The following is a 55,128-nucleotide window of genomic DNA, read 5'->3' as shown; positions in this document are numbered from 1 at the left end:
GATCGAGAAGGCTGCCGCCCTCGCCGAAGCCCATGCCGAACGCATTGAAGCCATGGCGGAAGCACAGGCCGAGCGGGCTGAAAAGATCGCTCTGGTGATCGAGACCCGCATGGAAGACAAGGCCGAGCGTATGGAAGAACTGGCCGAACGGATGGAAGCGCGCGTTGCCATGGCCTTCGAGGACGGCCTCGAGGACGACCTGGAAGCGGCCGGCGAGGTCGTGGAAGATCTGGCCGACCAGTGCGAAGACCGGGACAGTGACGAAACTTCACCGGTTATCGTCAGCACCCGCGGCGAGGATGGGCAGATGTACCGCGCGCTCTGCGTCGGCGGCGACCGCTCGCGGCTCGAGGACGAAGACGTGAAGGGCTTTGTTGCCAATCACCCGGCCCTTACCGACGCCGAGAAGGAACGCTTCACCCAGCAGCGCTCCTATTCCTTCGAATTCTCCTGGACAGACGACTGATCCCTTCGAACCGGATTTGATCACCAGGACCCCTCTGGCCCCCGCCCTCTGGCGGGGGTCTTTTTTATCTGAGCAGCCGGCCTGCCATGGCGCGATGGACGAGCAACCCGATGCCGAACAGCACGGTAGTCAGACCGAGAAAGGCGAAGAGCTTCAACCACCAGGAATCGAACCGGTCGTCGCCCGTCACATCCATGATGTGAAAGCGCCACAACACATCGAAGAGGCGCCACTTTCCGGTTCGCACGGCCTTGACCTCGCGCGTGTCTGGATCAACCCAGAACGTCGCCCGGTCGGCCCCATCGAAATCGACCCGCCAGAGCGGTTTGCCGGAAAATGCCTCGCGCGGTGGGCGCTCGACAAGCTCGACACTGGTCACCGCGCCATCGCCCGCCCAGGCCGCTTCAGCGATGGCGCGCACGGCGTCAGCGTCGGGCGCCGGCAGCAGCGAACCTGACCGGGCGTCGAATAGCTGGCTACCGCTTTCGGAGGCGGCTTCCCAGACCGGTTGCCCGAGGATCACCCGCAGCTCCAGCTGCTCGACCGGACCCGAGAGCGGCGGCGGCACAATGCCCGCAAGGTCAGCCGCGTCCATTGACGCGGACTCTTTACGCAAGTGTTCGCCGCGGATCTGTTCGATCGGAAAGAGCGTGAAGAACAGTCCACTCGCGGTCCAGAACAAGAGCTGGAGGCCAACAACGAGACCGACAAGCTTGTGCGCCCTGGCCAAACGCCGCGCATTCCTGGACATCACAACACTCCCGGCTCGGCTACATTGAAGGGCTTCTGCAGAAGACACACCGGACCTGTCGAGGTGAAGCGAGCATGCACCGGGTCAGACCAGCAATCGCGACACATCGGCAGGCAATCGGCCTTCGCGGGCCTGCGCAAGCGCTGTCAGCACCATGAGATGGGTGAACGCATCCGTCACCTCGCCTGCCAGGCACATGGCAACGAGCGTCTTCATCGAGACCCGGCGCAGGGCAAGTTCCTCGCTCGCTTCGGGTTGCGCATCGCCCTCGGACAGTCCCCAGGCAAGGTAACCGATCGCCCGCTCATCACTGACCGAATTCGACAAGTGCCAGTGCCCGATCTCATGCCAGTGCGCCGCCGACAGGCCGGTCTCCTCACGCAACTCACGCCGGGCTGTTCCAAGCGGCGGCTCGGATTTGCCGCCGCCGCCCTCAGGCAGCTCCCAGCTATACTCATCGAAGGGAAACCGATGCTGGCCGACAAGCCAGGTATGGCCATGCTCGTCGACCGGCAGGACGCCAATCGCGAGATTGGCATACCGGACGACACCATAGGTTCCGGGGTCCCCGTTCGGATGGGTGACATGGCTGGACTCCACCCGGACCCAGGGGTTTTCGAACGACACTTCCGTGCGATGGACCTTCCACGGGCCAACTCTTCGTACATCATCCGACATGCGAGCGAGCCTATGGCCGGAATTCGGATCCGAAAAGCCCGGAGCTGAGCGATGCTGGCGAATCGCGCGGCGATGGCCTATCGCCTGAGCCATGACATGGATCAGTGCCCTTATCATTCTCATTGCGACACTGATCACAGCGTTTATTTCGGGCATCTTCGGCATGGCAGGCGGGCTCATCCTGATGGGCGTGCTGACGGCGATCCTGCCCGTCGCGACAGCCATGATCGTGCATGGCGCGATCCAGATGGTGTCGAATGGCTGGCGCGCTTTCCTGCTGCGCAAGCATATCAACTGGCGGATTTTCGCGCGTTACACGGTCGGTTCGCTGGCGGCCGTCCTGCTTCTGATCCTGCTCGCCTGGCGCCCCGACAAGACCATTGTCTATCTCCTGCTCGGCCTGACACCGCTGATGGTGTGGGTGCCCAAGGCCATCATCGATCTTGATATCCAGAAGCGCGGTCAGGCCGAGGCGGCCGGTTTTGTCGTGCAGGCGCTGAATACGCTGGCCGGCGTGGCTGGCCCGCTGCTCGACCTTTTCTTCGTGCGCACGGACATGACCCGACAGGCCATCGTGGCCACCAAATCGGCCACGCAGGTCCTCGCGCATCTCGTCAAGATCGCCTTCTGGAGCGCGCCTGTCGTGGCCTCGGCAGGCCTCGCTGCCATGCCGCCGCTGTGGCTGTTTGCGCTTGCCATCCCGCTCTCGATGACTGGCACATGGCTGGGCGGGCTGGTACTGGAGCGGATGAACGACGTGAACTTCAAGCGCTGGATGCGCTGGCTGGTGACGGCAATTGGCGTCGTCTATCTCGCGCGGGCCGCCGGTTGGCTGTAGAGCAAAAAAACGCCGGCCTCTCATTCTGAGAGACCGGCGCCGTGCGATATCGCAAGGTGGTCGAGTGCTAGAACTTGTAGCCAGCACTGATCATGGCGGCATGGGTATCGGTGTCGCCGAAACCATACCATGTGTAGTCGCCACGCAGGACCCAGCTTTCTGTCAGGTCGAACTCGGCACCGGCACCAAGCGCGGCGCCGTCTTCTGAGTCCTCGACGGTGGTGAGATCCGTCCCACCGGGTGTGGTGACTGTCGCGTCGAGATCGACAAAGGCATAACCGGCGCGCGCAAACACATCGAGCTTGTCGCTGACCGGCATGGATGCCTTGCCGTAGACGCCGACCAGATAGTTCAGGCCGATGTCGCCGGACGCGTTGATCAGGTCGTTGAAGTCACCATCATTGTTGTCGTCGAGATTGAAGTCATCTTCATCGACATTGTAGTCGAACTCGCCATCGTCGATGCCCGTCGTGATATCACCTTCAAGGCTGAAATACGGGCTGAACTGATAGCCGGCGCGGGCCGTAATGGCATCGGTATCGACACCGGATTCGGCGCCGTCCGGCTGGATGTCGAGATAGCTGTAGCCGCCTTGCAGATAGAAGCCGGTGTCTTCTGACCCGGCTGCATATCCCTGCGCCTGTGCGGCACCAGCAGCAATCGTCATCGCGCCTGCTGCGCTGGCTCCGATGAGAAGATGTTTAAGCATGGGAGGTTTCCTCGTTCTGAGTTGCTTATTTGCCCCGGCCCGGAGACCGGAACTGGAACCCAAACGAGGCTGAAACAAGGCACGTTCCAACGTGTGCGAACACGCAGCTGCACATGTGGCAGTTGAGCATCACTTTCTGTATTTTAATTTAAAAAATACAAAGCGTTAATACACCTTGCGAGGCTCTGGAATGACGATCGATTCAGGGCCGCATATTGCTGGCACAGGCAGTGGGCGCAAGTCATCCATGCCTCTGTGCCGGAAAGACTCTCAGAGACCGCCCGGCTGTGCCTTCCTGCATTCCACGCAGGACAGCTTGCCGATTTCCAGACGCAACGGTCCGGGAGAAACCCAGCTGAGCATGGCCGGCTCAGGCGCATCGACGACGGCGACAACCAAGGAGCAGCCGCCCGCCGTAATCGTATAGGTATCGTCCCCGATCGTGCTGATGCTGTCGATCGGGCGGCTGCCAAGCGCCGCCTCGACTTCTGCGCTCGAAATGATCAGCTGAAGCTCTCGCTGCCTTTCGGACTGCGGCGGCAAGGCCGCCTGGACGGCGAGTGGCACAGCCAGGAAGCCGGCAACAACAAGGCTCATTCTCATGATTTCACCCCCACATCGTTCAGCCAGACGCGGAGGGTGTTCGAGAAACGCACTTTTATCAAGTCAAACGACGGGCGCGGAAGAATTCGCGAAGCAGAGTGGCCGCCTCCGGGGCACTTGTTTCGTCCTGAACGATTTCGGGGCGCCAGTGACAGGTCGGCTGTTCGAAAAATCGTGGCCCGTTCAGCACTGCCCCGCCCTTTTCGTCAGCCGCAGCAAAGACCAGCCTCCCGATCCGCGCGAAGCTGATCGCGCCGGCGCACATCGCACACGGCTCGAGCGTGACGTAGAGGGTCGCGCCAGTCAGTCGGTAATTTCCCGCGGCCTCACATGCCGCACGAATGGCGGCGATCTCTGCATGAGCGGTCGGGTCATGCGTCGCGATGGGTTGGTTACGTCCCTCACCCAGCACAGTGCCGGTTTCGGAATCGCAGACAACCGCCCCGACCGGGACTTCTCCTGCCTCAGCAGCGAGGCGCGCCAGATCCAGCGCGCGTTGCATCATGTCATGATCCCTGCTCATCAGCATCGCCATACACCGAAGCGTGCTTTCCTGCACAGGGGCCCGGTGCTATGGCCGCTTCCCATGCGCATCATATCCGGACGCTTCAAAGGCCAGCCGCTGGCCGCCCCGAAAGGCCGAAACACGCGCCCGACATCCGATCGGGCACGCGAAAGCCTGTTCAACGTGCTCACCCATGCGAGCTGGGCACCGCCGCTGGAAGGCGCGCGCGTGATTGACCTGTTTGCCGGGTCCGGCGCGCTTGGCTTCGAAGCAATGTCGCGCGGGGCGGCCTTCTGTCTTTTTGTGGAAACAGATAGCGCGGCGCGCGGAACGATCCGTGACAATGTCGAAGCCTTCCAGCTGTTCGGAAACACCCGCATCCACCGGCGTAGCGCGACGGACCTGGGGCCGAAGCCAGCCGGCGTCGGTTCGCCCTTCACCATTGCCTTCCTCGACCCGCCCTACCACCAGGGCCTGGTGACGCCATGCCTGGATAACCTGCTTGCAGGCCAGTGGCTGGCCACTGACGCCATCGCCGTCGTGGAGACCGATGCGAAGGAAACCTTCGACCACGACGGCTGGGAGGTCCTCGACGAGCGCGAAGCTGGCAAAGCAAAACTGACCGTCCTGAAACCGGCCTGAGCCCGGTTCAGTCGTTCAGAAAGTCCTGATGGATATCCAGGCTCGACTGCTTGCCGACCTTCGGTTCGCAGGTTTCCAGCCATTCCTCGGCATAGGCGCGGCCCTTGTCGCGAAGGCCCGTGAGGAAAGACCAGCTCGTATCGTACTTGGACTCAAGGCGCAGGGTGCGCAGGCTCTCACCGCCCCGGATCGCATGGATGTTCACCTTGCGATAATTGCTGCGAACCGTCTTCGCGAGGAGGTTCTGGTTCAGCAGCTTCTGGACGAAGGCAATCGCTCGCAATTCTCCCAGCAGGGACGCGTTGAAGGTGATCTCATTCAGCCTGTCCTGGATCTCACCGGCCGTTCGCGGTGTACCCGGCCGCTCGATCGGGTTCAGCGTGATCAGCACGACATCGCGCGGCGCATCCGAATAGAAGAGCGGGAACAGAGAAGGGTTGCCGAGATACCCGCCATCCCAATAGGGCACGCCGTCGATCTCAACTGCCTTGAAGGTGTGCGGCAGGCAGGCTGAGGCCAGCACAGCGTCAAGCGACACCTCACCATCCTCGAAAATTCGGACCTTGCCGGTTTCAACATTTGTCGCGGCGACGAACAGGCGGAGGCTTGATGCATGGACAGCGTCGAAATCGATCTGCGACTCGACCGTTTCGCGAAGCGGATTGATGTCGAATGGATTGAGATCGTAAGGGCTGAGGAAGGAGGTCATCGCCGCCGCGAAATTGTGCGGCGTCCAGGCCTTGAACGGGTGGTTCTGGAACATGCTGGACGCCGCGCTCGTCGGCATCAGGGCATCCAGCGGCGCCCCCCGGCGGGAAATCTCGCGCCAGAAGGATTCCAGCGCCTCGCGCGCCCCGGCAGGTCCGCCGCGCTCAAGCCCCGTGATGTAGGCCACTGCGTTCATGGCGCCCGCCGAGGTTGCCGTCATGGCCCTTATGTCCAGGGTCTCGCATTCGCTGAGCCGGTCCAGAACGCCCCAAGTGAAGGCGCCATGGGCCCCACCACCCTGCAGGGCGAGACTGACAGGCTTGGGTTTGGGGACAGACCGCGCCATAAGGCCTCCTTCCAGATTGCCCATAGGAAGTGCTGCGAGGACACTCAATGACAAATACCCGAAACCGGCCGCAACCTGTCGACGGCCTACGTCCGCAAGCGGCCGTGGGGGTTGTATGCATAAGGGACGGGCAGGTCCTCCTCATCCGGCGCGGAACCCCGCCGCTGACCGGCGAATGGTCACTGCCCGGCGGACGGATCGAGCCGGGCGAGCCTGTACGCGACGCTGCCCTGCGCGAGCTGATGGAAGAGACTGGCATAAAGGCGGAGATTGCCGGGCTCATCGATGTCGTCGATGCGATCGTCGAGAACCGGGAAAGGACGCTGGTTACCCGTCACTATGTGCTGACCGACTTTGCCGCGCGCTGGCTCGAAGGGGAGCCTGTCGCTGGTGACGATGCAGCAGATGCGCGCTTTTTCCCGCTAGCTGAACTCCACTCGCTCGGCCTCTGGGATGAGACCGAACGGGTTGTCCGGGCAGGCGCGCGCCTGGTCGCCCAGCTTCCGCATGACTGAAAAACGTGCTAGTCTACGGATGTAGCGCAAACATAACAAAACAAGCGCACAAGGGAGGATCGGCGTGCCGTGACACGTATCCTGTTCAGTCTCGCCATATTGGCCGTGACGCTATGCGCCACTGCACAGGCGAACACGAACGAGGAAATGAACATCCCCATCGAGGTTACCTCCACCGGTCATCTCGTCGTCGACCTGACACTGCATGATGGAGAGCCCGTATCGGCCATTTTCGATACCGGGGCGACCTTCGCCATGGTGGGTGGCCGGACGGCTGCGCGGATCGGTCTGATCGAAGACGAGAATGGCCGGCTGATCGATATTGTCGGCCTCGGCGTCAAGGGCACCTATCCGGTGGTTGACCTCGGCCCCGTCCGTTTCGGCGGTGCCGACAGCGGTCCCTTGACGGCAGCGCTCAACAGGGACTTCAGCCTGAAGCCGACCGATACCGTGTTGCCTGCCAGGTTCCTGCCGCACCGGACCCTGGATTTCGACTTCGAGAAGGAAAGCCTGTCGGCCTACGATTCCCGGCCAAGGCGCGTCTACCATTCCACCACCAGCCGATTGCCCGTGACCTGGATTCACGGCCTGCCCTTCATCAAGGTCGAAGTGAACGGGAAGTCTGGCCTTGCCCTGGTCGACACCGGCGCCAGCAATACCTTCATCAACAGCGCATTTGCCGACAAGGCCGCGCGGGCCGACAAGGATTTCGGGCTGATCGAAGTGACCAGTTCCACAGGCGTGGTGAAGCCCCTTCGCATCCTGTCGAGCCGCAGGTTCACATTCGGTGATTTCAAGATGCGCCACTTCGAGGTGATCGTGATCGATCCCGCCTTTCTTGAGACTGTCGGTCTTCAGGACCAGCCGATCATGGTCATGGGGCTCGACATCCTGCAACATTTCCGCCTGCAGCTCGACAGGGACGGTAATCGTCTCCACCTCAGCAAGCGCGACCGCCGCGTCGCCAAGATGCCGAGCCTGTTCTTCGACTACAACTGACCCCTGAGGACTGCCCGGGACCGTCTTCCGCGGATCGGCGCTTTCCGTTCCGTCAATATTGTAAAGACGAGGCGCTTCTTCCTTTATGCCGTCCGAAAGACAGGGAGTTTCCAGATGGCATTCGCACCATTCGATCTGACGGGCAAAACCGCACTCGTCACCGGCGGCAACAAGGGCATTGGCCTTGGCATGGCTGAAGGACTGGCCGCGGCCGGCGCAAACCTCGCCATCTGGGGGCGCAAGGAGGCCGACAACAAGGCGGCGGCCGAAAAGCTCTCTGGCATTGGTGCGGGTGAAGCAAAGGCATGGACCGTCGACGTCGCAGACGAGCAGGCCGTCATCGAAGCCACGCAGGATGTGGTAAAAACCTTTGGACGCATCGACACCTGCATCGCCAATGCCGGCGTCGGTTTCTCGGCGCCCTCTTTCCATGAAATGACCACCGAGATCTGGCGCAAGAACATGTCCGTCAATCTGGACGGCGCCTTCTGGACGCTTCGCGAGAGCGCGAAACACATGGTCGCCCGGTCGAAGGAAGGGGATACAGGCGGGTCGCTGATGGGAACGGCGTCCCTCGGCGCGCTCATGGGCGCCCCGAAGAACGAAGCTTACACCGCCACCAAGGGCGCGCTGATCACTCTGATCAAGGGGCTTGCAGTCGAATATGCGCGCTATGGCATTCGCGCCAATACGATCCTGCCGGGCTGGATCGCGACCGACATGACGGCCGGTGCCCAGTCGAACGACAAGTTCGAGACACATGTGATCAGCCGTGTACCGATGAAACGCTGGGGCGAACCGGAAGATTTCGCCGGGGCAGCCGTCTACCTCGCTTCAGATGCGTCGCGGTTCCACACCGGCGACACGCTGCTGATCGATGGCGGATACGTGCTCTTCTAGAGCCGGGACGCCTTATTGCGGCTGGGTTTCGGTTTCCGGCTCCGGCATGCCGTCTTCCGGCACTGACTGGGGCTCGGTACCGGTATCCGGCGTGATCGGTGCGTCGATTTCAGGTTCGAGGTCCGTCTGCGTGTCGGGGCTCGGGATGAGTTCCTCCTCAGCGTCACGGCTCGGATCCGGTTCGCGTGTCAGCACTTGTTCGGTGTCGCTCTCATCCCCGGGCATCACGTATTGCGGGTTGTTCTGAGTATCGCCCACCTCTTGCGAGATTTCTTCGTCATTGCCGCCACACGCGCCGACAAGGACGAGCGAAGCCCCGGCGAGAATGAAACGTAGTGAGGTCATGATAGCGATCTCCTGTTCTGGCAACGCGACTGCGCTGTTGTGAATTCCTGCCAGGATAGCGTCGCACAGGCCTAAATGTTCCTCTCCTGCAGTGTCCTGCCGCTGCGGGACGGCTTGGCAAACGGGCATCCAGCGGCAATGCAGGTATCAAAACTCCTGGAGGATTCCTGATGACCATCCGCACACCGCTCTGTGACTTTCTTGGTGTCAAATACCCGATCATGCTCGCTGGCATGGGCGGGGTATCCTACGCCGAACTTGCCGCCGCCATGTCCAATGCGGGCGGCTACGGCGTACTTGGCATGGCGGGCACCACGCCGGACTTCATCGAAGGGCAGATGAAGCGCGTGCGCGAACTGACCGACAAGCCATTTGGCGTGGACCTTCTGGCCGCCTCGCCGGAAAGCCTGGAAGCCTCTGTAGACGTGATCATCAACAATGGCGCCGACAGCTTTGTTGCCGGCCTCGGCGTGCCAATGCCGATCATGGAAAAACTCAAGAAGGCCGGCGTGAAGGTCATGGTCGTGGGCGGCGCTGTGAAGCATGCCATCAAGGCAGAGCAGGCCGGCTGTGACGCGGTGATCCTGCAGGGCGGTGAAGGCGGCGGGCATACCGGCCTTGTCGGCACGATGCCGCTCGTCGCACAGGCCGTCGAGGCGGTGAACATTCCTGTGGTTGCGGCAGGTGGCATTTATGACGGCCGGGGGCTTGCAGCCTCACTCGCGCTTGGCGCCGTCGGCGTCTGGATGGGCACACGTTTCATCGCATCGGAAGAGGCACACGCCGCCAATCTATACAAGCAGACCATCGTCTCGGCAGGCGATACCGACACGACCCGCACGCGCTGCTATTCCGGCAAGCCGATGCGTTGCCGGACCAATGAGTACATTCTCGATTGGGAGAGCCGCCCGGACGACATCCAGCCTTTCCCGATGCAGGCGATCCACTCCACGCAGACCGGCGTCATTGGCGGCATTGGCGGGATCACGGACGAAGCCAAGCTCGACCCGGACAGCTCCTGCTTCGCGATGGGCCAATCGGCCGGTGGCGTGAAGGATGTGCTCCCGGTAAAGGATATTGTCGAGCGCATCATGGCCGAGGCAGACGACGCCATGAACCGCATGGCGGGCTACAGGAGCCGGGAAAGCGTCTGATCCTCAGACGGGGACCTGCACAAGGTTCTTCACCCGCCTGGCATAGAAATCGGCAAGCTGTTCATGCGTGTCAGCCGATAGCGGCGGCAGGTTCGCCGCCGCGATATTGGCGTGGACCTGTGACGGCTTTGACGCCCCTGCAATCACGGTGGAAACGGCATCGAAATCGAGAATCCAGCGCAGCGCAAACTGCGCCATGCTCCAGCCCTCGGGCTTCAGCGCCGACATCTCCTCCACAAGACCGATGCCCGCCTCGAAGGGGATGCCGGCAAAGGTCTCACCGACGGAGAAGGCCGATCCATCGCGGTTGAAGTGCCGATGGTCGGTTTCGGCAAACTCGGTCTCGCGGGCAAACTTGCCGCTCAGCAGCCCACTGGCGAGCGGGACGCGCACAATGACCCCGACATCCGCTTCGCTTGCAGCATCCAGCAGCTGCGTAGCGGCCTCCTGCCGGAAAACGTTGAAGATGATCTGGAGAGAGGCGATGCCGGGCTGTTTGAGGCAGGTGTGGGCTTCTTCCATTGTCTCGACGCTGGCGCCCCAGGCACGGCAAAGCCCCTCCTGCTGAAGCGACCGCATCCAGTCGAATATCTCCCCGCGAGCGAGCATTTCCGGCGGCACGCAGTGAAGCTGGATCAGGTCAAGCTGCTCACCGCCAAGCCGTTCGATCGACGACAGCACATGGTCGCGAACCCGAGCCTGCGTATAACCATCAGGATAGAGGTCGGGCGAGCGGCCAACTTTGGTGGCCACCAGTTCGCCCGGTTTCAGATGCGCACCGACGAACCGCTCGCTGCGACCGTCGCCATATACGTCTGCGGTATCGTAGAAATTGATGCCGCCCTCGCGCGCCGCCTGCAGCACAGCTTGCGCCCTTTCATCCTCGATCGGGCCAAAATCGCCCCCGAGCTGCCAGCAGCCGAGGCCGATTTCCGTGACCTTCAATCCGGATTTACCGAGCCGTCTCGTTTTCATGCCTGCTCCTTTGCGACGAATTTGTTAGCGCTAACGTAGTTGATCAGGCGTGCCGGGACAATGGCGGGCATTGAGCTGCGAACGGTCGCCGCACTTGCCTTTCGCGCGCCGACGGTGTTGGACAGCGCACAACTGGAATAATCGTAACGCACTAGGAGGAAGTCATGGGCGTATTGGATGGCAAGGTAGTTCTCGTCACTGGCGGTGGTAATGGCATTGGCAAGGAATGCGCGCTGATCGCCGCAAAGGCAGGGGCAAAAGTCGTCGTGAACGATCTTGGCGGCAGCCTTACGGGCGCCGACGAGGGCGATGCAGGGCCCGCCGAGAAGGTCGCGCAGGAAATTCGCGCGGCGGGCGGTGAAGCAGTTTCCAACTCCGACAGCGTGACCGACTACAAAGCCGTTGAAGGCATGATCGAACAGGCCAAGGACGAGTTTGGCGGCCTGCACGCCATCATGAACCCGGCCGGCATCCTGCGCGACGGCATGTTCCACAAGATGTCCGAGGACGACTGGAAAGCCGTCATCGACGTGCACCTCAATGGCTCGTTCAATGTCACCCGCGCCTCAATCAATCATTTCCGTGACCAGGAGGACGGCGCTTATGTCCTGTTCACCTCCACCACCGGCCTGATCGGCAATATCGGCCAGGCGAACTATGGCGCAGCGAAGCTCGGCATCGCCAGCCTCTCGCACATCATCGCCATGGAAGGCGAACGCAAGAATGTCCGCTCCAACGTGATTGCGCCCTTTGCCTGGACCCGGATGATCGCCTCTATCCCCGTCAAGGACGAAGCCGGCGCCCAGCGTGTCGAGCGGATGAAGAACGGCATGCGCGCCGACCAAGTTGCCCAGTTTGCCGTCGCACTTTGCGCCGATGGCGCAAAAGACGTGTCCGGTCAGATCTTCTCCGTGCGCGGCAATGAGGTCATCCTGTTCAACCAGCCGCGGCCGGTGAAGTCCGTCGCCCGTCTGGAAGGCTGGACCCCCGAAACGCTGATCGAACAGGGCCTGCCATCCATGAAAGGCAGCTTCACGGATCTCGGCGCAACGACTACAGTCTTTCCCTACGAACCGATCTAGGGACAGGAAAACAGGGACATGCAGGGTGAGGCGGCCCCGTCTGACGGCGAAACCGTCCTGAAGGAATGCGTCCTTCGGGATGGGATCGAATACTGCCGGACCGTCTCTCCCGATCCTGCTGCATCGGACGGCGGCACCGCACAGACGGACTATTTTGCCTGGGCCCGCCCTGTCCTCGATGATCCGGTCGGATGGGCGCAGCAAAATATCCTCAACCTCGATGTCCTGCTGCCCGTCCTCTACCAGATCGGCGCGGTGCTGGCTGCGGTCCTGCTTGGCGCCCTCCTCGCGCCGCCTATCCGGCGGCAGGCAAGCGGGTTGGTCGGGCGCCTGCCGAAGAGTATCGCCCGCAATGTGAACGATACTGTCCCGCGGCTCGTTCGCCCGGCCCTATGGGCGCTTTTTCTCTATCTGGCGACCGTCCTTTTCGTCAGCCTGGGCTTGGATGGAACGCTCGTGCGGATCGCGTCCTCTCTGGCGCTGGCCTGGCTGCTGATCCGGCTGGTGACGACCTTCCTGCCGGATGCCGTCCGCAAGCCGCTCGCCTGGACAATCTGGGGCTTTGCCATCCTGTACGCCTTCGGCGTGCTGGATGAGACCATCGCCTGGCTGTCGAATATCGGCCCGCCCTATGCCGGCGGACGGATCAGCCCGATCTTCATCGTTCAGGCCATCGCAACAGCAGCCTTCTTCCTGTTCATCGCGCACTGGCTGGCAACGCGACTGAAAACCCGCGTTCACGCCCTTCCCCGTGTTGAGCCATCGCTGCGTATCCTGATGTCGAATGCGCTGCAGATCGGCCTGTTCTTCGGCGCGGCCCTGCTGACGCTGGCTGGTCTTGGCATACCGCTGTCCGGTCTCGCCGTGCTCGGCGGTGCCATCGGTGTCGGCCTCGGCTTCGGCATGCAGCAGATCGTCGCGAATTTCATTTCCGGTGTGATCCTGCTGACCGACCGCTCCATCAAGCCAAATGACGTCATCGAGGTGGACGAGACCTACGGCGTCGTGAAATCGCTCGGCCTGCGCTACGCGTCTGTCATCACGCGCGACGGCAAGGAGCATCTGATCCCGAACGAGATGCTGATCACGGACAAGGTCGTGAACTGGTCCTATTCAAACAAGGATGTCCGCGTGAAGCGGCGCTTGCGGGTCGAATATGAAACAGACCTGCGCCTGGCGGTGGACCTGGTTTGCGAAGGCGCGGCAAACACATCGCGCGTCTTGCAGTCGCCGGCACCGAAATGCCTTGTCATGGAGTTCGGGGACGAGGCGATCGAGCTGGAAGTGCGTTTCTGGATCAATGACCCGGAAAATGGTGTTTCCAATGTCTCCTCCGAAGTGCTGCTCAATGTCTGGGACAGGTTCAAGGAGCATGGGATCGACATCCCGCTGCGCCACGAGGACGTGCTGATCACACCCGGATCGACGATCAAGGTCGAGCTCGCCAGGTCCAGCGAAGAGTGAATTCATTCGTTATCGGCATAAGTCCTGTCCGGTGCAGCTTCTGGACGCGGCGCGCCTCATGCCCAATCTCTCGGTCAACGAAACCCCTCAACAGGAGGCAGACATGATCGACATCAGACGTTTCGACAAGCTGGGCACCTTCCAGAACGAGTGGCTGGACGCCCACTACCATTTTTCCTTCTCGCACTATTACGATCCGGCCCGCATGGGACACGGCAAACTGCGCGTCTGGAATGACGACAGGATCCGCCCGCAGACCGGCTTTCCCCCGCACGGGCACCGCGACATGGAAATCATCACCTATGTCCGCAAAGGTGCGATCACCCACCAGGACTCGATGGGCAACAAGGGCCGCACAGAAGCTGGCGACGTCCAGGTGATGAGCGCCGGGCGCGGCGTCCAGCATTCGGAATGGAATGCCGAGACGGAAGAAACCACCCTCTTCCAGATCTGGATCGAACCGGAAAGCTATGGCGGATCTCCGGGCTGGGGCGCTCGCAAGTTTCCCAAGGCCGACCGGTCCGGGCAATGGGCGGTTCTTGCCAGTGGCAATGAAGCCGACAAGGCGCTCCCGATCCGCCAGAACGCCAAGGTACTTGGCGCGACCCTGAAGGCTGGCGAAACCCTCGACTATCAGGTCAGCGAAGGCCGCTTTGGCTATTTCGTGCTGGCCGCCGGCGAAGTGGAACTGAACGGCGAGGTGCTGAAGGCTCGCGATGGCGCAGCAGTCACCGGCCCGGAATCGCTTCAGTTCAAGAGCCTGAAGGATGCAGAGATCGTATTTGTCGATACGGTCTAGGGCCTGTTATTGCCTGATTAACCGGGCCGTGCCAGCTTCGCGCGCATGGCCCGGTTAAAAGCACTCCCGCTCCTCGTCGCAGCCCCGCTCCTCCTGAGTGGCTGTCTTGTCAGAACTGCTGTCGGCGTCGCCGGCGATGTTGCCGAAGGCGCGGTCAACGTGACCGGCGCTGCTGTCGGTGCCGTCGTGCCGGACGGCAAGAAGGACAAGAAGAAGAAAGACGACAAGGACGACGACTAGGCGCGTCCCCGCAAGGCACCCATAGCAGGCAACCTGCTTGGCGCGCGAGCGTTAACGGTGGTATGCTCAAGCCTTCAGGAGGTGCCCATGAAAACGCTACTTGTCTCTCTCGCGGCCGCTGTAATCGTTCCCGCAGCTGCAGCCTCGGAAATCAGCATTACCTATTCGGCCGAGTTCCAGGAGAAACTGGAATCCGACTATGGTGCCAAGGAAGGCGAGCGCCTGTCCAAGGAAATCCGGTCCGACCTTGAGCGCGAATTGCGCAAGGCGAATGTCGACCCGGCCCGTATCAGCGTGATCATCGTGGATGCGAAGCCCAATCGCCCGACCATGCAGCAGATGAGCGACGAGCCCGGCCTTGACATGCTGCGCTCGAAATCAATCGGCGGCATGGATCTGGAAGGCACTGCCTACAATGCCAGTGGCGAGGCCGTCGCTGAACTTCAGTATGACTGGTACGAAACCAACATCCAGATGGTTGGGGCATCCGGCGTCTGGGGCGATGCGAAGCGCGCCTCCAGCCGGTTCGCCCGGAAATTTGCAGAGAAGCTGAGCGAGTAGGCGCGGCCGCTATCCGGCCGGATCACTGCGCGTTCGACTGGCCAGCCAGGTCGAGCGTGCAGGTCTCGTTGAGGGATGGGCGCGATAGTGTCACGCGCGTCAGGCCCGGCAAAGTGGGCCTCAGCGCTTTTGCGACCCACAGGCAGATCCGCTCAAGGGTCGGCACCGAAAGCCCCTCGATCTCGTTCAGCAGCGTATGATCGAGCTGCTGGGCGACATCCTGCAGGGCCGCTGTCAGCTTGCTGAAGTCCTCGACCCATTCCTCGCCCGGTTTGACCTTGCCGCGCACACTTGCTTCCAGCCGGAAGGAGTGGCCGTGAAGGTTGCGATAGGGATGGCCCTCGGGCTTTCCGCCCATGAAATGGGCTGCCTCGAAGGTCACCGCCTTCGAGATTTCGAACACTTCGCCTGACGGGTTCAGGGCAGCCCGATCAGTTTGTGGGTTTGTAAGCTCAGTCGCCATTTCGGATGCTTCATGCAGTAGGCTGCCGCGGCAGCGATATTCTCGGCCTGCCTGTTATCATCTTTGGGCTGAAGGAAGAAGTGCTGGAACTGCAGCATCTCGAAGCGCTCCGGCTGGGCTTCGGGCTCATCCTGGGGATAGACGAGTTTCAGCTCATCTCCCCGGCTTTGCACAAGCGCCGCATTGGCTTTGGGCGAAATGCAGATCCAGTCCAGCCCGGCAGGGGCGGCAACTGTCCCGTTTGTCTCGACACCAACCTCGAACCCGCGCGCGTGAAGCGCCTCGATCAGAGGGCTATCGAGCTGCAATAGCGGCTCGCCGCCCGTGCACACAACATAAGCTTCGTCAGCGTGCGCACCGGCCGCAGCAGCCCAGAGGCTGGCGACATGGTCTGCCAGCGCGTCGGCGCCTTCAAACTTGCCGCCATTCTCGCCATTCGTTCCGACAAAGTCGGTATCGCAGAACTGGCACACCGCCTTGTGCCGGTCACGCTCCAGGCCCGACCACAGGTTGCAACCGGCAAAGCGCAGGAAGACGGCGGCGCGCCCGGTCTGTGCGCCTTCGCCCTGAAGCGTCACATAGGCTTCCTTGACGGAGTAGATTTTCACGCAACCGCGCCCTGTTTCCACTTTTCGAAACCGGCCTTGCGCAATTGGCAGGCCGGGCACTCGCCGCAGCCATATCCCCAGGCATGGCGGCGAAGACGCTCGCCCTTGTAGCAGGTATGGGTCTCATCAACGATCAGATCGACCAGCGCCTGACCGCCAAGATCGGCCGCAAGCTGCCAGGTTTCGGCCTTGTCGAGCCACATCAGCGGCGTCTCGATGATGATCGACCGGTCCATGCCGAGCCCGATCGCCTTCTGCTGCGCGTCGATCGTGTCGCGCCGGCAGTCCGGATAGCCGGAATAGTCCGTCTCGCACATGCCACCGACCAGTACGGAGATCCCCCGGCGCCAGGCCAGCGCGGCCGATAGCGTGAGAAAAATCAGGTTTCGCCCGGGCACGAAGGTGGACGGCAAGCCGTTCTCGCCTTCCCCGATATCGGTATCGCGCGTCAGTGCTGTGTCACTGATCTCACCCAGTGCGGCGAGGTCAATCATGTGATCCTCGCCCAGCCGGTCGGCCCACTGCGGAAACTTGCTGCGGATCGCGTTGAGCACGTTCTTGCGACAGCGCAATTCGACCTTGTGACGCTGACCATAGTCGAAGCCAACCGTCTCGACATGAGCGAACCGTTTGAGCGCCGAAGCCAGGCACGTTGTCGAGTCCTGTCCGCCGGAGAAAAGTACCAGTGCCGAAGTGGGTTTTACCATGAGCGCGCAGTTAGCAGAGCCAACCCCTCCAACCAAGCAAAACCTTCCGTAGCGTCATGTATGCGTCACCCAAAAAGCACGGTTTTAAAGCATCGTGGACAATACAAGAGAAGCAGTTGACAAATTGTCGCCACTGTCGCTGTCATAACAGTTGAGGCACTTCCGGACAAAAAAGGAAGGCCCGTGAGGAAACGCAAAAAATCGAGCGCAAACAGAATAACAGCGCTCGACGGGAGGAGAGTTAGATGAGTCACAAGACACCCGAAAAGTATCTGATGCTGGCGGGCGCATCGCTGGTCGCCATGAGCTGGGCTGTCCCGGCTGCAGTGGCGCAGGAAGACACAGAAGCGCAGCGCACGCTGGGTACGGTTCTGGTCACAACCCAGAAAACCGAGGAATCGATCCAGGATGTTCCGATCGCGGTTTCGGCCTTTGACGAGGAAGCGCTCGACAAGCTGCAGTTGAGCGGTGGCCCGGACCTGGTCAAATCCATCCCGAACGTGAACTTCACCAAGGGCAACTTCACCAGCTACAACTTCCGTATCCGCGGTATCGGCGTCGATGCCGTTTCGACCTCCGCTGACGCAGGTGTCGGTGTTCACCAGAACGATGTGCCGCTGACCTCGAACAGCCTGTTCGAAGCCGAATTCTACGATGTCGAGCGGATCGAGGTTCTGCGCGGCCCGCAAGGCACGCTCTACGGCCGGAACGCGACCGGTGGCGTGTTCAACCTGATCACAGCGAAACCCGTCCTTGAGGAGTTTCAGGCCGACGCCAAGTTGACCTATGGCAACTACAACACGGTGAAAGCCAAGGGTATGGTGAACGTGCCGCTCGGTGACTCGGCGGCCCTTCGCTTTGCAGGATCAATGCTGCAGCGGGATGGCTATGTCGACAACGTTACCACTGGCAACGACGTGGACGATCGCGACCTGTATTCGATCCGCGCCTCGTTCGCCTGGGAACCGACCGACCGTCTGCGCACCTTCCTGTCCTACGAGCATTTCGAGGAAGACGACAGCCGCATCCGGTCCGGCAAGCAATACTGCGCCAAGGATCCGAACAAGACGTCATATGCTGGCATACCGATCACCGCCATTGATCAGCTGATCACCTCTCAGGGCTGCGTCGAAGCCAAGCTTGATGACCCGGCATCGCTGGGCGGCGTGAATACCGCCGGTACGCTGGCAGGCCTTTATGGCTTCCTGTCCGGCACCGTTGGTGGCATCGACCCGCTCACCGGCAATGCGATTAACATCGATGCAAATACGAGCGGCATCATTCCGGACCTCAGGAAAATCGAAAGCTATTTCGACCCGACCTATGAAGGCCAACAGGATCTGTTCACCTGGAAAGCGGAGTTCGATCTCACCGACAGCCTGGTGATGACCTATCTCGGCAGCTACAATGAAAATGAGGTCATCTCGCAGGAAGACTACAACGAATATGCTGCAGATGTACCGTTCAACACATCGGCCAGCCCGTTCGTTGCGCTTGCGGCTTCGATCGACCCTGCCCTGCCCGCCGGTTTCACGGCGCTCTATCCATTGCTCTTCCCGGGCGGAAATATCGCTGACCCGCAGCTGGGTCTCTTCAACGCGCCGGTCGCGGCAGACATTTCTGGCGGCTATTCGGAGCAGACGACCCACGAGCTTCGCCTGCAATCTGATTTCGACGGCCCGTTCAACTTCAATCTCGGCGCTATTTCCGTCGACTTTGAAACCAACCAGGATCCGAAGCTCCAGGAAAGTTACTATGTGTTCTTCAACACATCGACGGCCTTCAACCAGCTGTTGAACGCAGCTCTTGGCGCGCCTCTCTTCCCATTGGAAGATCCGGCGAATGCCGGCAACACCCCGATCGAAAATCTTGACGGTGTGTCCCGGCAATATTTCCGGTCGATCACGCCTTACAAGCTCAAAAGTTTCGCGGTCTTCGGCGAAGGCTATTATGACATGACCGACGATCTGCAATTGACCGTCGGCCTGCGTTACACGAGCGACGACAAGGAAGCCGGCCGCATTCCGACCTTTCTCAGCGAGTCGATCGTCGATATCCCGGACCCGCTGGCCTATGCGCCCGTTCCTGGCGCTTCCAACGATGAAGGCGGCGACGGCACATACAATGCGACGTTCGAGGAAGTCACCGGCCGGATCGGCTTCGACTGGTCACCGGACCTCAACTGGTCTGATGATTCGCTCTTCTACGCCTTCTATTCGCGGGGCTACAAGGGCGGCGGCATCAACCCGCCCCAGCCGGCCGGCTCGCCCGATTCCTTCCCGCAATTCTTCGATCCGGAGTTCATCAACTCCTATGAAATCGGTACGAAGAACACCTTTGCGAACGGCGGTCTGCAGCTCAACGCCACGGCTTTCATGTATGATTATGAAGGCTACCAGATCACGCAGATCATCAACCGGACGTCCGCCAACTTCAACGTTGATGCCGAAATCAACGGATTTGAGATCGAAGGCATCTGGAACCCGACCTCGACACTGGTCCTGAATGCCAATCTCGGCCTGCTGGACGCACAGGTTAAGGACACTTATGGCATTGACGTGCTCGACCGGACAAATGGCCGCGCCGATCTCATCGTCCTGAAAAGTGCCGCAAACGCATCGAACTGCGTTGTCTCGGCACAAGGCTACGCGACGGTTCTGGGTGCGATCCAGGCGGGAGCCCTTGATCCGGGAAGCACGCTGGGCCTTTGCACGGGTGACCTCGAAGGTGCCGAAGCCCTGTTCGGGCTGGGCGGCGTGACCGTGTCCTACACTGACAGCGACGGTGTCGCACAAACGGCAACGGCGTTCGAACCCTTCGAAGGCGATGCAAAGAACCTGGACGGCAATAACCTGCCAGGCACGCCGGACACCACGCTCAGTTTCGGTGCCGAATATACGTGGGAGTCGCTTGGCGACTCGGCCTGGAACATGCGCCTTCGCGGCGACTATTACTACCAGGCCGACGCCTTCTCGCGCGTCTGGAACACCGGGCGCGACGAACTCGACAGCTGGGACAACATCAATCTGTCCATCCTGTTCGACAATCCGGAATCAGGTCTGCAGTTTGAAATCTTCGGCAAGAATATTGCCGATGATGATGTCATCACCGGCGCGTACCTCACCGATGACTCTTCAGGCCTGTTCTCGAACGTCTTCCTGAACGAACCGGCGCTTTACGGTGTGTCCGTGAGCAAGAGCTGGTAACGCTTTACTTGCCCCCTGACAGGGCTGGGCGGCCTGCAAGGGCCGCCCTTTTTTTATGCCACCGAGAACGGCGCGTCTCATTTGCCTGCCGGTCGGACTGGTCTACAATCTCGCTGAAGCGTTTCGAGGTGACCGACATGACTTTTTCCAGAGCGACCGCCGCTGTCCTGCTGCTTCTCGGGGCGTGCAGCGGCGGCGAAGCCGGGCCAGGCCCGGGCACTGAAAATTCGACGGCCGGGGAAGCCGGCGCCGTTGCAGGAACCATGACATCCAGGGACGGCTATACGCTGACGCCTGTCGTGGACGGTCTGACCTTTCCCTGGGACATGATGTTTCTGCCGTCCGGCGAGATGCTCGTCTCCGAGCGTGACGGTCATATTCGCGTTGTTCGGGATGGCTCACTGCTCGACGCGCCGGTCGCCGGCACGCCGGAGGCACTCGTCGAAGGACAGGGCGGGTACTTTGCCATGGCGCTCGACCCGGACTTTGCGTCCAATCGAACGCTCTATCTCGCCTATGCCAAGGGAACCACGAGCGAAAACACGACGACCGTCATCAAAGGTGTGCTCTCTGAGGACGCGTCCGAACTGTCCGATGTCCAGGAAATCTTTGCCGGCACAATCCGCGGGACGGCCTACCATTTCGGCGGGCGCCTCGCCTTCCTGCCGGATGGCACGCTGATCGTGACCATGGGCGAGGGTTTCCGCTACATGGACGAAGCGCAGAACCCGATGAATTATCACGGCACGATCGCCCGGATAAATCCCGATGGCTCGATCCCGGAGGACAATCCCTTCGCGAGCGGCGAAGAGGGCGCTCCGGCTGTCTGGTCGTACGGTCACCGCAATGTGCAGGGCCTCACCTATGACGAGGGCCGCGGCATTCTCTGGGCCCATGAGCACGGGCCGAAGGGCGGCGACGAGCTCAACATCATCGCGCCGGGCAACAATTATGGCTGGCCGGAAATCACCTATGGCGTGAACTATGACGGGACGGTCATCACCGAGGAAACCGAAGCACCGGGCATGGAACAGCCCGTCGTGAAATGGGTCCCCTCCATCGCGCCTTCGGGCATGGTTCTGGTTAAGGGCGATGCCTGGGCGGACTGGCAGGGAGACCTGATCGTCGGCGCCATGAACGGGCCCAAGGGGCAGAAGCTCGTCCATGTCGACCTCGATGAGGAGGGCAATGTTCTGGGCACGCAAGACATGCTCTCCGGCCTCGATATCCCGTTTCGTGACGTGACCATCGGCCCAGATGGTACGCTCTATGCTGCAACCGCTGACATGGAAGGCGTGATCTATGCGGTCACGAAAACCGAATGATTACACTCCATCACCTGCGCATCGGCCGTTCGATCTTTACGGTCTGGCTGCTTGAAGAACTTGGCCTCGACTATGAGCTGAAAGTCTATCACCGCAATCCGCAGACCTTCCGCTCGCAGGACGACATCAAGAGCGCGACACCGCTCGGCAAGTCGCCGACAATCGAGGATGGCGACATCCTGCTGACCGAGTCCGGGGCCATCGCGTCCTATCTCGTCGATCGCTACGATACCGGCAACACGCTTGCCCCGCCGCGCTCGGACTGGAAGGCTTGGGCGGAATACCAGCGCTGGCTGCACTATCCTGAAGGCTCGGCTTTTCTGCCGCTTTTCCTGCGAATGTTGCAGGCGCGCGAGGGCGACAATCCGTCTCCAGTCTTCAAGGGGTTTGCCGATGGCGAGGTGCCGCTGCATCTCGGCCTGCTCGACAAGCGCCTTGCCGAGATGCCGTACATTCTCGGCGACAAGTTCCAGGCGCCGGACATCGGCACCACCTATATCGCCAGCATGGCCGAGCGTCTGGGAGAGCTTGAGCCCTACAGGCACCTCAAGGCCTATTACGACCGCAACATGCAGCGCGATGCCTGGAAGCGGGCCAAGGAACGCGCGGTGGAGTAAGCCTAGCGCCGCGAGCGCATGGCCGCAGCCAGGGTGCCCTCGTCGAGGTGGTCGAGTTCGCCACCATGCGGGACGCCCTGGGCAAGCCTGGTCGTCTGGACCTCCAGCCCCTGATCCTCGATCTGGTCCTTCACATAATCGACCGTTATCTGGCCATCGAGCGTGGCCGAGAGCGCGAAGATCACTTCACGCACCTCGCCGCCCTTGAGGCGGTCGATCAGCATGCCGATGGTCAGGTCTTCCGGCTCCACGCCGTCCAGCGGCGACAGCACGCCGCCAAGCACATGGTAGCGGCCGCGAAAGGCGCTCGCGCGCTCCAGCGCCCAGAGGTCGGGCACATCCTCGACAACACAGATCACACTATTGTCCCGGCCATCGGACTGGCAGACCGCGCAGGGCTGCAGCGTATCGAAATTCCCGCAGGTCCGGCAGCGCTCGATCCGGCTACCGGCCTCGGCCAGCGCATCGGCAAGCGGCAGGAGGAGCTGGTCCTTGCGCTTGAGCAGGTGCAGGGCCGCCCGGCGTGCGGACCTTGGCCCGAGCCCTGGCAGCTTGGCGATCAGCTCGATCATCTTCAGGATTTCAGGACCGGCGCTCTTCTGGCTCATACTGTGACTGCTCGAATGCCTAGAACGGCATCTTGAAGCCCGGCAGCATGCCGCCGAAGCCCGAGGTGGCTTCCTTCATCGCCTTTTCCATTTCCTCATCGAGGCGCTTTTTCGCATCCGAATGCGCCGCCTTGATGAGATCTTCGACGATTTCAGCCTCATCGCCCATCAGGGACGGATCGATGGTCACTCCGACCATGTCGCCCTTGCCCTTCAGGCGAACCTTTACGAGACCGGCGCCGGCGACACCTTCGGCCTCGATATTCTCGATCTTTTCCTGGGCTTCCTGCATCTTGGCCTGCATCTGCTGGGCCTGCTGCATGATCTTTCCGAGGTCTTTCATGGCGACCGCCTACCCTTTCTTGTGACTCGCTACGCGCAAGGGGACGACATTGTCCTCCGTGCCCGTCGCTTCAAGTGGTTGAGGGTCGCTGACCTCAACGATTTCAGCGCCGGGAATGGCCGCCAGCGCCGCGCGGACATCCGGGTCCGACCTGACCGCCTCGATCCGCTCATTCTTCAGCCGCTCCTCGCGCTCCTTGACGGTTTCGCGATTGGTCTTGGCCTTTTGTACATCCCAGACGCGGCCCGTGGAAACTTCAAGGAAATCGGTCAGGCGGCGAAGCAGGTCGACGGGCGCGCCGTCCTTCAGGTCGCAACTGATCGTGCCATCGGCGAAAACGGCCGGACGGATATAGGCCTTGGCCTGGCCCCAGAGGGTCGGCTGGCGTTCCTTTTCCAGGAGGTCGAGGACATCCTCGAACTTCGACAGCTGGCCGGTTCCGCCGCCGCCGACGGGGACGACATTGGGATCTTCCTTGCCGCCCTTGCCGCGGGCGGAGCTTGCACTGCCCCCGCCCTCAGCGATCATCCGTGCCGCATCCTCCGGCGAGGGCAGGTCTGCTGCAGAGACTAGCCGCAGAATCACCATGCGCAGCGCAACGTCGGTCTCCGGCGCACTCTGGGTATCGCGATAGCCCGACAGCAGGATTTGCCAGTTGCGCTGGGCCTGGGCGGGCGTGACGCTATCGGCGATCTGCTTGGTCCGGTTGGTCCAGTCGGCCGGACCGGGCAGCGTGTAATTGTCACCCATGGCCTGGACGGTGGCGACATCGGCAGCAATCTCCAGGAGGTCCTTCATCAGGACCAGCGGGTCGGCGCCAATCTGGATCTGGTCGGTAATTTCGCTGACCGCTTCCTGCGCCTTGCCGGTCACCGCATACTCAAACACATCGAGCAGTCGTAGCCGGTCGCCCAGGCCAAGCATGTCGCGCACAGCTTCGCCACTGATCTCGCCGCCATCGAGCCCCTGCACGATCGCCTGGTCGAGGATGGAGAGTCCGTCCCGGACGGACCCTTCAGCCGCCCGCGCAATCAGCGTGATGCCCTCCTCGGAAATCTTCGCGCCTTCGCGCGCGGCGATCTTCGCAAGGTGCGCGGCGAGTTCGGCCGTCTCCAGCCGTTTCAGGTCGAAGCGCTGGCAGCGCGACAGGACCGTGACCGGCACCTTCCGGATTTCGGTCGTGGCGAAGATGAACTTCACATGCGGCGGCGGCTCTTCCAGCGTCTTCAGCAGCGCATTGAAAGACGCCGTCGAGAGCATGTGAACTTCGTCGATGATGTAGACCTTGTAGCGCGCGGCCTGAGGCGAATAGCGCACGCCATCGAGCAGGTCGCGCATATCGGCGACGCCGGTCCGCGAGGCCGCATCGAGCTCCAGCACATCCGGGTGGCGGCTTTCCATGATCGCCTTGCAGTGCTCGCCCGGCGGGTCGAGCTTCAGGCTGGGACCGTCATGATCGGCGCCCTCATAGTTGAACGCGCGCGCGAGAAGCCGGGCCGTCGTCGTCTTGCCGACCCCGCGGACGCCGGTCAGCATGAAGGCATGCGCGATCCGGCCCGTCTCGAAGGCGTTACGCAGCGTTCGCACCATGGCTTCCTGGCCGATCAGGTCGGAGAAGAGCTTCGGGCGGTACTTCCGCGCGAGCACCTGATAGGGCGCCTTGGCCTCGGCCGAGCCCATTTCCTCCTCTCCAAACATGGAGAAGGTCGCATCATCGCGCTCGCCTTCGGGCTCGTTCAGGGACTCATCACTCATCGCGCGCGATAATGGCAGGGACTCGGGGACCTCCGCAATGGCAGCGAAGCGGTTTTGCAGCCTTTGCCTGTGGGCGCTGCGGACTAGCTATGTCGTGGCATGACAAAAGCCCTGCTCATCTTCCCGCATCACCTGTTCGATCACCATCCCGGCCTGGACAGGCGCCCGGACAGGATCGTCCTGATCGAGGACAGCCTCTTCTTCGGGGACCGCCAGTATCAATTACAGTTCCACAAGCAGAAGCTCTGGCTGCACCGGGCCTCCATGGCGCGCTACATGAACCGGCTGGACACGCTCAAACCGCCGGCTGAGCTCGTCGGCTACAAGGCTGGCGAGTCTGTCCTCAAGCCCACCATTAAACGGCTGGCCAAAGAGGGCGTCACGGAGATTATCGCCTGCGACCCGACGGATTTCATTCTCGAAAAGCGCCTCAAATCCCATTGCGAGGCCGAAAACATCGACCTCACCCTGCTCAATACCCCGCTATTCCTGAACACGCCGGGCGAGAACCGGGCCTGGCGGGAGGATCACAAATCCTGGTTCCAGGCCGAGTTCTACAAGGCCCAGCGGCGCAAGCTCGGCGTGCTGATGGACGGGGACAAACCGGCCGGCGGGCAATGGAGCTTTGACGAGGACAACCGCAGGAAAGTACCGAAATCATTACAGGGCGAGGTGCCGCGCCTGCGCTGGCTCACCCCAGACGATATCGAGGAAGAGGCCCGCCGCTCTGTGCTGGAGGACTTCCCCGACAATCCCGGGTCGCTGGACCAGCTCTACTGGCCCACCTCCCATGAAGCGGCCGAAAGCTGGCTCGGCGCCTTCCTCAATGAGCGGTTCGAGCGCTTCGGGCCCTATGAGGATGCGATCCTCGAAGGCGAGAGCCTGCTCTGGCATTCGGCCATCACGCCGATGCTGAATATCGGCCTGCTGACCCCGAAACTCGTCCTCGATGCGGCAATTTCCTTTATTGAAAACAAGAACATCCCGATGAACTCCGCCGAGGGCTTCATTCGCCAGGTGATTGGCTGGCGGGAGTTCATGCGCGCCACCTATGAAGACCTCGGTGTTCCCATGCGCACCACCAATCACTGGGGCCATTCCCGCGCCCTGCCCCGATCGTTCTGGACCGGCGAGACGGGTATTCCGCCCATCGACGACACGATCAAAAGAGTCCTGAAAACAGGGTATTGCCACCATATCGAGCGGCTGATGGTGCTCGGCGGCTTCATGTTCATCTGCGAGACCGACCCGGACGACATCTATCGCTGGTTCATGGAGATGTTCGCCGACTCCTATGACTGGGTGATGGTGCCGAATGCCTATGCGATGAGCCAGAATGCCGATGGCGGGCGGATCACGACAAAGCCATATTTTTCAGGGTCTTCCTACGTCCGGAAGATGAGCAATTGGGGCACAGGCGACTGGTGCGATGTGTGGGACGGGCTCTACTGGCGCTGGATCTGGAAGAACCGCGCGCCGCTTTCCGGCAATCCGCGCTGGGCGATGATGGTCTCCATGGCCGAGAAGATGGACGCGGCCAAACGCGACAAACACCTTGAAAACGCAGCAAATTTCCTGCGCGGGTTTCATTAGCCCCACCCCGACCCTCCCCGCATGCGGGGAGGGGGCGAATGCGGCCTGGCTCAGTGTGCTGCTTCACGGCCGGGCCGGCCCTGATACCCTCCCCTCAGGGGAGGGTCAGGGTGGGGCCAGCACCAGCGCCCGCGAACCCGGCGGGCTGCGGCTTTCTGGTTTTTGATCCCCGCTTCGCGATGGATCGGGCTCAGGGAGTCTTTGGTTTTGATCCCCGCTCCACTTCGTGCCGCGATGGATCGGGCTCAGGGCTGTCTTTTCTTTTGATCCCCGCTTCGCGATGGATCGGGCTCAGGGCTGTTTGAAACATCAGTCCGCATGGTGAGCGAAGTCGAACCACGCGGACGGAAGGTCAGCTCGAATCCAGAAAGGCCGGTCCGGCGGCGGTACAATTCGGGTCCGATTCCGGTACGAGAACAGTCCAATTCCGGTATGATTCCAGTCCGGCGCCCAAAGCTGCGAGAAACCCACCCGGCGCGAGCCGCACCCAGGGCGTGCGCGGCGCAAAATTCGTCCAGTCGTCCGGGTCCGGCCGGTCGCCGGCCACTTGGAATGTGATCACCAGCCGCCCATCGGGTCGCACGGCGACGCCGAGCATGCCGACCGGGTTCGCGGCCCGGTAGGCGCGGTAATACCGCTCGAACCGCCAGACTTCGAGGAAGAAGACCGGCCAAGTGTAGAGCGGCAGCAAGGCCAGCGTTTCAAGGATCCAGGCGCGGGTCAGCATGCCTGAGATTGGAGCACGGGTTTCAGAGGGGTGGGATGAATTTTGGCCGTTCTGCTTAAAAGGCCGAGATAAGACGGTTGTCTTTCGTCACAAAAGCGGAAAAAACCTCGCTCAAAATCTCTAAGGGTCTTGCCGCCTGAACTTGATGGCCTTGTCGAGCATAATCTTTTTTGCTCGCAACGCTTCAACCGATCCAGTTGTATCTAGAAACTCTACCCACTCATCCTTGGAAGAAAATTCTAATCCATTAGAAACGATCAACCAAAGGGCCTGAGTGACGTACCGATTGAGCTGAAATAGAATTCGCTCAGACGTATCAGATTTCTCTTCATATCCTTTATGAATTATATTGTTTCGCCGCACGCGAAGGTGGTCGAGCATCAGTTTTGTATGCGCTTTGTCTTCGTAAAGAGTGCTTACTCTTTCCACTATTTTCTTGTGATCTTGGCCCGACTGAATACAGCAAATCTGCTCCAGTACGGACCACAACTCAGTGAATGAATAAAGCCAGTTTGGCGTGTCGGTCGCTCGAACGTACTTCACGAGCATACTTCTGGAAAACTCTGATAATGCATGCCGCCTAGAAATTAGTTCGACATAGCGTTCAATATCAGTTTGAAGTCGTTCTCGAGCTTCTTTCCTCAACGAATGATTTCTTGGCGGTCGCCACTGCGTATAAAAAAACAATCCACTGCGGACGAATTCGCCGTGGCTATCAATAACAGAAGAAAATTTGGAATTAACGAAGTTATTCAACGGAACTTCGTCCGTGCCAAACGATCTGCGTCCATGCTTTACAATATTCGACGCTAAATTCACTGCGCCACGCCACACGTCAATTTCGTATCTAGCTCGCTCGAATCCTTCTATTCCTGTTGCGGCCTTAAAAGTAGCAATGTACGGGACTCGGCGGTATTTTGTAGAAACTTGGTAGGCGTCAGGAAAGTGCTTCTTAGCCTGTTCGATATGTGACGACCACAAATTTTCAGGCACATCAAATTCCAAATGGACGTCACTTGAAATAAACTTGGAAAACTCTATTCCCGAATAGCTGGTAATAGCAGAAACAATCTTGAACTCAGAGCGACGTTGTTTTGATTTTTTTGCACGAATCTTCTCGCACGCATCCACCAATTCACTAGCACTGAATTCTTGCTTAAGGTATTCACCCGAAAACAATGCTGACCGAAGTAGCGCTTCCATTTGCTGCATGTCGGCGCCGCAATCCAAACTAAAATAGGAAGCGATTAACGTTGGAGCGTCTTCCCAATCGTGACCTTTGAGTTTGACTTCTCCATCTGCAGAGACCGTTCGCTCCGCCGATATTTGCCGCAAGAAAGCATCTAGTTCCGATCGAGGCTTAAGCTTGAGTGGTTTTGGCAATCAAAAGCCTCCAAGGCTTATCGCAATTTAAGCCGACGAAATCTTGCCGATCGCACAAGAAGCGCAACACCCAGTTTATTTGGATACATCTTATAATTGTTTCAATGGAAAAGCGGAGACTGGACAGTGACCCGAAGCGAAACTCGTTAGGGCTGCTTCGTTCCCGACCTGACCCGGTTGGCGAGGGCCTCGTCCACCGCCAGCCTCCTGACCCCCATATCGCGTCTTGAAAGCGGGGTGACAAGGGGCGGAATGCTGATAGGTGAAGGGGCATGCCTAGTCAGACGAACAATTCCGACCTCATCCCGCTCGGCTCGCGCCCCATCGACCGGGCCGGCCATCACCGCTCCGATCCGGCCTGGCTGGCCGAAGCCTTCGCGCGCGACGACGCGCTGGTGCTGATCCTGCAGGGCGGCCTGCCGCTGACCTCCGGCGATGGCGGGCTGGTCTGGCTGGGGCCGGAAGCGGCAAAACTCGCGCCCAAGGCCGAGCCGCTCTTCCTCGGCCTCGACAAGGCCGGCGCGCCGGTCTTCGCGCTGGAAATGCCGGGCGATTTCGATGTGAACACCTCGCTCATCGCCGGCACGGGCGAATTTGGCGACCTGCGCATGAGCCTGCAGCGCATGCCGGAAATGGACGCCAACCTCGCCTCGACGGCGCGCAGCCTCTTCGAATGGCACCGCTCGCACCGCTTCTGCGCCAGGTGCGGGGCCGAGAGTGAGCGCGCCGAGGCGGGCTGGAAACGGGTCTGCCCGGACTGCAAGGCCGAGCATTTCCCGCGCACCGACCCGGTGGCGATCATGCTGGCGACCTATGGCGACAAGTGCCTGGTCGGGCGCCAGTCCATGTGGCCCAAGGGCATGTGGAGCTGCCTTGCCGGCTTCATCGAGCCGGGCGAGACGCTGGAACAGGGCGCCGCGCGGGAGCTGCATGAGGAAGCCGGCATCCGCTGCGACCCGGGCCAGGCGGAGTATCTCTTCTGCCAGCCCTGGCCCTTCCCCTCCTCGCTGATGATCGGCCTCATCCTGCCGGCCGAGAATGACGACATTACGGTCGACAAGAGCGAGCTGGAATCGGCGCGCTGGATCACGCGGGCCGAAGCGCGCGAGGTGATCGCCGGGACGCACCCGGAGATCAGCGCACCGATGCGTTTTGCGGTCGCCCACCACATCATGAAGGAATGGGCCGAGCGGCCAGACGGCTCCAGCTGAGGGCGGCCTCCCGCCAAAAGAAAAGGCCCGGACGGCGTTTCTGCCGACCGGGCCCCAGTTCCTCTCGCAAGAGAGGACAGGCTCTGTTCTAGAACCGGAAGACGGCCGCCACGGTGAAGGCGTCTGCTTCGGTGTCGTCGATGTCGTAGCGGGTATAGTCGCCGCGGATGCCGAGCGCCGGGGTCAGCATGAACTCGCCGCCAGCGCCGTAGCCGACGCCGCTTTCGGTTGCGCTGTCGGAGCCGCTGAAGCCGCCGCCGGAGACTTCCGCCTCGATCTCGGCCTGGACCAGGCCTGCGCGGGCGTAGAGATTGACGCGCTCACCGAGCGGGACCTGGCCCTTGGCATAGGCGCCGACGAGGTAGTTCAGGCCAACCGAGGCGTTGATGCCGCCGAAGGACGCATCCTCGTCCTGCACGCCGATGAGGGCTTCGCCTTCAAGGGCGAACCACTCGGAGAAGTTGTAGCCGACATGGCCGGCCAGCGCGCCGAGGTCGACGTCGCCGGACACGCCCGGCTCATCCACGTCGATATTGATGAAGGTGTAGCCGGCATCGGCATAGAGCCCCTGGGCAAAGGCCGGGGCGGAGATCGTCGCAAGGGCTGCGAGGGCGATCAGGGATCTGGACATGTAATCCTCCTGTACAAACGCACCTGTCCGGGGTGCGCGGCAGGAGAAGAGCGCTCCGATTGGGGCCGAAAGTGGGCAGCATTTCAGCCAATTGATGAAGAGACAGGCGCGCGGCTTTCAGGCCACAGGGCCGCGCGATCTAACGCAAACGTTAAAGGCCCTGCACGGAGGGGACGTGCAGGGCCTTAGAAGCCGTCAGAGGCGGGGCTGGGTGAGGGGAGGAGGGAGATCGCCCCGCTATTTGAGCACTGCCGGCCAGTTCGTTTCAGCTTGTTCAATGAACGCCGCCTCATTTTGTTCCCAGCGTTCCTGAATTTTTTTATTATAGTTTAGGTAGAGCTTCCCGTCGACTATTTTCCAATAGTCCGGATCGCCCTTGGCCGTGTCGCCCTGGGCGACGGCCCAGGCGCAGTAACCGCCGAATTGCGGGGCGTATTTTTCAGGGTCAGCCTCGAACAAGGCGAGGTTCTCGGCGCTGGCAAAACGGAATTCGGCGCCCTGGTATTCGGTGGAGAATTCCTTCTTGCCTTCAACCGGCTTGCCCTCGGTGAAATAGGCGACCGGGTCGTGGCCGCCAACCGCGGTGTTGGAGAAGATGCCGGTATAGACCGGCTTCTTGTCGGCATGGGCCGGGGCGGCGAGGCCAAGCGACAGGACACTCAGGGCGAGTGTTGCGAGCAGTATACGGAACATGGGGGAGTCTTCTTTCTTGTCAGGGTTGGACTGTGTCAGTTGGAATTGGCAGGGACAGCGCCAGGCGATGCGCTCGCGCCGGCATCCGCGCCGCGGCCCGGCAGGAAGGTCGCAGCCAGCCCCTGCCCGATCGCGGCGAGTTCCCTGCGGCGGATCACGATGAGAACGATCGACGTCACCCAGACAGTGCAGGCCATGAAGAACAGCCCGCCGCCATCATTGTTCGGATCGATACCGAGCGGCGTCCAAAGGTGGAAGTTCACCGCCCCGCTCATCACCGCGAAGGCGACCAGCGCACCCACCGCCTGGAAGCGCCGCAGGGCCGGATGGATGCCGACCAGCAGCAGCGCCGAGGCGACGAGTTCGGCGGAACCGATCACATACTGGCTGAACAGCCCTGTCGGCGCAAAAAGCCCCGGCGCGCCGAGGCTCGAGGCCCAGGCGTTGAGCTTGCCGAAGATCACCTGCGTCTCCACCGCATTGGTGAACTTGAAGCGCAGGCTATCGAGAAAGACGAGCGATGCGACAAGCGCGATCGCGTGCGGTAAATAGGTCCGGATCCGGTTCATGGGTGCATCCCCTCTCATCTGATGGCGTGGAGATAGACCCTGTTGCCGTCACGTGCGACGCACGCCTGCGTGAGCGTGCTCACAATCAGGTGATAGACGTTGCGCCGCACGCACCCTCGCGCCCGGGCGTTTCGATCCCTATATTGCGCGGGACGAAATGAGCGGGAGATGGGCATGGACCGGCTGGACGCGATGCGGCTCTTCATACGGGTCGCCGATACGGGAAGTTTTTCCAAGGCAGCCGCCGACCTCGATGTCGGCCAGCCGACGGTGTCGCGGCGCATCCAGGACCTGGAAGCGCAGCTCGGCGCCGACCTCTTCCTGCGCACCACGCGCGCCCTCAGCCTGACCCAGGCCGGCGAGAAGTTCTACACCCGCGCCCGCGCCATCCTGGAAGACTTCGAACAGGCCGAAGCCGAGGTGCGCGGCCTCGACAACGAGCCTTACGGCCAGCTGCGCATCACAGTGCCGCACTCGCTGGCCCGGGTGGTGATCGCCCCGGCGCTGGCCAGCTTCCTGCGGCGCTATCCAGAGCTCTCCATCGATGTGATCTCGGACGACACCTATACTGACATCGTCCAGGAGGGCATCGATCTCGCCTTCCGGCTGGGCGAGCTGGCCGATTCCAGTCTGATGGCCAAGCGCATCGCCCTCAGCCCGCGCAAGCTGTGGGCCTCAGCGATCTATGCCGCGCAGATGTCGGCGCTGGAGAGCCCCGCCGACCTGCCATCCGAGGACGCGCTGCATCTTCGCCACCGCTCCAGCAGCGCCCAGCACTGGGTGATGACGCATACCGAAAAGGGTAACCGGATCGACCTGCGCGTCGATGGCCGCTTCCGCGCCTCGTCCGGCGACATGCTGATCCAGGCCGCACAGGACGGGCTCGGCTATATTCTCGCGCCGGACTGGCTGGTCTGCGAGAAAGTCCGCGCGGGCAATCTCGTCCGCCTTCTGCCGGACTGGGAATCCGATGCCCTGCCGCTGCACGTCGTCTGGTCCGGCGGCAAGCTGAAAGGCAAGGCCCGCCTTCTGGCCGACCACATCGCCGAAGCGATGAAGGCGCAGGAGCTGCAAGAGGAAAAGGCGGCCTGAGCGCAGCGCTCAAGGCACCGCCCGCGGCCGTCCGTTGGCTTCCCTGAGGAGTTCGCAGGCCAGCTTGAAGCTCACCGGCTTTCCAAGCAGGAAGCCCTGACCGTACTCCACGCCGAGCGCCTTGAGCGCCGTGAACTCTTCAGGGGTCTCGATGCCTTCGGCGAGAATGGCGCAATTGGTTTCCCGGCCGAACTGGCTGAGCGCCGCAATCATCGCGCGTGAGGCCGACGAGGCCTCCAGCCCTGAAACCAGCGAGCGATCCAGCTTGATGAGGTCGGCCCTCATCCCGATGATATGCTGCAGGCTGGCCCAGCCCGACCCGGCATCGTCGACCGCGATGCGCACGCCCATCGGGCCGAGCGGTGCAAGCGCATCGCGCACAGCCTGATAGTCCGTCACCCGGACACGCTCTGTGAGCTCGATCACCAGCCGGCTGATGTCGTAGTCGATCAGCGTATCCAGAAAGCGCGGATCGAGAATGGTCGTGGGCGAGACATTGATCGACAGGCGTATCTCTGGCGGGAAGGCGTCGATGCCGGCCAGCGCGAACTGAATGAGGGCCAGTTCGAGGTCGGCAAGCATCCCGACCGAGCCGGCCTCCTCGAACCAGCTCTTCGGGTCACGGGCCGGGTCTGCCGAAAAACGGGCCAGGCACTCGAAACCGAATATCTTTCCGGAGCCGATATTCCAGAGCGGCTGGTAGACCATGGAGAATTGCCGGCGCTCGATGACGCGGGCGACCTTCTTTTCGGTGAGGGCTGCCTGCCTCGCCAGCGCCCGCTTCTGCTCCAGCTGGGCCCCGGCAATATCGGCAAACATGCGGGCGGTGCCAAGGTCGCGGGCGGTCAGGGACGGGTTGGCGACGGGATCGAGACAGCACAGCAGGCCGATGACCTCCCCCTCCCGCGAGAGGATGGGAACGCTCAGGAACGCCCCGACCGGTATGGCATGGGTGATCTGCAGGTCGCGCGTCAGCGGATGGCACGCAGCATCCGGCAACAGGGCCGGGATGCGGCTTTCGAGGGCATACCGGCAGTAGACCTCATTGGCGGGGCGAACGTCGCCCGGCTTCAGCAGGGCCTCATAGCCCGGCGCATCGACATACAGGATATGGCTTTCGTCGCGCTCCAGCCTGGAGATGTAAGCGACGCTCATTCCCAGATGGCGGCGCGCGGCCTGCAGAGCCGACTGGATGATCGTATCGGCATTGGCACCTGGCGGCTGGGAGTCAGATGTTAAGGCCTGGCCAGAGCTTGCGAGGGGCATACCCGGCGCTCCACGAACAATTTCAGTCAATCCCACAGACAAGAGACTCAAACTCCACTTGATCAATACAATTTCAATTTTTCAAAGTATCGATGATATACTTGCGTAATGAAGTATTCAATGATCTCTGGAAGGCCACCCTGTGCCGGGCGCCATTTAAGGATCGTTGATCCAAACGTTCAAATTTGCTTGAAATTTTTTATACTTACAAAATACAGGACTTTGTATTCTTTGTATATTTTGTAACTTGACGCTGACCGGCATCGAAACCTTGAGGCAGTGTCTTGAATTTACTGAAAATTGAATCCGTCCCGGTCGAAGACGATGCGGAACCGGTCCATCCGGTCCCATTTCGTTCCAATGTCAGATGCAGATGACGAGGGCTGTGGAAAAATATGAAAATGGCCTCGCGCCGATTTCGCGAGGCCATTTCCGAAGGACACAGGTCTGTCTTTAGCGGCGCAGCCGCGGCCGGCTATTCTTCCGCTTTCACGTCCTCGATCCACTGGTCGACGCGGCGCTCGAGGATTTCCAGCGGCAGGGCGCCGCCGCCAAGGATGGTGTCGTGGAAGCCCTTGATGTCGAACTTGTCGCCAAGCGCTTCGCGGGCGTGCTCACGCAGCTCCAGGATCTTGATCATGCCGATCTTGTAGGCCGTCGCCTGGCCCGGCATCACGATATAGCGCTGGATTTCCGAGCGGGCCTGCTGGTCTGTGACGGCGGCATTCTCGGTGAAATATTCCCAGGCCTCTTCCTCGGTCCAGCCCTTGGAATGCAGGCCGGTATCGACGACGAGGCGGATGGCGCGCCAGATTTCAGAGCCGAGCCGGCCGAATTCCGACAGCGGGTCCTCGAAGGTGCCCGGCATTTCGCTGGCGAGCTTTTCCGAATAGAGGCCCCAGCCTTCCGAATAGGCGGTGAAACCGGCCTGGGTGCGGAATTGCGGGATGTCCTGAAGCTCCTGCGCGATGGAGATCTGCATGTGGTGGCCCGGAAGCCCTTCATGATAGGCGATCACTTCCAGCTCCCGCTTCGGCATGGAAGTCATGTCCGAGAGGTGGGCGTAATAGGTGCCCGGGCGCGAGCCGTCCGGCGTGCCGGGATAGTAGTGCTGGGCCGCGCCATCCTGCTCGCGGAAGGGCTCGACGCGCTTCACGACGAGGTCTGCCTTGGGCAGGATGCCGAAATAGTCCGGCAGCTGGCCCTCGATATTGTCGATGGCGGCCGTCGCGTCGGCAATATACTGCTCGGCGCCGGCATCGGTGTTCTCATAATAGAGGTCCCGATTGTCCTTGGTCTCGCGCAGGAAGACGAAGAATTCCTGCAGCGTGCCGTCGAAGCCGTACTCCTCTTTCACCGCTTCCATCTGCGCATGCAGGCGCTCGACCTCATCGAGGCCGATCTGGTGAATCTCATCGGCGGTGAGGTCCGTCGTGGTCGACACCTTCAGGCGGTAGTCGTAATAGGCCGCACCGTTTGGCTGGGTCGTGCCGACGCCGGTCGGATTGGCCGGGGCGTTGGGCAGTTCGCTTTCCGCCCAGTCGATGATGGCCTGGTAACCGGGCTGGAAGACGTCGACGAGCGCTGCACGGGCATCGGTGCGCAGCGTCTCGGCCTGCGCCTCGTCGATCTCGCCGGCTTCGAGGAGGTTGGAGATCTCCATCTCGATATCGGCCCAGATGTCGGAGGGCTCGCCATCGGTGAACGGCGCGCCGGTGATGATCTTCCGCGACTGGTCGATCACCCCTTCCAGCGCAAAGTCCGGCGTGGCGACGCCGCGGCTGGCCGCTTCCTTGGCGATGGTGAGAAGCTGCTCGCCGGCCCGGCCACTCTCGCGGATCCGGGAAATATAGGCTTCCATGTCGTCGAGATTGTCGACGCGGTGGAACTGGATCAGGAAGGTCGCAAGGAAGGATTGCGGGCCATTCATCTGGTCGAAGGTGTAGCCGTTATAGAAGTATTGCAGGCCCTCTTCGGCCAGCTCGGCCTGGTATTTCCAGATGTCCCAGGAATTCTTCGCTTCCGGCGTCAGCTTGTCATAGTCGAAGGTCGATTCCATCTCGGCGACGCTTGCCAGTTGCCAGTCGACCTGTTCCTTCTGGGCCTCGTAGGACATGTCGTCGATCTCGCCGTACCGGTCCTTGCGACCAAGGAAGGTGAGCTGGATCGGGCTCATCATCACCTGTTCTTCGTACTTCTCATCGAACCAGGCGTTCAGCTTCTGCGTCTCGGTCTGTTCGGCCGCTTCGCTTTCGCCGGCCGGGGCGGACGCTTCGGGTGTTCCGCCGGGCGGGTTCGCCGCCGGGTCGGGCTCGCCGCAACCGGCAAGTAGCAAGGCAAGAGCGAGGGCAGACAGGCTGACGCGCATGGGAATCTCCAAGAAGCTTATCGAATATCGCTAAGAAGCAGGAAATTCGCCGTCACGCAAGGCGCGTAGAACATTTTGCCCGCAACCGGTCAGGCGTCAGGCATAACGTGTCCGAAGCATGGTCCAGACGGCCCGCAGGCCGCAGGCGGCCGCGCCTTCGGGGCGTCCATATTTCGACTGGCGCCAGCCCCAGACATCGAGGTGGACCCAGCGTTCGGCCTCGACGAACTGTTTCAGGAACACCGCGGCCGTGATCGAGCCGGCAAAAGCCCCGCCGGCATTCTGGATATCGGCAATGTCGGATTTCAGCATCGACTTGTAGGGCATCCAGATCGGCATGCGCCAGACCGGGTCGCCGGAAACGGCCGACGCAGCGTTGATCGCGTCGGCCACGTCGCCATCATCGGTGTAGAAGGGCGCAAGGTCCGGCCCGACAGCCACGCGCGCGGCCCCGGTCAGCGTGGCGAAATCGATCAGCAGGTCCGGCGAGCCTTCGCAGGCGCGCGCCAGCGCATCGCCGAGGATGAGCCGGCCTTCGGCGTCGGTGTTGTCGATCTCGACCGTGATACCCTTGCGCGTGGAGAGCACATCGCCAGGGCGGAAGGCCGTGCCCGAAATGGAATTCTCGACCGTCGGCACATAGAGCTTCAGGCGCACCGGCAGCTTCGAATCCATGACCAGCTTGGCCAGCGCGATGACATGCGCCGAGCCGCCCATATCCTTCTTCATCAGGCGCATATAGTTGCCGGTCTTGAGGTTGAGCCCGCCCGTGTCGAAGGCAACGCCCTTGCCGACAAGCGCGAGCTCGGGATGGTCCGGATTGCCCCAGGAGAGCTCAATGAAACGCGGGGCTTCCGGCCCGGCGCGGCCCACAGCATGGACCATGGGATAGTTCGCGGCCAGCAGGTCCTCGCCCACGGTCACTTCGATATCGGCCTGGTATTGCTCGGCCATCTGGCGGACGATCTCTTCAATCGAGGCCGGGCCCATATGCTGGGCCGGGGTGTTGATCATGTCCCGCAGGAGCGCGATGGCGTCAGCCTCGCGGGCGAGCGCGCCTGCATCCTCGTCTTCGCCGATGACAAGACGGGGCGGCGCCGACTTGTCTTTCAGGTAGCGGTCGAACCGGTAGGCGCCATCGGCCCAGCCCGCTGCGATATGCGCGAGCGGCAGGCCGGCATCGCGGGCAATCCTGTAGTCGCCCTCCGGCAGCTTTGCCGCCAGCGGCGCGACACCCAGCGCGTCATTCGCCTCGCCGAGGCCGAACAGGACATGCGAGAGCTTGCCCGCCTCATCGGCCATGAACACCGTCTCGCCGGCCTTGGCCTTGAATCCGGTCGCACGCGCCAGGGCTTTCAGGCCCGGCGGGATCTCATGCTCGGCCTCATCCCAGTTCAGCGGGCGGACAAGATGGACGGCAGCGGCATCGCTGGCGGCGGCGGTGAAAGCTTTGTGCATGGGTTGGAAAGTATCCCTTGGCTGTAAACAGTTAAGCGAATGCGTTGTTTTGTTAACTGATCCTTGACCCTGACGGGCGCAAGGTCGCGGCTGGTGAAACTCACGCCGGAGCCGACCGAATGTCCAGAGCAAAAGCTATCGCCTTCGCCCTGCCACTGCTTTCAGCCTCGCTGGTCGCAGCCTGCGCGAGCGCGGGTGGTGCGGACAAGGCTGAGACCGAACAGGCCATCGAAGCGGCCATGGCCGAGGAACTCGCCCCGGCAACTCCTGAGGAAATCGAGGCCGCCCGGCGCGCCGATCCCCTGACCAAAGCGAATTTCTGGGGCAAGGAGTTCCGCAAGGATCCAACAAAACTCGATGTGACCGTGGAATTCATGCAGGCGCTGCGCGAGATCGGCAGCCATGAACGCGCCATCGAGATCGGCTCCAAGACCCTGCCGATCCATCCTGAGTCCGCCGAGCTGCATATCGTGATGGCCCGCGCCCTGATGAGCGAGAACCGCCCGGCCGAAGCGGCCGACTTCTATTACCGCGCCGCCGCCATCGCGCCGGATAATGCCGATGCCTATGGCGGGCTCGGCCTCGCGCTTGACCAGATGGAGCGCCATGAAGACGCCCAGGCCTCCTATGAGCAGGCGCTCAGGATCCAGCCGGGCCGCGTGTCGACGCTGGCCAATTACGGCCTGTCGCTCGCGCTCACCGGCAATCTCAACGGCGCCGAGGCGAAGCTGCGCGCCGCGGCCTCCTCACCGGACGCGACCGCGCGCGTACGCCAGAACCTCGCCCTCGTGCTTGGCCTGCAGGGCAAGTTCGACGAGGCAAGGCAGGTCGATCCGGCCGCGCCGGATGCGACGGTCGAGCAGAACATGCAGACGCTGAAATCCATGCTCTCGCCGCTACGCGACTATGGCGCGCTGCGCGAAGAAGATGGTGGCGGCGCGGCTTGGCCTGAGGACGTCGATGCGCCGGCCCAGGAAGAAGCGGCCAGCCCGCCCAAGCTGCGCGGCTCGCTCGGCGGGGACTGAGCGCAGCAACAGGCTTTGCGGCATGCGGCCTGCGGCGCTGACGCGCCGATCAGCTGCCCGGCTGGTTCATTTCCGTATATTTGATGTAGGCTGGGCCGAGGACGACCAGGAACAGGACCGGCAGGAAGAACAGGATCATCGGCACGGTCAGCTTGGCTGGCAGCGCGGCGGCCTTCTTCTCGGCTTCGGACATGCGCATGTCGCGGTTTTCCTTGGCCATGACGCGCAGCGCATCGCCCAGCGGCGTGCCGTAGCGCTCGGCCTGCATGAGCGCCATACAGACCGATTTCACGCCCTCATGGCCCGTCCGCTTGGCGAGGTTCTCATAGGCCTGGCGCCGCTCCTGCAGGTAGGCAAGCTCCGCCGTGGTGAGCTGGAATTCCTCGGCCAGTTCCGGCGAGGCCGGGCCGATCTCGGCGCCCACCTTGGCGAAACCAAGCTCGATCGACATGCCCGACTCCACGCAGATGAGCAGCATGTCGAGCGCATCCGGAAAGGCGCGCATGATCGATTGCTGGCGCTTGGAGGCCATGTTGGAAATGTAGAGGTTCGGCGCATAGAAACCGGCAGCCGCGCCGAACACGACAGAGCCCATCTTCATCTGCGGCGACAGGCCGTGATCATTGATCAGGAAGACATAGGTGAAGACACCGAGCGCGCCGAAGAAGGGCAGCGCGAAGCGGCAGAAATAGAAGATCGACAGCGGGCGCGGCCCCCTCAGGCCAGCCTGCACCAGCTTGGCCTGGATGTTCGGGTCTTCCAGCATCTTCTGCAGGTTCAGCTTGCCCGTGATCTGGCTGATCGCGCCAGTGTCCTCGCGCTTCAGGCCTTTCTTTTCCAGGGCCTCGCGGCTGGCCCGGCGCAGTTTTTCGCGCTGCGTGGTGACCTGCTTCAGCCGGGTCTCGAGCTTGTCGCCCTTGAGCATCGGCATGGCGACAGAGACGATGGTCGCGAACATGGCAACCGCCGCCAGCATGGAGGCCAGCGTACCGGGGTTTCCGAGGGCTTCTGCAAAGGCTTCCATGCGCTCCCCTCCCCCTAGATATCGAAGTTGATCATGCGGCGCATGACGGTCACGCCGGTGAACATGAGGCCCGCGCCCATGAACAGGATCATGTGGCCGGTCGGCTTGAGGAAGAGCTCCATGATGTAGCTCGGTGTCGTCAGGTAGACCATGAAGCCGACCGCGAAAGGCAGCGAGGCAATGATGCCGGCCGAAGCCTTGGCTTCCGAGGACATCGCCTTGATCTTCTCGCGCATCATCTTGCGCTGGCGGATCACCGCCGAGAGGTTGCCGAGGGCTTCAGACAGGTTACCGCCGGACTTGGACTGGATCGTCAGCACAATGACGAAGAAGTTCACTTCTGGCAGCGGCACGCGCTTGTAGAATTGCTGCAGGGCACGATCCGTGGTCATGCCCATCTGGATATTGTCGGTCAGGTTCTTGAACTCGGTGCCGAGCGGGGCCGGGCTCTCGGCGGCGATGATGCGCAGACACTCCGTAAGCGGAAGACCTGACTTCACACCGCGAACAATGATGTCGATGGCGTCGGCAAACTGCGCGGTCATCTTCTTGTGGCGCATCTGCGTCATGAAGCCGAGCAGCCAGCGCGGCACGCCGAGGAAGCCGGCAAAACCGGCCGCGATGACCATGGCCGGGCGCGACTTGATCTCGAAACCGGCAACCGGCGGTGGGCCTTCGGCCCCGGACAGGAAGGTCAGCGCGGCGAGCAACAGGCCCAGCACGGCGGAGAAGATCCAGAACATCTCCGGCTTCACGTCGAGGCCAGCCTGGACAAGCTTGGCGCGGATATCCTGCGGCATCAGCGATTTGCGGCGCGCCTCGTCCTGCTGGCGCAGCTTCTTGAGCATCTGCTGTGTCTGACGCCGGCGCTGGGAATTGACATCCTGTTCAGCGCCGCCGCCGCGCCCATTGCCCTTGCGGCCTTCCTTGATCTGCTTTGCGCGCTTCGAGGCCGCCCCGCCTTCATCGCCGGTCAGGGCCAGGCCAAGCCCGGCCAGGGCCAGGAAAGCCAGCCCGCCGACGACGTAGATCATGAGGTTCCCATCCATCGCGCCGCTCCTAGTCCAGCGAATCGATGGCTTTGGCGAGGTCCTTCTCGAGGCCGAAATAGGCTGCGCGCTCCCAGAAGCGCGGGCGGCCAATGCCGGTACCCCGGTGGCGGCCGAGCACCTTGCCGTTCTCGTCCTCGCCTTCCATTTCGTATTTCAGCACGTCCTGCAGGATGATCGTGTCACCTTCCAGGCCCATGACCTCGGTGATCTGCATGATCCGGCGCGAACCGTCACGAAGGCGCGAGGCCTGGACCACGACGTCGATCGAGCCGACAATCATTTCACGGATGGTTTTCGCGGGCAGCGAGAAGCCGCCCATGGTGATCATGGATTCGACCCGGCTGAGCGCTTCGCGCGGCGTGTTGGCGTGCAGCGTGCCCATCGAGCCGTCGTGACCGGTGTTCATGGCCTGCAGGAGGTCGAACGCCTCCGGGCCACGCACCTCGCCGACGATGATCCGTTCAGGACGCATCCGCAGGCAGTTCTTGACCAGGTCGCGCATCGAGATCTCGCCCGAGCCTTCAATGTTCGGCGGGCGCGTCTCAAGGCGCACCACGTGCGGCTGCTGCAGCTGGAGTTCGGCGGAGTCTTCGCAGGTGATGACGCGCTCTGTCGGATCAATGAAGCCGGTCAGGCAGTTGAGCAGCGTCGTCTTACCCGAGCCGGTACCGCCAGAAATCAGGACGTTGCAGCGCGAATGGCCAATGATACGCAGGATTTCTGCGCCAGGCTCGGAGATGGACCCGAAATTCACGAGGTCCTTGAGGCGCAGCTTGTCCTTCTTGAACTTACGAATGGTGAGCGTCGGCCCGTCGATGGCGAGCGGCGGAGCGATGACGTTCACACGCGAGCCGTCCAGCAGGCGCGCGTCACAGATCGGCGAGCTTTCATCGACGCGGCGGCCGACCTGCGAGACGATCCGCTGACAGATGTTCATCAGCTGTGCATTGTCACGGAATCGGATGTTCGTGCGCTCGATCTTGCCGTTGACTTCGATGTAGGTGGTGTCGGCACCATTGACCATGATATCGGCGATGTCGTCGCGGGCGAGCAGCGGCTCCAGCGGACCGTAGCCGAGCACGTCGTTACAGATATCGTCGAGCAGGTGTTCCTGCTCGGAAATCGACATCACGACATTCTTGATACTGATAATCTCGACGACGATGTCGCGAATTTCCTCGCGCGCGCTCTCAGCGTCGAGCTGGGCCAGCTGCCCGAGGTCGATCGTGTCGATCAGGGCGTTGAAGATGGTCGTCTTGGTCGCGTAATACTCTTCCGAGCGCGTATCGACCTTGTGGACCTTCTCGGTCTTCATGTCCGGCGGCGGCTTCAGCGTAACAGGCTTGCCCCCTCCAGCCGGCTTCTGACCGCCCGGCTTCTGGCCACCCGGCACGGGTGGCTTCTTGGCAGCGGCCGGCGCGGCTGGTGCGGGCTTGGCCGGTGCAGCGGGGCGGTTGGCAGCAGGTGCAGCCGGTCGCGCCGCCGGAGCGGGCTGGGTCACGGTTGCTGAACGTTTGCCAAAGGACATGTGGATTCCCTAACGGGCCTTACTTTCCGAGAAGTTTCTTCAGGAGGGATTTCTTGGGCTGCTGCGTCTCACGTCCGGACAGCAGCGAGGCGAGATGGTCGATGGCCTGCGAGGGCTTGGCCTGCGGATCGGTCTCCGAGATCATCTGGCCCTTGTTCGACGCGGTGCCGAACAGCTGCGGGTCGAAGGGCAGGATGATGTCCGGCTCGACCTCAATGGCGGCGGCAAAGTCCTTGACCGGAATTTCCGGACGCTTGGGCACGCCGGCCATGTTGAGGATCAGGCGCGGAGGATTGTCGTTCGGCCGCTGCGCCTTCAGCTGGTCGACCATGTTCTTGCCGTTGCGCAGGGAAGCGAGATCGGGCTGGCAGACGAGGATCACCTCGTCGGAGGTCACCAGCGTGTTGTAGATCCACTCATTCCAGCCATGCGGCAGGTCCAGCACGACAAACGGCATCAGGCGGCGAACGCCCTCGATCACCATCGAATAGGAACTCGGATCGATGTCCATGAGCTGGTTCACGCTGGCCGGCGCGGTGAACAGGGACAGCCGGTCGGTCGCCTTGGCGAGCAGGCGGGAAATCACCGCATCATCGGTCCGGTCCGGCGAGAGCAGCGCGTCGGCGACGGTCTGCTGGGTCTCGTGATTGAAGTCGAGCGAGGTCGTGCCGAAGGAGAGGTCGAGGTCGACCAGCGAGGTGTTCACCATCGCATTCTCGGCCAGCGCCCAGGCCAGATTGTGTGCAATTGTCGAGGCGCCGACGCCGCCCTTGGCGCCGATGACGGAGATCGACTTGCCGACAAACGGCGCATCCGGGTCGGAGAACAGGTTGGAAATCGACCGGACCAGCTGCACCGGCTCGATCGGCGGGACGAGATATTCGCTGACACCGCGCGCGACGAGCTGGCGGTAGAGGGCGATGTCATTGGTCGCGCCGATGACCATGACCTGCACGCCTTCATCGCAATGGCCGGCAAGTTCGTCGATCTGCTGGATCATCTTTGCGGCATGCGCAGACGACTCGACGATCAGCAGGTTCGGCGTCGGATTTTGCGCCAGGTGCTCGATCGCGGCCGGAATCCCGCCGGGATAGGCGTCCAGCGTCGCATTGATCATGCGCCGGTCATTCGCCACCCGTTCAATCGTCTGGCGGGTTTCGTCGGTTTCGAAGAAGGCCAGGGCTGCAATCGCCGGAATCGCCCGGTCGCCGCCCTGATAGGCATCCATGGGCGGGACGACGACTTCGCCGGGCTCGACATCCTTGTACGGCGCATCGACCGGGCCGGTGAGCTGGTCGATCAGCCCCGGATCGGCGCTGTCTTCGCCGGTATCGTCGAAGTCGAGGCCGAATTCCTCGTCGAAAAGTGCGTTTTCGTTGCTCATCGGCGTATCCCTAAAAACACTCCGTACTAGTTCACTGCCGTCGAGACGGCGCCGGATTCAGACTCGCCGCGGGCAGCCGTGGTCGACTCACCGTTGCGATAAAGCTCAAGCTGGGCCGTCCGGCGGGCAAGGTCGCTCTCGTCCAGCGGCCGCTGGCCAAGCAGGTCGACCGGATCAGCGATCATCGCGGCCATATTGGCGCGCACCGAGCAGCCAAGCGTTGGCAGGTCGTTGTTCGACGTGGCGTCCGAAAAATCGATGGTCGAGCGCTGCGGGCAGTCCGGCGCAATCGCATCATAGGCCTTGAAGGCCAGGACAATCGGCGCGGTGTTGCTGCCGCCGGCATCGTAGGCGCTGCCGCGGATCTCCTCATAATCGACCCCGGCTGACCAGGCGATCTCGCGCGCCTCGGCAACCGCCTTCACGGCGAGTTCCTCATTGCCGTGGTTCTTTGGCAGCGACATGATCAGCGGGCCGTGGCCGCGGCTGATATAATCCCTGACAAAGGCCTGGATCTTGGCCTTTTCCTCAAGCCGCAAATGGCTGTCGAGCACGTTCAGTTTGACTTCGAGATAGGCGGTCCGTTCGGCCACCCGGATCTGGTGGCGGTCCAGCGTCGTGCCGGACAGGTATTCGACCGGGACCGGGCCATTCGGCTCGACCGAGCTGCAGCCCGCCAGGAGAATGGCGGATCCGAGCCCGCATGCCGCAACAATCTTCTTCAGTGTACGCATGATAAACCCCTACTCCTCGATGAAGCCAACGGGCGCGTTGTAATTCTCGGCGGTCAGCCCCTTGCCGTCCTTGCCGTAGACCGCGTTGACCTTGCCGAAGAAGATCGTGCGCGGGTCGGAGGCATTGGCAAAACCGTCCGCAGGCGTACGGAGCCGCCCTTTCTGTGTCGGGTCGACCAGGTAAGGCGTAATCATCACGACCAGTTCGGTTTCCTCGTTCAGGAAGTCGCGCGACTGGAAGAGCGCACCGAGAACCGGCAGCTTCTTCAGGCCGGGCAGCTGGTCGAGAGACTGGCGCGAGCGGCTCTGGATGAGGCCGGCCAGCATCATCGACCCGCCGCTTGGCAGCTCGACCGTGCTCTCGGCGCGGCGCACCGTCAGGGCCGGGATGGTCAGCGTCTGCGCGGTAATGATGTTGCCCTGGTCGTTGACGCCGGCCACGGACTGGCCCTGGAAGGCGCCCTGATTAGTCAGCTCCGAAACCTCGGTCGAGACCTTGAGCGAAATGCGCCCTTCCGACAGCACGAGCGGCGTGAAGGCGAGGCCCACACCATAGGGTTTGAACTCAATCGCGATGCGGCCATTATTGTCCTGCCCGACCGGGACCGGGAACTCGCCGCCCGCCAGGAACTTCGCCGCCTCACCGGAAACAGCGGTGATGTTGGGCTCTGCCAGCGTACGGACGATACCGATCCGCTCCAGCGCATCGATGGCCGCAGCCGCCGAGGACTGGATGTCGGTCCCGTTGTAATTGGTGTAACCAACCGTCGTCGATAGGCCGCCGAGCGAGCTGCCGGCGACATTGTAGCCGTTGGCGCTGGAAACGCCAAAATTGTTCGTGAACGGAAGGCCGGGCGCAAGCGTGGTGTTGCCTGTATTGACGGGCGCGCTGATCCCGTCGCCGGCAACGTCTGCGAAAAGCTGCTTTTCGACGAGGTTGGCGAAGTCGCCGAAATTCGTCACGCCGGACAGGTTGATGCCGAGCTGCTTGACGATATTGCGCTGCATTTCGACGATGCGGACTTCCAGCATGACCTGGTCCTTGGCCGCCACCGACAGCATGTTCACCGGCTCAAGATCGCCTGTGTCGCCGGCATAGGCCTTCACCAGGCGGATCACCTGGTCGGACTGCATGAGATTGTCGACTTCGCCGCTGACAACGATGTTGCCGCCAAGGCTCTCCACCTTCACGCGGGAGTCCGGCACATAGCGCGAGATCAGCTTCTCAAGCGAGGCGGTATCGGCATCGACGATGATTTCGAGGTTGAGGAGCGGGTTGCCCTCACGGTCGAACAGGAAGGCATTCGTCTCGCCCACTTCGACACCGCGGAAGATCAGGCGGCGCGAGGTCTGCACGACGGCGTCGGCAATGGCGGGATTGGTGATCACGACATCGGCGACCGGCCGGTCGAGTTCGATAACGGTCGACTTGTTGAGGCCGAGCTTCATGGTCTGCGAGACATTCGTCTCACCCGGCTCCATCACGGACACGCCCATCAGGTTCTGGGCGGCTGCCGGTTGAATCGCAAGGAAGCAGGCCAGGCCTGCTCCAATCGAAGAGATTGCGTGGCGTACGCGACTCATCAGCTTCCCCCGCCCACACTGCCGTTCTTGAACACTTTCACGCGATTTCCGGCGCCAGAGTCGCCGGTCAGCAACCCGGTCGCCGCGATGGTTGCCCCGTCATTCTCATTGGCATCGGCGACGCTGCGCAGGGCCAGCGAGATCCGGCCGAGCCGGCCCGAATGGGCGAGCAGTTCAGCTTGCTGCGGCTCCAGCTCCAGAGTGGCCGTCGACCCCGTGAGAACAGACGCGCCATCCATCTCGCCAAAGATCTGGTCAATGGCGAGGACGCGCGCATTCTCGATCACGGTCTTCGTCAGCGTCGTGTCGGTGGGGCCGCGCTCTGTGAGCACTTCGATTTCATAGGTCAGGATCACATCGACGCGGTCATCGGGCAGGATAAAGCCCGCCGAGGCGGTCTCCGGCGAAATCTCGACAGAGATGGCGCGCATGCCGGGGCGCAGCAGCGCGGCCATGAAGCCGGTCTCGCCCTTCTTGACGATTTTCTGCTGGACAATCGGCTCGCCGGCGAGAAGGGCCGTCTTCACGACGCTGCCGGACAGCTGCTCAATGGCGCCCGGGTCGCTTTCCTGGGTGAAGTATCCGCCATGAACGGCTTTTTCCGGCCAGTCGGACCACTGGAAATCTTCGGGCGTCAGCAGCGAACCGATGCGCTTGTCGCTTCGCGAGACGAGGACCTTGGTCGACGAAACCTCGACTTCGCGGACAATTTCGACCGGCTTGCCCGTGTTGGTCTGCGGCGAAGGCTGGCTGGACATGTCTCGCACCAGCAAGGCAGCGCCAACAGCAGCAGCAGCGGCCACCAGCAAGATGATCAGACGTATTGGAGACATGAATCCGGCCCTCTGATTCCATCCCGGCGCGTTGAGAAACCGGGAATTCCAGGGCGCAGATTTGCACTTACAGCCTAAGGCATAGTTAACTTCCGAGGGTGGAAATTTCGCTTATCGGCTGGAGTAATGGCGACAGGGGCGCGCAGAGCAGCGCACCGGCGGCAATCGCGACTCCATAAGGCACGCCATTGCCCGGCAGGAGTGTCTCGCGCGCAAAGCCTGGTGCTGCGGTGACCGGAACCAGCCGGCGGGCCAGCATCACGATCACAGCCAGCCCACCCCCCGTTACGGCCATGATGGTCACGAAGGGCATGGCCGCTTCCGGCCCGAGCCAAAGCATGACGCCGGGGATCATTTTCGCGTCTCCCCCGCCAAACGCGCCGACCATGAACAAGATCACCGATATCACGAAGGCGATGCCGCCGGCGGCGAGGTGACCGCCCGCCACGTCCCAACCCGGCGCAACGACGATCACGGCGGGAATGAAAAGAAAGGCGATCAGGGCGTTCAGCCCGTTCGTAATGGTCAGGGATTCAATGTCGCGCAGGGCGGCATAGACGCAAAGTGTCAGGAAAAGGAAACCGAACAGGACGGCGATCAACATGCGGGCACTCTACTCAACTATACTTGAAGGTGAGGCTAGCAGCCAAATCTGAAGACTTGCTTTCACCCCCAAAACGACTGAAGCCGCCGGATGGGTCCGGCGGCTTCGAATCATGTACCCGTGAGGGCATTAGGCTGAAGGTCAGCCTTTATTAGTTGCCGGCGATGGCGCCAGCAACGTCGTTGAAGGTCGTCGCGGTGTTCGTGCCGAGAGCGCCAACAGCGCCGATGATCGCAACAGCGATCAGGGCAGCGATCAGGCCATACTCGATAGCGGTCGCACCAGACTCATTCTTGAAAAGACGTGCAAACTTTTTCATTTGGAGACTCCATCATCATACAGTTTGTTACGTTCCGATTGATTTGGTTTCCCCGGAACAGGTGCGGTTGTATCCAATAGCGCTGAATATCAAGTAAACCCGCTAACAAAATTCATGAATAGTGTAGTGCATTCTGTTAACCAATCACCGGATTGACCCGGGATAGAGCAATTTTTACTTAACGCGGAAACATCTTATAAATATTTAAAGCAGGAAACGGCCGCTCAGGCGTTAGGGATCGCGAAACCTTCTGGCCGCTATCTTCACGCCACGTTTCTAAAGCCACAGGAGAGGCCAAAAATGTCGTTTGCCGCGAAAGCTTCCGGCGCGCTCGTCGCCGGCCTGTTGATGTCTGCTCCGGCGATTGCCCAGCAATACAGTGTCGAAAGCGGCACAACGAAGCCCGTTCGCCTGTCGCGCCCCGCTGCGAGCGTCGTGGTCGGCAACCAGAACATCGCCGATGTCGCCGTCGCCGATCCGCAACTGATCCTGCTCACCGGCAAATCGTTCGGGACCACCAATCTCCTCGTCTTCGATGCCGAGAACAATCTTCTGGTTTCCGCCGACGTCATGGTGACGGCCAATACGGCGAACCTTGTCACGGTAAACCGCGCCGGCGCGAAGTTTACCTATGACTGCGCCAGCGACTGCCGCGACGCACCGGTCATCGGCGACGATCAGGGCCATTTCGGCAAGGCGATCGGCCAGGCCGAGCAGGCCAAGGAGCTGACCGAGCGCCGCTAGGCGCCGCGCGTCCTCACAGACTTGAAAAGGCCGGCTTCATCGCGAAGCCGGCTTTTTTATTGTCCTTGGTCAAATGGATCAGCGCGCGGGGCGGGCGCTGGACGTGGCCGCCATGGCCGGGCTCTTGCGCTCGGCGGCCCGGTCTGCGGCTTCATCGATGCTGGCCGAATAGATCGGCTGGGCCTCTTCGGACAGGCGGCCGACCGCCTCATCCTCGACGCGCCATTCAAAGGCGCTGCCATCCTGGACGGTCACGGTCCAGCCGGCACCGATGCGTGGGAAGTAGGCTTCACCCTTGGCCATCATGCGGCTGCGGAAGATGGTGCCGTCCGCGCCGCGTACTTCGATCCAGGCAGGCTTCATCGCGACAATCGACATTTCCAGCCCCTCGTCGGGACGCGCGGCCAGCGGCTTTTCGGCAAACAGGCTCTCTTTCGCCGTGTTCACGGCAACAACCCGTTCAGCGACTGACGGGGTCGTGCGGACATCCGCTATCTTGGCAGGCGAAAGCACCATGACGGACAGGCCGACGGCGACAACGGCGCCGGAAATCGCGGCGACCGGAATGAGATACCGGCCACGCTTGCGCTCGCTGACCGTGACCGAAGACTTCGGAATGGCCGTTGCCAGCGCCTGCTGTTCTTCCATGGGAAAGTCGGCCAGCACCGGTTCGGCATCAATGCCGAGCGCCTTGGCATAGGTCTTCGCCAGCAGGCGCGTGCGCCGCATGTCATAGTCGGAGGGCTGGGTCGTCTGCTCGAGGCTTTCCAGGACACGCCGGTTGACCTTCAGCTCCCGGGCGAAGTCTTCGAGTGTCTTGTTTCGCGCCTCGCGCGCCGCCCGCAGGCGTCCGCCAGCGGTAAAGGAATCGATCAGGCCAAAATCGGACATGCCCTGCCCGTCTGCAGGCGCTGCTGCAGTTTCCGGATCATGGTTATGTTCTTCGTCGCCGCTCATCTTGGGCGTCCAATGGCCTTGGGTTTGTTGTCAGCTGAAATGTTGCAGGGATCATACCACAGTCTGGCAGAGTCCAAACGACAGAATTCAGCTGTCGGATACTGCTATTTCCTGTAACGCTGTCAAAGCTAACACTTCGTTACGGAACGTCCCGTTCGAAGCGTGAAGCGCTTCGCGGAAACGCGGCTCGAAGGCGCTGAGATCGACAGACCGCAGCATGCGTTTCACCGGCCCTATACCAGCCGCCGGCATCGACAGCTTGCGATAGCCAAGCCCGATCAGGCAGAGCGCCTCGACCGGCCGCGAGGCCACTTCCCCGCAGACCGAGACCGGAATGTCCAGACGCTCGCATTCATTCCTGATGAATTCCAGGAACCGCATGACCGGCCGGCTGACGACGTCGTAGCGTTCGGCCACGCTTGGCACCATGCGGTCGGCCGCGTTGAAGAATTGCAGGAGGTCATTGGTGCCGACCGAGATGAAATCCACCTCCCCGGCGACATCGTCCAGCCCGTAGGCAAAGGCAGGCGCCTCCAGCATGGCACCGACGCGCAGCTCGCTCGGCTCCGGATGGCCACGCGCCCGGCTCCATTCGATCTCGTCCATCAGCAGCGCCTTGGCCTCGAAGAACTCCTCGGCAATCGTCACCATCGGGAACATGACCGAGAGCGGCCCGCCATCGGCGGCGCGCACGAGCGCCCGCAGCTGGCGGCGGAACAGGCCCGGCCGGTCCAGCGCGAAGCGGATCGAGCGCCAGCCGAGCGCCGGGTTCTCTTCCAGGTCCGCAGACGCATTCGGCAGGAGCTTGTCGCCGCCAAGGTCGAGCGTGCGGAAATGGACCGGCTTCGAGCCGGCAAAGTCGAGCACGCTGCGATAGAGCGCGATCTGGGCGTCGATCCTGGGCAGCGTATCGGAAACCAGGAACTGGAACTCGGTCCGGAACAGGCCGATCCCGTCAGCGCCGGTCTTGGCCATGGAATCGAGGTCGATGGCGAGGCCCGCATTCAGCATCAGCGAAATATCGGTGCCGTCACGTGTGCGCGAGGGCTGCTCACGCAGCGCCTGGAAGGCCGCCTGACGCTCCGTGCGCAACAGGCGCCGCGACTCATAGGCGGCCAGCAAATCCTCATCCGGGCGGATATGCAGCGTGCCCTGTTCGGCATCGACAATGACCGGGTCACCGGGCGCGATGATGGCGCCGAGCGCGCCAACACCGCCAATGGTCGGAATGCCGAGCGCGCGCGCAACGATTGCCGTATGGCTCGTCGGGGCGACTTCCTCGAGTACGATCGCCGCAAGGCCGGAGTCGCGGTATTCGAGCAGTTCGGCCGGGCCGAGACGCCGGGCAATCAGCACATCGCTCTGGGCCTCGGCCTCCTCGCCATTGCCGCCATTGGCGGCGCCATCATGCCCCGCCAGGATACGCAGGAGACGATTGTCGAGGTCTTCAAGGTCGTGCAGGCGCTCGCGCAGATACGGATCATGCGCGTTTTCGAGCTTGACCTTGTGCTCGCGCCGCGAGCGGTCGACCGCCGCCTCGGCAGACAGGCCCGACTTCACGGTCTCTTCCAGGCGCATCGCCCAGACCGGATCGCTGGCGAGCATCTTGAAGGCCTCGAGCACTTCACGCGGCTCGCCGAAGATCGCGCTGACATCGCTGGCCAGCATCTTGTCGAGCGATTCCTTGAGCGTTGTCAGGGCCCGGCGCAGGCGGCTGACTTCGGCTTCGGGGTCCTCTGTGAAATAGCGGGCCGGCGAGACGACCGGGTCATGCAGCTTGGCCATGCCCATGCCGAGACCGTCGCAAAGGATCCGGCCCTTGAGATTGACCGCCCGCGATTCGCGCTGGACAGCGCCCGGCCCGCTGGTCAGCGCTTCGGCAGCGACCACTTCCGCCAGCACCATGGCGATGGTCTGCAGGCTGTCGATCTCGTCTTCCTCATAGATCCGCTCGGTCCGGTTCTGCACGGTGAGGACGCCGATCACGCGGCCGCCGCGCAGGATCGGCACACCGAGAAAGGCGTGATACGGGTCCTCGCCCGTCTCCGGACGGTAGGAGAAGGCCGGATGACGCGGCGCATCCTGGATCGAGAGCGGTTCGCCCGACAGCGCAATCTGGCCGACAAGGCCCTCGTCGAGCGCGAGGCGCGTCTGGTGGACAGCGCTGACACTCAGGCCCTCGGTGGCCACGAGCTCCAGCTCGTCGCTTTCCGTGCGCTTGTAGATCGAGCACACGTCGGCCACCATCGTGCCCGCAATAAGGGTCACGACCTTCTGCAGGCGCGTATCGGCTTCCATGTCGCCCGCCATCACTTCGCGGAGACGGTTGATCAGGAGCCTGGGGACGGAAAAGGACTGGGGCATGGCTCGATGCCCGCAATTGGCCGGTCAGCCTATACGGCGTCAAGCCCGAATGCGGTGTGAAGGGCGCGAACGGCCAGTTCCGTATAGGCCGCATCGATCAGGACCGAAATCTTGATTTCAGAGGTCGAGATCACGTCGATATTGATGCCCTTCTTGTAGAGCGCATCGAACATCGTGCCGGCAACGCCGGTATGGCTCTTCATGCCGACACCGATCACCGAAACCTTGGCCACATCGCGCGAGACGGTGAGGCTCTCGAAACCGATATCCGCCTTGTGAGCGAGCAGGAGCTGCTCGGCTTTTGCGCTGTCACCGCTGGTGCAGGTGAACACCATGTTGGCGCGCTCCGGCCCGCGGGCATTGGCCTGGACGATCATGTCGACGTTGACGCCCGCCTCGGCCAGCATCGAGAAGATACGCGCCGAAACGCCGGGCTTGTCCTCGACCCCGTACAGCGTCACCTTCGCCTCGTCGCGTGAATAGGTCACCCCGTTGACGACTTGCTTTTCCACGATCTCATCCTCACTGCAGACATAGGTGCCCTGATTGGTCTCGCCGGGCGCGGCAAAGCTTGAGAGCACACGAACCCTGACCTGGTGGTTCATGGCCATTTCGACAGACCGCGTCTGGAGGACCTTTGCCCCCAGCGAAGCCATTTCGAGCATTTCTTCATAGGAGACTTTTTCCAGCCGGCGCGCCTGCGGCACGATGCGCGGATCGGTCGTGTAGACGCCGTCGACATCGGTATAGATATCGCAGCTGTCGGCGCCCAGCGCCGCGGCCACGGCCACCGCGCTCGTATCCGAACCGCCCCGGCCGAGCGTCGAGACGCGGCCTTCGTCCGTCACGCCCTGGAAACCGGCGATCACGGCGATCTCGCCACTGTCGACAGCATCCTGCAGGCCGGAATTCTCGAACCCCATGATGCGGGCACTACCATGCGCCGCGCTGGTCTTCATCGCCAGCTGCCAGCCGAGCCAGCTGCGCGCCTTCAGGCCGCGCTTGCGCAGCGCCAGGGCGAGAAGGCCGCTGGTGACCTGTTCACCAGAGGAGACGACGACGTCATATTCGTCATCGAAATCAGGGCCGGTCACCGTCTCGCCGGCGGCCCCGCGGGCAAAGCCGACAAGCTTGTTGGTCTCGCCCGCCATGGCCGAAACGATCACGGCGAGATGCTCGCCCCGCTCCGCACGCCAGGCGACAATGTCAGCCACGTGCGCGATGCGGTCGAGGTCTGCGACCGATGTTCCACCGAATTTTAGGACCGTGCGCTGCATTGCCTCGCTGCCAAGCCTTCCCATTTAAAGCATCAGAGAATTCGCGCGCCTCTTTAAGCGGGTCGCGGCGTTTGCGCAAACAGGTTTGCTAAAGATATGGAAAAAATAGCAGAGAACCGGCAAAATATGCCCCAAACCCCCAGCATTGATCCGGAGGAAGTGGCGAAATTTTCCGCCATGGCCGCCGAATGGTGGGACCCGAAGGGCAAATTCGCGCCGCTGCACAAGTTTAACCCGGTCCGGCTCGGCTTCATCCGCGACACGGCCTGCCTGCATTTCGGCCTCGATGAGCGCGCTCGCAAGCCCCTCAAAGGGATCCGCATCCTCGACATTGGCTGCGGCGGCGGCCTTGTCAGCGAGCCGATGGCCCGCCTCGGCGCCGATGTCACGGGTGTCGATGCCAGCGAGCAGAACATCAAGACCGCGATGACCCATGCCGAGGAGGCCGGGGTCAGCGTCGATTACCGTGTCGGTACGGCTGAGGCCCTGCTCGAAGATGGCACCGCGCCCTTCGACATCGTCCTGAACCTCGAAGTCGTCGAGCATGTCGCCGACCCGGCGGGCTTCCTGCGCGACACGGCCGCGCTGGTCCGGCCCGGCGGCCTGATGATCGCCTCAACGCTGAACCGGACACCGAAGGCGTTCGCCCTCGCCATTGTCGGCGCCGAATATGTCCTGCGCTGGCTGCCGCCCGGCACGCACGACTTCTCGAAATTTCTGACGCCGAAGGAAGTCGCCGGGCCACTGGAAGAGGCCGGTCTTTTGCCGGAACCTCCACAGGGCATCAGTTACAATCCCGTCACCGGCCAATGGCGCCTGTCCTCAGATGACAAGGTCAACTATATGCTGGTTGCCAAGAGACCCGCAGAAGTAGAATAGTCCCGCCATGACCGTGACTCCCGAAACCGTTCTCGACTTCTGGCTCGGCGACCATCCCAGCCAGCCGGCCGTGCTCGAGACCAAGCAGAAACTGTGGTTCCAGAAGAGCTTCGAGACCGACCGGACCATCGCCGATACCTTCGTCACGACGCTGGCCGACCTCGCCGCGGGCGAGGCCAAGACCTGGGCGAAGAACGGTGCGCGCAGCCGGCTCGCCGCGATTATCGTGCTGGACCAGTTCAGCCGGAACATCTTTCGCGGCCATCGTTTTTCCTTCACGCACGACCCGATGGCAAAGAATCTCACCCTGACCGGCCTTGCCTTCAATGAAGACCGGGAGCTGAGCGAGGTCGAGCGGGTCTTCTTCTACCTGCCGCTCGAACACTCCGAATCGCTGGACGACCAGAAGATGTCGGTGAAACTGTTCGAGGAACTCGCCCGCGAGGCCCGGCCGGCCTTCAAGGATTTCTGCGAAACAACGCTCGACTATGCCCGCAAGCACCTTGAGGTGATCGAACGGTTCGGGCGTTTCCCGCACCGCAACGCCGTTCTGCGCCGCCCCTCCACGCGCGAAGAGCAGGCCTATCTAAGCGAGCCCGGCGCCGGTTTTTGATTTCGCCGACGCCAATGGTTCGGAGTCGCGCCAGATCTTCTCCATCTCGGAAATCACATTCGGCCAGTGGCTGTAGAGCAGGTACTGGCCGGCATCGGGGATCTCGATCAGCTCCACATTGGGCACCGTATCGGCAAACAGCCTGAACATCTCCGGCGTGAAGACATTGTCCTTCAGCCCATGAATGATCCGGAACGGGCGGCGCACGCGCCGGGCAATGTCGCGGCGGTCGGTCAGCGCCAGGCGGATCTCGGCGATCAGGCCGTGCGCCCCCTGCTGGACAGTATGGCGCAACCCATCGAAG

The 55,128-nt window shown here is 62.0% G+C and carries 57 protein-coding genes and 1 other RNA gene (2 of these 58 running past the window's edge); 22 read left to right on the top strand and 36 right to left on the bottom strand.

The window, feature by feature from the left end; genetic code table 11:
* Positions 1-466 carry the final stretch of a M56 family metallopeptidase gene (locus D1223_RS00820; RefSeq protein WP_119374514.1) on the top strand. The gene continues 1,571 nt to the left of window position 1, outside the view, so the window shows 466 of its 2,037 coding nt (coding positions 1,572-2,037); the start codon falls outside the window, past its left edge; its stop codon occupies positions 464-466.
* A gap of 64 nt (positions 467-530) precedes the next feature.
* Here D1223_RS00820 and D1223_RS00815 read toward each other — a convergent pair whose 3' ends face one another.
* The gene (locus D1223_RS00815) at positions 531-1,217 is read right to left on the bottom strand and encodes a PepSY domain-containing protein (RefSeq protein WP_119374513.1); all 687 of its coding nucleotides are present in this window, start codon (positions 1,215-1,217) and stop codon (positions 531-533) included.
* Positions 1,218-1,301: 84 nt separating this feature from the next.
* Positions 1,302-1,988, bottom strand: coding sequence for an NUDIX domain-containing protein (locus D1223_RS00810; RefSeq protein WP_233352989.1), 687 nt, complete (start codon positions 1,986-1,988; stop codon positions 1,302-1,304).
* On the opposite strand from D1223_RS00810, the gene D1223_RS00805 reads away from it, so the two are divergent.
* Positions 1,987-2,733, top strand: coding sequence for a sulfite exporter TauE/SafE family protein (locus D1223_RS00805; protein WP_119374512.1), 747 nt, complete (start codon positions 1,987-1,989; stop codon positions 2,731-2,733). The genes D1223_RS00810 and D1223_RS00805 overlap by 2 nt on opposite strands.
* A gap of 67 nt (positions 2,734-2,800) precedes the next feature.
* On the opposite strand, the gene D1223_RS00800 is transcribed toward D1223_RS00805, so the two are convergent.
* From D1223_RS00800 to D1223_RS00790, 3 genes are all read right to left on the bottom strand, one after another.
* The gene (locus D1223_RS00800) at positions 2,801-3,442 is read right to left on the bottom strand and encodes a porin family protein (RefSeq protein ID WP_119374511.1); all 642 of its coding nucleotides are present in this window, start codon (positions 3,440-3,442) and stop codon (positions 2,801-2,803) included.
* A gap of 270 nt (positions 3,443-3,712) precedes the next feature.
* Positions 3,713-4,045: a hypothetical protein gene (locus D1223_RS00795; RefSeq protein WP_147372629.1), complete on the bottom strand. Its 333-nt coding sequence runs from the start codon at positions 4,043-4,045 to the stop codon at positions 3,713-3,715.
* 58 nt (positions 4,046-4,103) lie between these two features.
* Entirely contained in the window at positions 4,104-4,568 is a 465-nt protein-coding gene (locus tag D1223_RS00790; protein ID WP_119375227.1) for a nucleoside deaminase, read from the bottom strand.
* A 63-nt stretch (positions 4,569-4,631) separates the two neighbouring features.
* On the opposite strand from D1223_RS00790, the gene rsmD reads away from it, so the two are divergent.
* A complete protein-coding gene (gene rsmD / locus D1223_RS00785; protein ID WP_119374509.1) occupies positions 4,632-5,192 on the top strand; it encodes a 16S rRNA (guanine(966)-N(2))-methyltransferase RsmD in 561 nt (186 codons plus the stop codon).
* A 7-nt stretch (positions 5,193-5,199) separates the two neighbouring features.
* On the opposite strand, the gene D1223_RS00780 is transcribed toward rsmD, so the two are convergent.
* A complete protein-coding gene (locus D1223_RS00780) occupies positions 5,200-6,246 on the bottom strand; it encodes a patatin-like phospholipase family protein (RefSeq protein ID WP_119375226.1) in 1,047 nt (348 codons plus the stop codon).
* A 47-nt stretch (positions 6,247-6,293) separates the two neighbouring features.
* On the opposite strand from D1223_RS00780, the gene D1223_RS00775 reads away from it, so the two are divergent.
* The 3 genes from D1223_RS00775 (at position 6,294) to D1223_RS00765 (ending at position 8,660) form a co-directional block, all read left to right on the top strand.
* Complete coding sequence (locus tag D1223_RS00775; RefSeq protein ID WP_119374508.1) at positions 6,294-6,761, top strand: NUDIX hydrolase; 468 nt, start codon at positions 6,294-6,296, stop codon at positions 6,759-6,761.
* Positions 6,762-6,830: 69 nt separating this feature from the next.
* Positions 6,831-7,760, top strand: a complete 930-nt coding sequence (locus D1223_RS00770; RefSeq protein WP_119374507.1) for an aspartyl protease family protein — start codon at positions 6,831-6,833, stop codon at positions 7,758-7,760.
* A gap of 114 nt (positions 7,761-7,874) precedes the next feature.
* Entirely contained in the window at positions 7,875-8,660 is a 786-nt protein-coding gene (locus D1223_RS00765) for an SDR family NAD(P)-dependent oxidoreductase (protein ID WP_119374506.1), read from the top strand.
* 12 nt (positions 8,661-8,672) lie between these two features.
* Here the strand turns inward: D1223_RS00765 and D1223_RS00760 are convergent, their stop codons facing one another.
* Positions 8,673-9,005, bottom strand: coding sequence for a hypothetical protein (locus D1223_RS00760; protein WP_147372627.1), 333 nt, complete (start codon positions 9,003-9,005; stop codon positions 8,673-8,675).
* A gap of 170 nt (positions 9,006-9,175) precedes the next feature.
* Between D1223_RS00760 and D1223_RS00755 the strand changes: the two genes are divergently transcribed.
* The gene (locus D1223_RS00755) at positions 9,176-10,159 is read left to right on the top strand and encodes an NAD(P)H-dependent flavin oxidoreductase (RefSeq protein WP_119374504.1); all 984 of its coding nucleotides are present in this window, start codon (positions 9,176-9,178) and stop codon (positions 10,157-10,159) included.
* Between the two features lie 3 nt (positions 10,160-10,162).
* Here the strand turns inward: D1223_RS00755 and D1223_RS00750 are convergent, their stop codons facing one another.
* Positions 10,163-11,134 carry an aldo/keto reductase gene (locus D1223_RS00750; protein WP_119374503.1) on the bottom strand — a complete coding sequence of 324 codons (972 nt, stop codon included), beginning with the start codon at positions 11,132-11,134 and terminating at the stop codon, positions 10,163-10,165.
* A gap of 164 nt (positions 11,135-11,298) precedes the next feature.
* Here D1223_RS00750 and D1223_RS00745 point away from each other — a divergent pair, with 164 nt between their 5' ends.
* From D1223_RS00745 to D1223_RS00725, 5 genes are all read left to right on the top strand, one after another.
* Positions 11,299-12,216: an SDR family NAD(P)-dependent oxidoreductase gene (locus D1223_RS00745; RefSeq protein WP_119374502.1), complete on the top strand. Its 918-nt coding sequence runs from the start codon at positions 11,299-11,301 to the stop codon at positions 12,214-12,216.
* A gap of 18 nt (positions 12,217-12,234) precedes the next feature.
* Entirely contained in the window at positions 12,235-13,680 is a 1,446-nt protein-coding gene (locus D1223_RS00740; RefSeq protein WP_119374501.1) for a mechanosensitive ion channel family protein, read from the top strand.
* Positions 13,681-13,783: 103 nt separating this feature from the next.
* Complete coding sequence (locus tag D1223_RS00735; RefSeq protein WP_119375225.1) at positions 13,784-14,479, top strand: pirin family protein; 696 nt, start codon at positions 13,784-13,786, stop codon at positions 14,477-14,479.
* A 45-nt stretch (positions 14,480-14,524) separates the two neighbouring features.
* Complete coding sequence (locus D1223_RS00730) at positions 14,525-14,719, top strand: hypothetical protein (RefSeq protein WP_119374500.1); 195 nt, start codon at positions 14,525-14,527, stop codon at positions 14,717-14,719.
* An 87-nt stretch (positions 14,720-14,806) separates the two neighbouring features.
* Entirely contained in the window at positions 14,807-15,280 is a 474-nt protein-coding gene (locus D1223_RS00725; protein ID WP_119374499.1) for a hypothetical protein, read from the top strand.
* A gap of 22 nt (positions 15,281-15,302) precedes the next feature.
* Here the strand turns inward: D1223_RS00725 and D1223_RS00720 are convergent, their stop codons facing one another.
* Genes D1223_RS00720 through queC form a run of 3 tightly spaced genes read right to left on the bottom strand, consistent with a single transcriptional unit; the run spans position 15,303 to position 17,058 of the window.
* Positions 15,303-15,743, bottom strand: coding sequence for a 6-carboxytetrahydropterin synthase (locus tag D1223_RS00720; protein WP_119374498.1), 441 nt, complete (start codon positions 15,741-15,743; stop codon positions 15,303-15,305).
* Positions 15,698-16,351, bottom strand: coding sequence for a 7-carboxy-7-deazaguanine synthase (queE, locus tag D1223_RS00715; RefSeq protein ID WP_119374497.1), 654 nt, complete (start codon positions 16,349-16,351; stop codon positions 15,698-15,700). Before queE ends, D1223_RS00720 begins: the two co-directional genes overlap by 46 nt.
* The gene (gene queC / locus D1223_RS00710) at positions 16,348-17,058 is read right to left on the bottom strand and encodes a 7-cyano-7-deazaguanine synthase QueC (RefSeq protein ID WP_119374496.1); all 711 of its coding nucleotides are present in this window, start codon (positions 17,056-17,058) and stop codon (positions 16,348-16,350) included. Before queC ends, queE begins: the two co-directional genes overlap by 4 nt.
* A gap of 245 nt (positions 17,059-17,303) precedes the next feature.
* Here queC and D1223_RS00705 point away from each other — a divergent pair, with 245 nt between their 5' ends.
* The 3 genes from D1223_RS00705 (at position 17,304) to D1223_RS00695 (ending at position 22,206) form a co-directional block, all read left to right on the top strand.
* A complete protein-coding gene (locus D1223_RS00705; protein ID WP_233352988.1) occupies positions 17,304-20,264 on the top strand; it encodes a TonB-dependent receptor in 2,961 nt (986 codons plus the stop codon).
* Between the two features lie 137 nt (positions 20,265-20,401).
* Positions 20,402-21,589 carry a PQQ-dependent sugar dehydrogenase gene (locus D1223_RS00700; protein ID WP_119375223.1) on the top strand — a complete coding sequence of 396 codons (1,188 nt, stop codon included), beginning with the start codon at positions 20,402-20,404 and terminating at the stop codon, positions 21,587-21,589.
* Positions 21,586-22,206 carry a glutathione S-transferase family protein gene (locus D1223_RS00695; protein WP_119374495.1) on the top strand — a complete coding sequence of 207 codons (621 nt, stop codon included), beginning with the start codon at positions 21,586-21,588 and terminating at the stop codon, positions 22,204-22,206. Before D1223_RS00700 ends, D1223_RS00695 begins: the two co-directional genes overlap by 4 nt.
* A gap of 2 nt (positions 22,207-22,208) precedes the next feature.
* Here the strand turns inward: D1223_RS00695 and recR are convergent, their stop codons facing one another.
* From recR to D1223_RS00680, 3 genes are read right to left on the bottom strand one after another with little or no spacing between them, the layout of a single operon-like run.
* Positions 22,209-22,814, bottom strand: a complete 606-nt coding sequence (recR, locus tag D1223_RS00690) for a recombination mediator RecR (protein ID WP_119374494.1) — start codon at positions 22,812-22,814, stop codon at positions 22,209-22,211.
* Positions 22,815-22,833: 19 nt separating this feature from the next.
* Positions 22,834-23,157, bottom strand: coding sequence for a YbaB/EbfC family nucleoid-associated protein (locus D1223_RS00685; RefSeq protein ID WP_119374493.1), 324 nt, complete (start codon positions 23,155-23,157; stop codon positions 22,834-22,836).
* A gap of 9 nt (positions 23,158-23,166) precedes the next feature.
* Positions 23,167-24,912 (bottom strand): DNA polymerase III subunit gamma/tau, encoded by a 1,746-nt coding sequence (locus tag D1223_RS00680; protein WP_119374492.1) that lies wholly within the window; start codon positions 24,910-24,912, stop codon positions 23,167-23,169.
* A gap of 99 nt (positions 24,913-25,011) precedes the next feature.
* Here D1223_RS00680 and D1223_RS00675 point away from each other — a divergent pair, with 99 nt between their 5' ends.
* Positions 25,012-26,505 (top strand): cryptochrome/photolyase family protein, encoded by a 1,494-nt coding sequence (locus tag D1223_RS00675; RefSeq protein ID WP_119374491.1) that lies wholly within the window; start codon positions 25,012-25,014, stop codon positions 26,503-26,505.
* 352 nt (positions 26,506-26,857) lie between these two features.
* Here D1223_RS00675 and D1223_RS00670 read toward each other — a convergent pair whose 3' ends face one another.
* From D1223_RS00670 to ffs, 3 genes are all read right to left on the bottom strand, one after another.
* Positions 26,858-27,232, bottom strand: a complete 375-nt coding sequence (locus D1223_RS00670; protein WP_119374490.1) for a hypothetical protein — start codon at positions 27,230-27,232, stop codon at positions 26,858-26,860.
* A gap of 120 nt (positions 27,233-27,352) precedes the next feature.
* Positions 27,353-28,615: a hypothetical protein gene (locus tag D1223_RS18690; RefSeq protein ID WP_147372625.1), complete on the bottom strand. Its 1,263-nt coding sequence runs from the start codon at positions 28,613-28,615 to the stop codon at positions 27,353-27,355.
* A 111-nt stretch (positions 28,616-28,726) separates the two neighbouring features.
* Positions 28,727-28,823: signal recognition particle sRNA small type (gene ffs / locus D1223_RS00660), an RNA gene on the bottom strand.
* Between the two features lie 64 nt (positions 28,824-28,887).
* Between ffs and nudC the strand changes: the two genes are divergently transcribed.
* Positions 28,888-29,826 (top strand): NAD(+) diphosphatase, encoded by a 939-nt coding sequence (gene nudC, locus D1223_RS00655; RefSeq protein WP_119374488.1) that lies wholly within the window; start codon positions 28,888-28,890, stop codon positions 29,824-29,826.
* Positions 29,827-29,914: 88 nt separating this feature from the next.
* Here nudC and D1223_RS00650 read toward each other — a convergent pair whose 3' ends face one another.
* The 3 genes from D1223_RS00650 to D1223_RS00640 form a co-directional block, all read right to left on the bottom strand.
* Positions 29,915-30,457: a porin family protein gene (locus D1223_RS00650; RefSeq protein ID WP_119374487.1), complete on the bottom strand. Its 543-nt coding sequence runs from the start codon at positions 30,455-30,457 to the stop codon at positions 29,915-29,917.
* 237 nt (positions 30,458-30,694) lie between these two features.
* Positions 30,695-31,150, bottom strand: a complete 456-nt coding sequence (locus D1223_RS00645; RefSeq protein WP_119374486.1) for a YHS domain-containing (seleno)protein — start codon at positions 31,148-31,150, stop codon at positions 30,695-30,697.
* Positions 31,151-31,185: 35 nt separating this feature from the next.
* Positions 31,186-31,719, bottom strand: coding sequence for a hypothetical protein (locus D1223_RS00640; protein ID WP_233349640.1), 534 nt, complete (start codon positions 31,717-31,719; stop codon positions 31,186-31,188).
* Between the two features lie 174 nt (positions 31,720-31,893).
* On the opposite strand from D1223_RS00640, the gene D1223_RS00635 reads away from it, so the two are divergent.
* A complete protein-coding gene (locus D1223_RS00635; protein WP_119375222.1) occupies positions 31,894-32,811 on the top strand; it encodes a LysR family transcriptional regulator in 918 nt (305 codons plus the stop codon).
* A gap of 9 nt (positions 32,812-32,820) precedes the next feature.
* Here the strand turns inward: D1223_RS00635 and D1223_RS00630 are convergent, their stop codons facing one another.
* From D1223_RS00630 to D1223_RS00620, 3 genes are all read right to left on the bottom strand, one after another.
* Complete coding sequence (locus tag D1223_RS00630) at positions 32,821-34,077, bottom strand: EAL domain-containing protein (RefSeq protein WP_119374485.1); 1,257 nt, start codon at positions 34,075-34,077, stop codon at positions 32,821-32,823.
* Positions 34,078-34,552: 475 nt separating this feature from the next.
* Complete coding sequence (locus D1223_RS00625) at positions 34,553-36,445, bottom strand: DUF885 domain-containing protein (protein ID WP_119374484.1); 1,893 nt, start codon at positions 36,443-36,445, stop codon at positions 34,553-34,555.
* 96 nt (positions 36,446-36,541) lie between these two features.
* Positions 36,542-37,903, bottom strand: a complete 1,362-nt coding sequence (locus tag D1223_RS00620; RefSeq protein ID WP_119374483.1) for a leucyl aminopeptidase family protein — start codon at positions 37,901-37,903, stop codon at positions 36,542-36,544.
* A 119-nt stretch (positions 37,904-38,022) separates the two neighbouring features.
* Here D1223_RS00620 and D1223_RS00615 point away from each other — a divergent pair, with 119 nt between their 5' ends.
* Positions 38,023-38,928, top strand: a complete 906-nt coding sequence (locus tag D1223_RS00615; protein ID WP_119374482.1) for a tetratricopeptide repeat protein — start codon at positions 38,023-38,025, stop codon at positions 38,926-38,928.
* A 49-nt stretch (positions 38,929-38,977) separates the two neighbouring features.
* On the opposite strand, the gene D1223_RS00610 is transcribed toward D1223_RS00615, so the two are convergent.
* The 9 genes from D1223_RS00610 to D1223_RS00570 form a co-directional block, all read right to left on the bottom strand.
* Positions 38,978-39,952, bottom strand: coding sequence for a type II secretion system F family protein (locus tag D1223_RS00610; protein ID WP_119374481.1), 975 nt, complete (start codon positions 39,950-39,952; stop codon positions 38,978-38,980).
* Positions 39,953-39,966: 14 nt separating this feature from the next.
* A complete protein-coding gene (locus D1223_RS00605) occupies positions 39,967-41,001 on the bottom strand; it encodes a type II secretion system F family protein (RefSeq protein WP_119374480.1) in 1,035 nt (344 codons plus the stop codon).
* A 10-nt stretch (positions 41,002-41,011) separates the two neighbouring features.
* Positions 41,012-42,532 carry a CpaF family protein gene (locus D1223_RS00600; RefSeq protein WP_199288177.1) on the bottom strand — a complete coding sequence of 507 codons (1,521 nt, stop codon included), beginning with the start codon at positions 42,530-42,532 and terminating at the stop codon, positions 41,012-41,014.
* A 19-nt stretch (positions 42,533-42,551) separates the two neighbouring features.
* Positions 42,552-43,916, bottom strand: a complete 1,365-nt coding sequence (locus D1223_RS00595; protein ID WP_119374479.1) for an AAA family ATPase — start codon at positions 43,914-43,916, stop codon at positions 42,552-42,554.
* 26 nt (positions 43,917-43,942) lie between these two features.
* On the bottom strand, positions 43,943-44,650 hold the full coding sequence (locus D1223_RS00590; RefSeq protein ID WP_119374478.1) for a CpaD family pilus assembly protein: 708 nt from the start codon (positions 44,648-44,650) through the stop codon (positions 43,943-43,945).
* Between the two features lie 9 nt (positions 44,651-44,659).
* Complete coding sequence (locus tag D1223_RS00585) at positions 44,660-46,234, bottom strand: type II and III secretion system protein family protein (RefSeq protein WP_119374477.1); 1,575 nt, start codon at positions 46,232-46,234, stop codon at positions 44,660-44,662.
* Positions 46,234-47,067 (bottom strand): Flp pilus assembly protein CpaB, encoded by an 834-nt coding sequence (gene cpaB, locus D1223_RS00580; RefSeq protein WP_119374476.1) that lies wholly within the window; start codon positions 47,065-47,067, stop codon positions 46,234-46,236. The genes D1223_RS00585 and cpaB overlap by 1 nt, the downstream gene beginning before the upstream one ends.
* 85 nt (positions 47,068-47,152) lie before the next feature.
* Entirely contained in the window at positions 47,153-47,671 is a 519-nt protein-coding gene (locus tag D1223_RS00575) for an A24 family peptidase (protein WP_119374475.1), read from the bottom strand.
* Between the two features lie 151 nt (positions 47,672-47,822).
* Entirely contained in the window at positions 47,823-47,990 is a 168-nt protein-coding gene (locus tag D1223_RS00570) for a Flp family type IVb pilin (RefSeq protein ID WP_119374474.1), read from the bottom strand.
* Positions 47,991-48,290: 300 nt separating this feature from the next.
* Here D1223_RS00570 and D1223_RS00565 point away from each other — a divergent pair, with 300 nt between their 5' ends.
* Positions 48,291-48,734, top strand: a complete 444-nt coding sequence (locus D1223_RS00565) for a pilus assembly protein N-terminal domain-containing protein (RefSeq protein ID WP_119374473.1) — start codon at positions 48,291-48,293, stop codon at positions 48,732-48,734.
* A gap of 78 nt (positions 48,735-48,812) precedes the next feature.
* Here D1223_RS00565 and D1223_RS00560 read toward each other — a convergent pair whose 3' ends face one another.
* From D1223_RS00560 to D1223_RS00550, 3 genes are all read right to left on the bottom strand, one after another.
* On the bottom strand, positions 48,813-49,691 hold the full coding sequence (locus D1223_RS00560) for a helix-turn-helix domain-containing protein (RefSeq protein ID WP_119374472.1): 879 nt from the start codon (positions 49,689-49,691) through the stop codon (positions 48,813-48,815).
* A gap of 87 nt (positions 49,692-49,778) precedes the next feature.
* Positions 49,779-52,055 (bottom strand): phosphoenolpyruvate--protein phosphotransferase, encoded by a 2,277-nt coding sequence (gene ptsP, locus D1223_RS00555; RefSeq protein ID WP_119374471.1) that lies wholly within the window; start codon positions 52,053-52,055, stop codon positions 49,779-49,781.
* Between the two features lie 29 nt (positions 52,056-52,084).
* The gene (locus D1223_RS00550) at positions 52,085-53,332 is read right to left on the bottom strand and encodes an aspartate kinase (RefSeq protein WP_119374470.1); all 1,248 of its coding nucleotides are present in this window, start codon (positions 53,330-53,332) and stop codon (positions 52,085-52,087) included.
* A gap of 126 nt (positions 53,333-53,458) precedes the next feature.
* On the opposite strand from D1223_RS00550, the gene ubiG reads away from it, so the two are divergent.
* Positions 53,459-54,211: a bifunctional 2-polyprenyl-6-hydroxyphenol methylase/3-demethylubiquinol 3-O-methyltransferase UbiG gene (gene ubiG, locus D1223_RS00545; protein WP_407646915.1), complete on the top strand. Its 753-nt coding sequence runs from the start codon at positions 53,459-53,461 to the stop codon at positions 54,209-54,211.
* Positions 54,212-54,218: 7 nt separating this feature from the next.
* On the top strand, positions 54,219-54,824 hold the full coding sequence (locus D1223_RS00540; protein WP_119374468.1) for a DUF924 family protein: 606 nt from the start codon (positions 54,219-54,221) through the stop codon (positions 54,822-54,824).
* Here the strand turns inward: D1223_RS00540 and D1223_RS00535 are convergent.
* Positions 54,798-55,128: the 3' portion of an alpha/beta hydrolase gene (locus D1223_RS00535; protein ID WP_158588355.1), read on the bottom strand. It continues 1,451 nt past the right edge of the window; the window shows 331 of its 1,782 coding nt (coding positions 1,452-1,782); the start codon falls outside the window, past its right edge — the gene reads right to left on this strand; its stop codon occupies positions 54,798-54,800. The genes D1223_RS00540 and D1223_RS00535 overlap by 27 nt on opposite strands.

The organism is Henriciella mobilis, from assembly GCF_003576285.1.
Classification (GTDB): Bacteria; Pseudomonadota; Alphaproteobacteria; order Caulobacterales; family Hyphomonadaceae; genus Henriciella; species Henriciella mobilis.
This window is presented reverse-complemented; position numbering and strand designations above follow the sequence as displayed.

Bases quoted from the DNA above. Each gene is read 5' to 3' on its own strand.
- nudC (WP_119374488.1), top strand. From the start codon at position 28,888: ATGCCTAGTCAGACGAACAATTCCGACCTCATCCCGCTCGGCTCGCGC.
- D1223_RS00550 (WP_119374470.1), bottom strand. From the start codon at position 53,332: ATGCAGCGCACGGTCCTAAAATTCGGTGGAACATCGGTCGCAGACCTC.
- D1223_RS00590 (WP_119374478.1), bottom strand. From the start codon at position 44,650: ATGCGTACACTGAAGAAGATTGTTGCGGCATGCGGGCTCGGATCCGCC.
- D1223_RS00645 (WP_119374486.1), bottom strand. From the start codon at position 31,150: ATGTTCCGTATACTGCTCGCAACACTCGCCCTGAGTGTCCTGTCGCTT.
- D1223_RS00735 (WP_119375225.1), top strand. From the start codon at position 13,784: ATGATCGACATCAGACGTTTCGACAAGCTGGGCACCTTCCAGAACGAG.
- D1223_RS00775 (WP_119374508.1), top strand. From the start codon at position 6,294: ATGACAAATACCCGAAACCGGCCGCAACCTGTCGACGGCCTACGTCCG.
- D1223_RS00795 (WP_147372629.1), bottom strand. From the start codon at position 4,045: ATGAGAATGAGCCTTGTTGTTGCCGGCTTCCTGGCTGTGCCACTCGCC.
- D1223_RS00810 (WP_233352989.1), bottom strand. From the start codon at position 1,988: ATGGCTCAGGCGATAGGCCATCGCCGCGCGATTCGCCAGCATCGCTCA.
- D1223_RS00800 (WP_119374511.1), bottom strand. From the start codon at position 3,442: ATGCTTAAACATCTTCTCATCGGAGCCAGCGCAGCAGGCGCGATGACG.
- D1223_RS00700 (WP_119375223.1), top strand. From the start codon at position 20,402: ATGACTTTTTCCAGAGCGACCGCCGCTGTCCTGCTGCTTCTCGGGGCG.
- D1223_RS00745 (WP_119374502.1), top strand. From the start codon at position 11,299: ATGGGCGTATTGGATGGCAAGGTAGTTCTCGTCACTGGCGGTGGTAAT.
- D1223_RS00750 (WP_119374503.1), bottom strand. From the start codon at position 11,134: ATGAAAACGAGACGGCTCGGTAAATCCGGATTGAAGGTCACGGAAATC.
- D1223_RS00790 (WP_119375227.1), bottom strand. From the start codon at position 4,568: ATGAGCAGGGATCATGACATGATGCAACGCGCGCTGGATCTGGCGCGC.
- D1223_RS00720 (WP_119374498.1), bottom strand. From the start codon at position 15,743: ATGGCGACTGAGCTTACAAACCCACAAACTGATCGGGCTGCCCTGAAC.
- D1223_RS00560 (WP_119374472.1), bottom strand. From the start codon at position 49,691: ATGAGCGGCGACGAAGAACATAACCATGATCCGGAAACTGCAGCAGCG.
- D1223_RS00680 (WP_119374492.1), bottom strand. From the start codon at position 24,912: ATGAGTGATGAGTCCCTGAACGAGCCCGAAGGCGAGCGCGATGATGCG.
- D1223_RS00730 (WP_119374500.1), top strand. From the start codon at position 14,525: ATGGCCCGGTTAAAAGCACTCCCGCTCCTCGTCGCAGCCCCGCTCCTC.
- D1223_RS00650 (WP_119374487.1), bottom strand. From the start codon at position 30,457: ATGTCCAGATCCCTGATCGCCCTCGCAGCCCTTGCGACGATCTCCGCC.
- D1223_RS00625 (WP_119374484.1), bottom strand. From the start codon at position 36,445: ATGCGCGTCAGCCTGTCTGCCCTCGCTCTTGCCTTGCTACTTGCCGGT.
- D1223_RS00685 (WP_119374493.1), bottom strand. From the start codon at position 23,157: ATGAAAGACCTCGGAAAGATCATGCAGCAGGCCCAGCAGATGCAGGCC.
- queC (WP_119374496.1), bottom strand. From the start codon at position 17,058: ATGGTAAAACCCACTTCGGCACTGGTACTTTTCTCCGGCGGACAGGAC.
- ptsP (WP_119374471.1), bottom strand. From the start codon at position 52,055: ATGCCCCAGTCCTTTTCCGTCCCCAGGCTCCTGATCAACCGTCTCCGC.
- D1223_RS00640 (WP_233349640.1), bottom strand. From the start codon at position 31,719: ATGAACCGGATCCGGACCTATTTACCGCACGCGATCGCGCTTGTCGCA.
- rsmD (WP_119374509.1), top strand. From the start codon at position 4,632: ATGCGCATCATATCCGGACGCTTCAAAGGCCAGCCGCTGGCCGCCCCG.
- D1223_RS00695 (WP_119374495.1), top strand. From the start codon at position 21,586: ATGATTACACTCCATCACCTGCGCATCGGCCGTTCGATCTTTACGGTC.
- D1223_RS00610 (WP_119374481.1), bottom strand. From the start codon at position 39,952: ATGGAAGCCTTTGCAGAAGCCCTCGGAAACCCCGGTACGCTGGCCTCC.
- D1223_RS00570 (WP_119374474.1), bottom strand. From the start codon at position 47,990: ATGAAAAAGTTTGCACGTCTTTTCAAGAATGAGTCTGGTGCGACCGCT.
- D1223_RS00765 (WP_119374506.1), top strand. From the start codon at position 7,875: ATGGCATTCGCACCATTCGATCTGACGGGCAAAACCGCACTCGTCACC.
- D1223_RS00780 (WP_119375226.1), bottom strand. From the start codon at position 6,246: ATGGCGCGGTCTGTCCCCAAACCCAAGCCTGTCAGTCTCGCCCTGCAG.
- ubiG (WP_407646915.1), top strand. From the start codon at position 53,459: ATGCCCCAAACCCCCAGCATTGATCCGGAGGAAGTGGCGAAATTTTCC.
- D1223_RS00755 (WP_119374504.1), top strand. From the start codon at position 9,176: ATGACCATCCGCACACCGCTCTGTGACTTTCTTGGTGTCAAATACCCG.
- D1223_RS00705 (WP_233352988.1), top strand. From the start codon at position 17,304: ATGAGTCACAAGACACCCGAAAAGTATCTGATGCTGGCGGGCGCATCG.
- D1223_RS00635 (WP_119375222.1), top strand. From the start codon at position 31,894: ATGGACCGGCTGGACGCGATGCGGCTCTTCATACGGGTCGCCGATACG.
- D1223_RS00615 (WP_119374482.1), top strand. From the start codon at position 38,023: ATGTCCAGAGCAAAAGCTATCGCCTTCGCCCTGCCACTGCTTTCAGCC.
- D1223_RS00620 (WP_119374483.1), bottom strand. From the start codon at position 37,903: ATGCACAAAGCTTTCACCGCCGCCGCCAGCGATGCCGCTGCCGTCCAT.
- D1223_RS00540 (WP_119374468.1), top strand. From the start codon at position 54,219: ATGACCGTGACTCCCGAAACCGTTCTCGACTTCTGGCTCGGCGACCAT.
- D1223_RS00740 (WP_119374501.1), top strand. From the start codon at position 12,235: ATGCAGGGTGAGGCGGCCCCGTCTGACGGCGAAACCGTCCTGAAGGAA.
- D1223_RS00595 (WP_119374479.1), bottom strand. From the start codon at position 43,916: ATGAGCAACGAAAACGCACTTTTCGACGAGGAATTCGGCCTCGACTTC.
- D1223_RS00565 (WP_119374473.1), top strand. From the start codon at position 48,291: ATGTCGTTTGCCGCGAAAGCTTCCGGCGCGCTCGTCGCCGGCCTGTTG.
- D1223_RS00675 (WP_119374491.1), top strand. From the start codon at position 25,012: ATGACAAAAGCCCTGCTCATCTTCCCGCATCACCTGTTCGATCACCAT.
- D1223_RS00605 (WP_119374480.1), bottom strand. From the start codon at position 41,001: ATGGATGGGAACCTCATGATCTACGTCGTCGGCGGGCTGGCTTTCCTG.
- D1223_RS00760 (WP_147372627.1), bottom strand. From the start codon at position 9,005: ATGACCTCACTACGTTTCATTCTCGCCGGGGCTTCGCTCGTCCTTGTC.
- D1223_RS00815 (WP_119374513.1), bottom strand. From the start codon at position 1,217: ATGTCCAGGAATGCGCGGCGTTTGGCCAGGGCGCACAAGCTTGTCGGT.
- D1223_RS00805 (WP_119374512.1), top strand. From the start codon at position 1,987: ATGACATGGATCAGTGCCCTTATCATTCTCATTGCGACACTGATCACA.
- cpaB (WP_119374476.1), bottom strand. From the start codon at position 47,067: ATGTCTCCAATACGTCTGATCATCTTGCTGGTGGCCGCTGCTGCTGCT.
- D1223_RS00630 (WP_119374485.1), bottom strand. From the start codon at position 34,077: ATGCCCCTCGCAAGCTCTGGCCAGGCCTTAACATCTGACTCCCAGCCG.
- D1223_RS00600 (WP_199288177.1), bottom strand. From the start codon at position 42,532: ATGTCCTTTGGCAAACGTTCAGCAACCGTGACCCAGCCCGCTCCGGCG.
- D1223_RS00670 (WP_119374490.1), bottom strand. From the start codon at position 27,232: ATGCTGACCCGCGCCTGGATCCTTGAAACGCTGGCCTTGCTGCCGCTC.
- recR (WP_119374494.1), bottom strand. From the start codon at position 22,814: ATGAGCCAGAAGAGCGCCGGTCCTGAAATCCTGAAGATGATCGAGCTG.
- D1223_RS00575 (WP_119374475.1), bottom strand. From the start codon at position 47,671: ATGTTGATCGCCGTCCTGTTCGGTTTCCTTTTCCTGACACTTTGCGTC.
- D1223_RS00725 (WP_119374499.1), top strand. From the start codon at position 14,807: ATGAAAACGCTACTTGTCTCTCTCGCGGCCGCTGTAATCGTTCCCGCA.
- D1223_RS00585 (WP_119374477.1), bottom strand. From the start codon at position 46,234: ATGAGTCGCGTACGCCACGCAATCTCTTCGATTGGAGCAGGCCTGGCC.